The sequence below is a fragment of the Streptomyces sp. NPDC008150 genome, assembly GCF_042956945.1.
Classification (GTDB): domain Bacteria; phylum Actinomycetota; class Actinomycetes; order Streptomycetales; family Streptomycetaceae; genus Streptomyces.
Window position 1 is genome coordinate 50,346 of record NZ_JBIBHJ010000023.1, and the last position, 41,339, is coordinate 91,684.

General features: G+C 69.5%; 54 protein-coding genes (1 of these 54 only partly in view). 40 read left to right on the plus strand and 14 right to left on the minus strand.

Annotation, left to right across the window (positions count from 1 at the left end; translation table 11 throughout):
- The 3 genes in view from ACFZA0_RS35975 to ACFZA0_RS35985 are tightly spaced (at most 4 nt apart) and all read right to left on the minus strand, a layout consistent with a single transcriptional unit that may run on beyond the window.
- Positions 1–291, minus strand: partial view of a PBSX family phage terminase large subunit gene (locus ACFZA0_RS35975; RefSeq protein WP_391024832.1) — the 5' portion only. The gene continues 969 nt to the left of window position 1, outside the view; 291 of the gene's 1,260 nt are visible here — the first part of the coding sequence; it begins with the start codon at positions 289–291; the stop codon falls past the left edge of the window.
- A 4-nt stretch (positions 292–295) separates the two neighbouring features.
- Complete coding sequence (locus ACFZA0_RS35980) at positions 296–838, minus strand: hypothetical protein (protein WP_391024834.1); 543 nt, start codon at positions 836–838, stop codon at positions 296–298.
- Positions 838–1,749 carry a hypothetical protein gene (locus tag ACFZA0_RS35985; RefSeq protein WP_391024836.1) on the minus strand — a complete coding sequence of 304 codons (912 nt, stop codon included), beginning with the start codon at positions 1,747–1,749 and terminating at the stop codon, positions 838–840. Before ACFZA0_RS35985 ends, ACFZA0_RS35980 begins: the two co-directional genes overlap by 1 nt.
- 153 nt (positions 1,750–1,902) lie before the next feature.
- Between ACFZA0_RS35985 and ACFZA0_RS35990 the strand changes: the two genes are divergently transcribed.
- The 18 genes from ACFZA0_RS35990 (at position 1,903) to ACFZA0_RS36075 (ending at position 19,023) form a co-directional block, all read left to right on the plus strand.
- Positions 1,903–2,700 carry a hypothetical protein gene (locus ACFZA0_RS35990; RefSeq protein WP_391024838.1) on the plus strand — a complete coding sequence of 266 codons (798 nt, stop codon included), beginning with the start codon at positions 1,903–1,905 and terminating at the stop codon, positions 2,698–2,700.
- Between the two features lie 16 nt (positions 2,701–2,716).
- Positions 2,717–3,577 (plus strand): P22 coat protein - protein 5 domain protein, encoded by an 861-nt coding sequence (locus ACFZA0_RS35995; RefSeq protein WP_391024840.1) that lies wholly within the window; start codon positions 2,717–2,719, stop codon positions 3,575–3,577.
- Positions 3,578–3,637: 60 nt separating this feature from the next.
- Positions 3,638–4,018 carry a hypothetical protein gene (locus tag ACFZA0_RS36000; protein ID WP_391024842.1) on the plus strand — a complete coding sequence of 127 codons (381 nt, stop codon included), beginning with the start codon at positions 3,638–3,640 and terminating at the stop codon, positions 4,016–4,018.
- A 1-nt stretch (position 4,019) separates the two neighbouring features.
- Positions 4,020–4,583 carry a hypothetical protein gene (locus tag ACFZA0_RS36005; protein WP_391024844.1) on the plus strand — a complete coding sequence of 188 codons (564 nt, stop codon included), beginning with the start codon at positions 4,020–4,022 and terminating at the stop codon, positions 4,581–4,583.
- 2 nt (positions 4,584–4,585) lie between these two features.
- Complete coding sequence (locus ACFZA0_RS36010; protein ID WP_391024846.1) at positions 4,586–4,960, plus strand: hypothetical protein; 375 nt, start codon at positions 4,586–4,588, stop codon at positions 4,958–4,960.
- The gene (locus tag ACFZA0_RS36015; protein WP_391024847.1) at positions 4,960–5,301 is read left to right on the plus strand and encodes a head-tail adaptor protein; all 342 of its coding nucleotides are present in this window, start codon (positions 4,960–4,962) and stop codon (positions 5,299–5,301) included. Before ACFZA0_RS36010 ends, ACFZA0_RS36015 begins: the two co-directional genes overlap by 1 nt.
- Positions 5,298–5,633: an HK97 gp10 family phage protein gene (locus ACFZA0_RS36020; RefSeq protein WP_391024849.1), complete on the plus strand. Its 336-nt coding sequence runs from the start codon at positions 5,298–5,300 to the stop codon at positions 5,631–5,633. The genes ACFZA0_RS36015 and ACFZA0_RS36020 overlap by 4 nt, the downstream gene beginning before the upstream one ends.
- 17 nt (positions 5,634–5,650) lie before the next feature.
- A complete protein-coding gene (locus tag ACFZA0_RS36025; RefSeq protein ID WP_391024851.1) occupies positions 5,651–5,896 on the plus strand; it encodes a hypothetical protein in 246 nt (81 codons plus the stop codon).
- Positions 5,897–5,902: 6 nt separating this feature from the next.
- Complete coding sequence (locus tag ACFZA0_RS36030; protein WP_391024853.1) at positions 5,903–6,358, plus strand: hypothetical protein; 456 nt, start codon at positions 5,903–5,905, stop codon at positions 6,356–6,358.
- A gap of 10 nt (positions 6,359–6,368) precedes the next feature.
- Positions 6,369–6,947, plus strand: a complete 579-nt coding sequence (locus ACFZA0_RS36035; protein WP_391024855.1) for a phage tail protein — start codon at positions 6,369–6,371, stop codon at positions 6,945–6,947.
- A 108-nt stretch (positions 6,948–7,055) separates the two neighbouring features.
- Positions 7,056–7,487, plus strand: a complete 432-nt coding sequence (locus ACFZA0_RS36040) for a hypothetical protein (protein WP_391024857.1) — start codon at positions 7,056–7,058, stop codon at positions 7,485–7,487.
- Between the two features lie 35 nt (positions 7,488–7,522).
- Positions 7,523–7,909, plus strand: coding sequence for a hypothetical protein (locus ACFZA0_RS36045; RefSeq protein WP_391024859.1), 387 nt, complete (start codon positions 7,523–7,525; stop codon positions 7,907–7,909).
- A 15-nt stretch (positions 7,910–7,924) separates the two neighbouring features.
- Positions 7,925–13,912: a peptidoglycan DD-metalloendopeptidase family protein gene (locus tag ACFZA0_RS36050; protein WP_391024860.1), complete on the plus strand. Its 5,988-nt coding sequence runs from the start codon at positions 7,925–7,927 to the stop codon at positions 13,910–13,912.
- Between the two features lie 2 nt (positions 13,913–13,914).
- On the plus strand, positions 13,915–14,862 hold the full coding sequence (locus ACFZA0_RS36055) for a phage distal tail protein (RefSeq protein WP_391024862.1): 948 nt from the start codon (positions 13,915–13,917) through the stop codon (positions 14,860–14,862).
- Positions 14,863–14,879: 17 nt separating this feature from the next.
- The gene (locus tag ACFZA0_RS36060; protein WP_391024863.1) at positions 14,880–16,067 is read left to right on the plus strand and encodes a siphovirus ReqiPepy6 Gp37-like family protein; all 1,188 of its coding nucleotides are present in this window, start codon (positions 14,880–14,882) and stop codon (positions 16,065–16,067) included.
- Complete coding sequence (locus ACFZA0_RS36065) at positions 16,067–17,083, plus strand: hypothetical protein (RefSeq protein WP_391024865.1); 1,017 nt, start codon at positions 16,067–16,069, stop codon at positions 17,081–17,083. Before ACFZA0_RS36060 ends, ACFZA0_RS36065 begins: the two co-directional genes overlap by 1 nt.
- Before the next feature lie 22 nt (positions 17,084–17,105).
- Positions 17,106–18,731 carry a GDSL-type esterase/lipase family protein gene (locus ACFZA0_RS36070; protein ID WP_391024867.1) on the plus strand — a complete coding sequence of 542 codons (1,626 nt, stop codon included), beginning with the start codon at positions 17,106–17,108 and terminating at the stop codon, positions 18,729–18,731.
- A gap of 16 nt (positions 18,732–18,747) precedes the next feature.
- On the plus strand, positions 18,748–19,023 hold the full coding sequence (locus tag ACFZA0_RS36075) for a hypothetical protein (RefSeq protein ID WP_391024868.1): 276 nt from the start codon (positions 18,748–18,750) through the stop codon (positions 19,021–19,023).
- On the opposite strand, the gene ACFZA0_RS36080 is transcribed toward ACFZA0_RS36075, so the two are convergent.
- Entirely contained in the window at positions 19,020–19,277 is a 258-nt protein-coding gene (locus ACFZA0_RS36080) for a hypothetical protein (protein ID WP_391024870.1), read from the minus strand. The genes ACFZA0_RS36075 and ACFZA0_RS36080 overlap by 4 nt on opposite strands.
- Before the next feature lie 160 nt (positions 19,278–19,437).
- Here ACFZA0_RS36080 and ACFZA0_RS36085 point away from each other — a divergent pair, with 160 nt between their 5' ends.
- From ACFZA0_RS36085 to ACFZA0_RS36110, 6 genes are all read left to right on the plus strand, one after another.
- Complete coding sequence (locus ACFZA0_RS36085) at positions 19,438–20,343, plus strand: hypothetical protein (protein ID WP_391024872.1); 906 nt, start codon at positions 19,438–19,440, stop codon at positions 20,341–20,343.
- Between the two features lies 1 nt (position 20,344).
- Positions 20,345–21,211 (plus strand): GH25 family lysozyme, encoded by an 867-nt coding sequence (locus tag ACFZA0_RS36090; protein ID WP_391024873.1) that lies wholly within the window; start codon positions 20,345–20,347, stop codon positions 21,209–21,211.
- Positions 21,208–21,561, plus strand: a complete 354-nt coding sequence (locus tag ACFZA0_RS36095; protein ID WP_391024874.1) for a hypothetical protein — start codon at positions 21,208–21,210, stop codon at positions 21,559–21,561. The genes ACFZA0_RS36090 and ACFZA0_RS36095 overlap by 4 nt, the downstream gene beginning before the upstream one ends.
- 22 nt (positions 21,562–21,583) lie before the next feature.
- On the plus strand, positions 21,584–21,892 hold the full coding sequence (locus ACFZA0_RS36100; RefSeq protein WP_391024875.1) for a hypothetical protein: 309 nt from the start codon (positions 21,584–21,586) through the stop codon (positions 21,890–21,892).
- 92 nt (positions 21,893–21,984) lie between these two features.
- Complete coding sequence (locus ACFZA0_RS36105) at positions 21,985–22,347, plus strand: hypothetical protein (protein ID WP_391024877.1); 363 nt, start codon at positions 21,985–21,987, stop codon at positions 22,345–22,347.
- On the plus strand, positions 22,340–22,723 hold the full coding sequence (locus ACFZA0_RS36110) for a hypothetical protein (protein ID WP_391024879.1): 384 nt from the start codon (positions 22,340–22,342) through the stop codon (positions 22,721–22,723). The genes ACFZA0_RS36105 and ACFZA0_RS36110 overlap by 8 nt, the downstream gene beginning before the upstream one ends.
- A gap of 17 nt (positions 22,724–22,740) precedes the next feature.
- Here ACFZA0_RS36110 and ACFZA0_RS36115 read toward each other — a convergent pair whose 3' ends face one another.
- Positions 22,741–23,421 carry a hypothetical protein gene (locus ACFZA0_RS36115; RefSeq protein ID WP_391024881.1) on the minus strand — a complete coding sequence of 227 codons (681 nt, stop codon included), beginning with the start codon at positions 23,419–23,421 and terminating at the stop codon, positions 22,741–22,743.
- Between the two features lie 1,236 nt (positions 23,422–24,657).
- Here ACFZA0_RS36115 and ACFZA0_RS36120 point away from each other — a divergent pair.
- Positions 24,658–24,939 (plus strand): hypothetical protein, encoded by a 282-nt coding sequence (locus ACFZA0_RS36120; protein ID WP_391024883.1) that lies wholly within the window; start codon positions 24,658–24,660, stop codon positions 24,937–24,939.
- A 20-nt stretch (positions 24,940–24,959) separates the two neighbouring features.
- Here ACFZA0_RS36120 and ACFZA0_RS36125 read toward each other — a convergent pair whose 3' ends face one another.
- The 5 genes from ACFZA0_RS36125 to ACFZA0_RS36145 all read right to left on the minus strand — a co-directional run bounded on the left by ACFZA0_RS36125 (position 24,960) and on the right by ACFZA0_RS36145 (position 26,839).
- The gene (locus tag ACFZA0_RS36125) at positions 24,960–25,214 is read right to left on the minus strand and encodes a hypothetical protein (RefSeq protein ID WP_391024885.1); all 255 of its coding nucleotides are present in this window, start codon (positions 25,212–25,214) and stop codon (positions 24,960–24,962) included.
- Positions 25,215–25,225: 11 nt separating this feature from the next.
- Positions 25,226–25,366 carry a hypothetical protein gene (locus tag ACFZA0_RS36130; protein ID WP_391024887.1) on the minus strand — a complete coding sequence of 47 codons (141 nt, stop codon included), beginning with the start codon at positions 25,364–25,366 and terminating at the stop codon, positions 25,226–25,228.
- Positions 25,367–25,375: 9 nt separating this feature from the next.
- Positions 25,376–25,804, minus strand: a complete 429-nt coding sequence (locus tag ACFZA0_RS36135) for a hypothetical protein (protein WP_391024889.1) — start codon at positions 25,802–25,804, stop codon at positions 25,376–25,378.
- Between the two features lie 10 nt (positions 25,805–25,814).
- Positions 25,815–26,231: a hypothetical protein gene (locus ACFZA0_RS36140; protein ID WP_391024891.1), complete on the minus strand. Its 417-nt coding sequence runs from the start codon at positions 26,229–26,231 to the stop codon at positions 25,815–25,817.
- 383 nt (positions 26,232–26,614) lie between these two features.
- Positions 26,615–26,839, minus strand: a complete 225-nt coding sequence (locus ACFZA0_RS36145; protein WP_391024893.1) for a hypothetical protein — start codon at positions 26,837–26,839, stop codon at positions 26,615–26,617.
- A 105-nt stretch (positions 26,840–26,944) separates the two neighbouring features.
- On the opposite strand from ACFZA0_RS36145, the gene ACFZA0_RS36150 reads away from it, so the two are divergent.
- Together ACFZA0_RS36150 and ACFZA0_RS36155 are read left to right on the plus strand one after the other, a co-directional pair.
- Entirely contained in the window at positions 26,945–27,370 is a 426-nt protein-coding gene (locus ACFZA0_RS36150) for a DUF6221 family protein (protein WP_391024895.1), read from the plus strand.
- Positions 27,367–28,458: a tyrosine-type recombinase/integrase gene (locus ACFZA0_RS36155; RefSeq protein WP_391024897.1), complete on the plus strand. Its 1,092-nt coding sequence runs from the start codon at positions 27,367–27,369 to the stop codon at positions 28,456–28,458. Before ACFZA0_RS36150 ends, ACFZA0_RS36155 begins: the two co-directional genes overlap by 4 nt.
- Here ACFZA0_RS36155 and ACFZA0_RS36160 read toward each other — a convergent pair.
- Positions 28,455–28,829 (minus strand): hypothetical protein, encoded by a 375-nt coding sequence (locus ACFZA0_RS36160; protein WP_391024899.1) that lies wholly within the window; start codon positions 28,827–28,829, stop codon positions 28,455–28,457. The genes ACFZA0_RS36155 and ACFZA0_RS36160 overlap by 4 nt on opposite strands.
- Before the next feature lie 168 nt (positions 28,830–28,997).
- Between ACFZA0_RS36160 and ACFZA0_RS36165 the strand changes: the two genes are divergently transcribed.
- On the plus strand, positions 28,998–30,206 hold the full coding sequence (locus tag ACFZA0_RS36165) for a hypothetical protein (protein WP_391024901.1): 1,209 nt from the start codon (positions 28,998–29,000) through the stop codon (positions 30,204–30,206).
- Positions 30,207–30,325: 119 nt separating this feature from the next.
- On the opposite strand, the gene ACFZA0_RS36170 is transcribed toward ACFZA0_RS36165, so the two are convergent.
- The 3 genes from ACFZA0_RS36170 to ACFZA0_RS36180 form a co-directional block, all read right to left on the minus strand.
- Positions 30,326–30,634, minus strand: a complete 309-nt coding sequence (locus tag ACFZA0_RS36170) for a hypothetical protein (protein ID WP_391024903.1) — start codon at positions 30,632–30,634, stop codon at positions 30,326–30,328.
- Between the two features lie 81 nt (positions 30,635–30,715).
- The gene (locus tag ACFZA0_RS36175; protein ID WP_391024905.1) at positions 30,716–31,057 is read right to left on the minus strand and encodes a hypothetical protein; all 342 of its coding nucleotides are present in this window, start codon (positions 31,055–31,057) and stop codon (positions 30,716–30,718) included.
- A gap of 9 nt (positions 31,058–31,066) precedes the next feature.
- On the minus strand, positions 31,067–31,498 hold the full coding sequence (locus ACFZA0_RS36180; RefSeq protein WP_391024907.1) for a WYL domain-containing protein: 432 nt from the start codon (positions 31,496–31,498) through the stop codon (positions 31,067–31,069).
- Positions 31,499–31,734: 236 nt separating this feature from the next.
- Between ACFZA0_RS36180 and ACFZA0_RS36185 the strand changes: the two genes are divergently transcribed.
- The 12 genes from ACFZA0_RS36185 to ACFZA0_RS36240 all read left to right on the plus strand — a co-directional run.
- Positions 31,735–32,520 (plus strand): hypothetical protein, encoded by a 786-nt coding sequence (locus ACFZA0_RS36185; protein ID WP_391024909.1) that lies wholly within the window; start codon positions 31,735–31,737, stop codon positions 32,518–32,520.
- Between the two features lie 84 nt (positions 32,521–32,604).
- Positions 32,605–33,549: a Rad52/Rad22 family DNA repair protein gene (locus ACFZA0_RS36190; protein WP_391024911.1), complete on the plus strand. Its 945-nt coding sequence runs from the start codon at positions 32,605–32,607 to the stop codon at positions 33,547–33,549.
- On the plus strand, positions 33,549–34,745 hold the full coding sequence (locus ACFZA0_RS36195; protein WP_391024913.1) for a DNA cytosine methyltransferase: 1,197 nt from the start codon (positions 33,549–33,551) through the stop codon (positions 34,743–34,745). Before ACFZA0_RS36190 ends, ACFZA0_RS36195 begins: the two co-directional genes overlap by 1 nt.
- Positions 34,746–34,832: 87 nt before the next feature.
- On the plus strand, positions 34,833–35,210 hold the full coding sequence (locus tag ACFZA0_RS36200) for a hypothetical protein (RefSeq protein WP_391024914.1): 378 nt from the start codon (positions 34,833–34,835) through the stop codon (positions 35,208–35,210).
- 48 nt (positions 35,211–35,258) lie between these two features.
- The gene (locus ACFZA0_RS36205) at positions 35,259–35,549 is read left to right on the plus strand and encodes a hypothetical protein (RefSeq protein ID WP_391024916.1); all 291 of its coding nucleotides are present in this window, start codon (positions 35,259–35,261) and stop codon (positions 35,547–35,549) included.
- A 92-nt stretch (positions 35,550–35,641) separates the two neighbouring features.
- Positions 35,642–36,697: a hypothetical protein gene (locus ACFZA0_RS36210; RefSeq protein WP_391024918.1), complete on the plus strand. Its 1,056-nt coding sequence runs from the start codon at positions 35,642–35,644 to the stop codon at positions 36,695–36,697.
- Complete coding sequence (locus ACFZA0_RS36215) at positions 36,694–37,143, plus strand: hypothetical protein (protein ID WP_391024920.1); 450 nt, start codon at positions 36,694–36,696, stop codon at positions 37,141–37,143. Before ACFZA0_RS36210 ends, ACFZA0_RS36215 begins: the two co-directional genes overlap by 4 nt.
- Entirely contained in the window at positions 37,140–37,616 is a 477-nt protein-coding gene (locus ACFZA0_RS36220; protein ID WP_391024921.1) for a hypothetical protein, read from the plus strand. The genes ACFZA0_RS36215 and ACFZA0_RS36220 overlap by 4 nt, the downstream gene beginning before the upstream one ends.
- Before the next feature lie 449 nt (positions 37,617–38,065).
- Entirely contained in the window at positions 38,066–38,461 is a 396-nt protein-coding gene (locus ACFZA0_RS36225) for a DUF6221 family protein (RefSeq protein ID WP_391024922.1), read from the plus strand.
- Complete coding sequence (locus ACFZA0_RS36230; protein ID WP_391024923.1) at positions 38,458–39,282, plus strand: hypothetical protein; 825 nt, start codon at positions 38,458–38,460, stop codon at positions 39,280–39,282. The genes ACFZA0_RS36225 and ACFZA0_RS36230 overlap by 4 nt, the downstream gene beginning before the upstream one ends.
- Before the next feature lie 383 nt (positions 39,283–39,665).
- The gene (locus ACFZA0_RS36235; protein WP_391024925.1) at positions 39,666–40,862 is read left to right on the plus strand and encodes a hypothetical protein; all 1,197 of its coding nucleotides are present in this window, start codon (positions 39,666–39,668) and stop codon (positions 40,860–40,862) included.
- Positions 40,859–41,339, plus strand: a 481-nt coding sequence (locus ACFZA0_RS36240) for a DciA family protein (RefSeq protein WP_391024927.1), incomplete at its 3' end; no start/stop codon positions are given. The genes ACFZA0_RS36235 and ACFZA0_RS36240, both read left to right, overlap by 4 nt.

The following is a 41,339-nucleotide window of genomic DNA, read 5'->3' on the forward strand; positions in this document are numbered from 1 at the left end:
CGCGGTCGGCGCACCCGGCGTGTAGTGGATGTGCTTCGCGGCCTCCCCGAACAGGGCCGGGTCCTGCAGCGGGAGGAACAGGTTGCGGTGGATCGTCTGGGAGGTCTTCCCGATGATCACCAGCTCGCCGGTGGACGGCGCCTGCGACACAAAGATCAGCCACTTCAACAGTGACGCGATCGTCTTCCCCGACCGGATCGCACCCTCCCAGCAGCAGATCTTCACCGTCGCGTCGGCAACGGACCTGATCTGCTTCCGGGACAGGGGCAACGCCTCCAGCGTGGCGGACACCGGGCTACGCCCCGCCGTCCCCGCCACCGGCGGCATCCGCGGCGACCTCGCGGTCGTCTTCCTCCCGGGAGTACCGGGCCAACGCCTCACCCAGCGACCCCAGCATCGACTTGGCGCCGTCCAGGTCCGAGCCGACCTCCGGCGGCACCAGCTTCAGCACCCGGTCGATCGCCGTCGCGGCCGTCGACATCAACGCCCGCTTCTCCGCCGCCGGCGCCTCGTCGAACTCGTGCTCCTCGTACGTGTTGTCCTTCCCGCCGAACGAGTACACGGTCGTCGGCGCCCACAACTGGGCCCGCAGCCGCTCGGCGTCCCCCATCAAGTCCTCGGCGAGCAACGCCCGCCGTTCGGCAAGGTCTGCCAGCCGGGCCTTCGTTGCCGCCTCGATCCGCGACCGGTCGAAGGTCAGCCCAAGGTGCTCCGCGGTACGGGACACCACGACGGGGGCGATCCCCATCTCCCGGGCGATGGCGTTCCTGCCGAGCCCCTCCGCGTGCAGGGCCCGGAGCTTGTCGAACCGTTCGGGCCCCATGGTTCCTCCGGGCATCAGGCCGTCCTCCCGGCCGACGCCAGCGCACCTGCGGCCGTGCCGGCTCGTGCGCGCTGCTGCAGCAGAACGGGCAGGGAGGTCCCGCCGGTTGTCGCCCATCGGTAGTGCCAGGGGATGAGGACACACCGGCAGTGCGGGTGGCGGGGAGGGCCCGGTATCGACGTCAGGAACACCGCTCTGGTCGAGTCCAGGGACACCCCGCCGGGGAAGTGCCCGCCCACGGGGATGGACCGGCCGGCGTAGGCGGCGCACGCGGGGCAGGCGCCTGGCTCCGCGACCCACAGCATCCGCATCCCCGGCCCCAGATGCCGTGCCAGCGCGAGAGCTGCGTTCGCTGCGGCCGCGGTGACGGCTACGGCGACCCCGGCGGTGATCCGGGACACGGCACGGCGGGCCCGGCTGAACACGGTCCGCAGGCCGGACATGCCGCCCGCTGTCAGCCCCGCGGTCGTGAGGAGGGCCAGGGCCCGCTGGTGTTCCTCCTCTATGGCGGCCGGGATGCCGGTGGCCGCCCGCCCGGCGACGGGACCGGTCTCTACGGGGACGTTCTCGGGCGGTGCGATGCCCCGGAGGTGGGTGGTCAGGAGGGATGCCTGGGCGAGGGCGTAGGAGGCGGCGTTGTACGCGGCGAACTGTGCCTCCCGCGTGGCGTGGGCGCCCTGGCCGTGGAACGCGGCGTCGAGCTGCACGGTGATGTGCCTGATGAGCGCCCGGAGTTCCTGGTCGCCGGGGACGGGCCGGGTGGGCGTGGTGGCGAGGAGCCAGCGGTGTGCGGCGTCGGCCTCGGTGTCGCGGAGGGCCTGAGCGAGGGGCCTGGCTGCGGTGGCGCCGTGGCGGTGCTCGAGGGCCCGCAGATGGGCGGGCTGACGCTGCGCCATGTTGGCGATCGTCGTTGCGGACGCTGCCACCCCAACCACCCCACTTCCTTGTAATCAAAGGCTATCTTGCAATCTGGCCTTTGATTGTGCAGCATAGTGCGTGGGATTGGGTTAGCATCCACGCCAGACGTGGGCGGACAAGGCGCCGCACCACACCACGTCCGGCAGCCCAAGGAGGCTCTGATGACGACCCCCGCCCAGCCCACGAGCACGCCCACGGACCCGAGCACCCAGCCCGCCGTCCTTCAGCAGCCCGCAGGCACCGCACCGACTCCGCCAGAGCCGGCCGCACCCGCACAGCCCGCAACTCCCGCCGTACCGGACCCGGCCACCGAGTCGCCCGCCGAACCCAAGGGGAAGGCCCCGAAGTTCGAGGGTGAGTTCGACCCGGCGAAGTTCGAGCGCCTCGTCGAGAACCTCCGCGGAGACGTCACAGCCGAGAAGGCCAAACGCGAAGCCGCAGAGCAGAAGGCCAAGGATGACCAGGCAGCCTTCATGAAGAAGGTCGCCGCCGCCTTCGGTCTCCAGACCGACGAAGCGAAGCCGCCGACACCCGAAGAGCTCGCCCAGCAACTGGACGAGGCCCGCGGAGAGACCAAGGCGTCCCGCGACCAGGCCCGCCAGACGCAGGTCGAACTCGCCGTCTACAAGACGGCCGGGAAGCACGGCGGCGACCCCGACGCACTCCTCGACTCCCGGGGCTTCGCCCAGGCCATCGCCAAGCTCGACCCGTCCGCTCCGGACTTCGCTGCCAGCGTGGAGCAGGCCGTCAAGCAGGCGGTGGAGGCGAACCCCAAGCTCGGCACGGTCAAGCAGGCCGAGCCCAAGCCCGCAGTCCCCGCGGGCGGGGCGCCGATGGGCGGGGCCCCGGGTTCTAAGCGGCAGTTGGGCGCAGCGGACGTGGCGCGGATGAAACCCGAAGAGATCACCATGGCCGTCAACGAGGGTCGTCTCAACGACTACCTGGGGCGCGGCCGGTAGGCATTAGGAGCCTCCGTTGTCGATCAACAACTTCAAGCCGGAAGTCTGGAGCGCCCAGCTCCTCGTCGCCCTCCGCAACAGCCTGGTCTACGCCCAGCCCGACCTGGTCAACCGGAACTACGAGGGTGAGATCACCTCTCACGGGCAGTCCGTCCACATCACGACCGTCGGCGACCCGACGATCTTCGACTACGACGCGGGCGACACCATCAACTACGAGGACGTCGAGACCGCGGGCACGGACCTGGTCATCGACCAGGGCAAGGCCTTCGCGTTCAAGATCGACGACGTGGACAAGGCGCAGGCCCTCCTCAACCCGATGGCGCAGATGGCGCAGAACGCCGCCTACGGGCTCCGCGACAAGGCCGACGCCTACGTCGCCTCCCTGTACACCGGCGCGGCCTCCGCGAACGTGCTCGGCTCCACCGGCTCCCCGATCGACACGCACACCACCGCAACGGACGCCTACGACAAGGTGCTGGTCCCCCTGCGGACCAAGCTGAACCGGTCGAACGTCCCCAGGGAGGGCCGCTACGTCGTCGTGTCCCCCGAGTTCTCCGGCAGCCTCCTCAAGGACGGCCGCTTCATCAAGGTCAACGAGTCCGGCGACGGCGGGCAGGGACTGCGCAACGGCATGATCGGCCGCGCCGCGGGCTTCGACATCCTCGAGTCGAACAACACCCCGAACCCGTCCGGGGACACCCAGGTCGTGCAGGCCGGCTACCCCGGCGCGATCACCTACGCCGAGCAGATCCTCGAGACCGAGGCCCTGCGCCTGCAGTCCACGATCGCCGACGCCATCCGCGGCCTCCACGTCTACGGCGGCAAGCTCCTGCGCCCCACCGGTATCGCCGTCGCCTTCATCGACCCGGCGTAACCACCTTCCCTGCCCAGCGCAGTGATCCTCGTCGCCACTTCAGACCCCGGGAGCCCCACCATGGCGCGCACCGCCCTCAGCTACACCAGCCTCACCCCGAATGGGCACACCACCAGCCCCGCCGGCACGACCATCGACTCGACCCTCGTCACCAACGGCGTCGTCATCAACGGCGTCGACCCCGAGCACACCATCCTCCGCGTCACGAACACCGCGACCGGCGCGAAGAACGTCACCGTCCGCACCGGATCCGGCACCCAGTCGTGGATGGCCGGGCAGGGCGACCTCGTCGTCGCCGTCGGCGCGAACACCGGCAACGAGTTCGTCGGCCCGTTCACGTCCGCCCGCTTCCAGCAGGACGGCAGCTCGATGTACGTCGACTTCGAGTCCGGGTTCACCGGCACGATCACCGCCATCCGCGTCCCGAAGGCGTGGAACTGACGTGGCGTCCCGCGAGTACGAGGGGACAGGCGGACTCCGGCTCACGCTGGACGACCCCCTGTCCCCGCAGATGGCCCGTCAGGTCGCCAACGGCACCCTGCGCCCCGTCGACGGGAAGCCCGCCGACGTCGACGCCGGGAACAAGTCCCTGGTCGTGCAGCACGGCAGCGAGGCGGACACCGTGAACCGGGTCGGCCGGCACCTGCCCGCCCCCGGCCAGCGTCCGGCCCCGACCGCCCCGGCCCGCGACTGGGCCACCTACGCGGTCGCGCTCGGCCTGAACTCCAACCAGGCGTGCACCCTCACCGCCACCCAGCTCCAGGAATGGGTGACCGCGCACGAGGACGCCCTCGGCCAGGGCGAGCCCGCCCCTGTCCCGGACACCGACCCCGCCAGCCCGGTGGAGCCGCTCCCCGAGCGCCCCGCCAAGAACGCGGCGGTCGCCGAGTGGCGGCAGTACGCCATCGCTCTCGGCATGGACCCCGACCAGGCCAAGGAAGCCACCAAGGCCGACTGCCAGGACTACGCGCAGGTCGTCGAAGACACCCGCCAGGCAGGGGAGTAGCAGTGGCGTACGCGACGGTCGAACAACTCGAGGAGTGGCTCACCCCTGAGCCCGCCCCCGCCAACGCCGCACGCCTCCTGGACGAGGCGTCCGACGCGATCGACGGTGCCCTGACCGGCGCGTACTACGACCCCGCCGACCCCGACGTCGCCGCCGTCCTCACCAAGGCGTGCGTGCGGCAGGTCCACTGGATGATGGACCGCGACGACGAGACCGGCGCCCAGAACGACCTGCAGTCCATGTCCGCCGGCTCCCGGTCCTTCACCCGCCGCACCGTCGGCGACGGGGCGGGCGCAGCACCGAAAGTCGGCCCGCAGGCCGCACTCGTGCTCCGCAACTCCGGGCTGCTCACCATGTGGCCGATGGTGGTGGGCTGATGCCGGGCCCCATCGGACGCCAGTCCGTCACCGTCCTCCAGGCCGCCGAGACCACAGGCGACTACAACACGCGCGTCCGGGACTGGTCGAACCCGACCAGCACCGTCGTGCCGGGCTGCACCATCGACTACACGTCCAACGGGCGCACCCGGCAGGCCGGCGACCAGACCACCACCCGCGCGCAACTCCTCATGCCGCCCCGTGCCATGACGGTCACCACCGGGATGCGCGTCCAGTGGGACGGCCGCACCTGGGACATCGACGGAGTCCCCGCCCACGCCGCGGGCGCAGGCCCCCTGTCCGGGCAGACCGTTGCCCTGCTGGAGGTGCAGGGCGGATGACCACCGAGGTCACCATCACCGTCGACGTCGACGAAGACGCCATCCGCGAACTGGCGTTCTCCCGGCCCGTGCAGGACGACCTGGCCGCACGCATGGACCGCGTCGTGGAAACAGCCCAGTCCATCGCCCCGGTCGACACCGGCCGCTACAAGGCGTCCATCCACCGCGTGCCGGAGCCCGGCCCCAACGGCGAGGTGTCCGTAGAGGCCAACACCCCCTACGCGATCTACGTCGAGCACGGCACCCGGCAGACCGACCGCAACGGCCGCTCCATCCACCCGCCCCACTACACCCTCTCCACCGCTCTCGACGCCGCTGGGGGCGACCACTGATGAAAGAGGAACCCACCATGGCCGCTGAAGACCCGGCAGACCAGGTCACCCTCAAGCTGATCTTCTGGCACAAGGGGAAGAAGCCCGGCGACACCGTCACCGTCCGCCGCGACGAGGTCCGCTCCTGGTACGGGTACGCCGAACTCGTCAACGACGTGCCGCCCGCGAAGGCCGACACCACCGCGGACACCGGCGCCCAGAAGACCCCGGACAAGGCCGACGACACGGCGAAGCCGGCCGCCAAGACGAGCACGGCCAAGTAGCCCCCGATGACAGCCGCGGTGGCGCTCCCGGACGGCAAGCAGGTCGGTATCGACCTCCTGCAGGCCGCCCTCGGCACGTCCGCGCTCATCGTGGGGGAGCTCCCCGAACCGGCCGAGTTCACCGCCCGCCTCGCCCAGTACGGCGGCATCGTCCGCCTGCTCCGCATCGGTGGCACCGCCGCCCTCCGCGGCTGGGCCGACAGCAGCGCCATCGACCGGCCCCGGTTCTCCGTCGACTGCTACGCCCCCACAACACCCGCCCTGGGTGCGGCGATGCGCCTCGCACTGCGGGTGCGCGGCGAGTGGGAGCTCCTGCCCGGCCAGGGCACCGCCGACGGCATCGTCACCGCCACCACCGAGGAGACCGGCCCGCAAGACCGCCCGGAGGAACCCAACACAGGGGTCCGACGGGTCGGCATGACCCTGGGGATGAGCGTGCGCCCACCCCGACCCACCAGCTAGGAGGCCCGTCGTGGGCAACGCAGACAACATCAAGATTGGCGTCAAGGGCCGCGCCTACGTCGCGCCCGTCGGCACCACTTTCCCCACCAGTCCGTTCGCCGTGTGGGCGACCGGATGGGTCGACCTCGGCTACATCCACCCCGACGGCCTCGAAGAGGGCCTCGGGGAGGACCGCACGGAGATCCAGGCGTGGGGTGAAGAGGCCGCGGTGAAGACCCGCGTCAAGTCGAGGGACGGCAGCTTCAAGTTGACGTTCCTGGAGACGTCCGCCGCGCTCCTGCAGCTCTACTACGCGGTCCTCGCCGACGACATGACCTCGGTCCCCTCCAGCGACGACGACCCGCAGTACCTCTCCTTCGGGACCGGGCAGGCGTCGCCCGGCATCGAGCGGGCCCTCGGCATCGACATCATCGAGGACGACGAGATCGAACGCATCATGATCGCCCGCGTCGACGTGTCCGACCGCGGCAACCGCAAGCGGTCCGCAGACGACGCCTCGTCGTTCGAGCTGACGTTCAAGCCGCTCGCCGCCCCGGGAGGCGGCCAGGCCGTTCAGCGGTTCATCACCAACATCACCCTTCCCGCCTGACCCCACCAACTGGTGGCCTGCCGCGCTCACATCCCTGGGCGGGGGCGGCACGGCAGGCCACCTGGATCGACCCCCGCCCGGCCCCTGCCCAAGGAATGAGAACCCGCCGTGTCCAAGCCCAACCGCAAAGTCGTCCGGCTCCAGCAGATGCGTGCCCAGAGGGCGGAGGCCGCTGGCATCAAGTACGTCGACGTCGTCTACGAGATCCCCGACCCCGACGACGAGGCCTGCTACATCGAGAAGACGTGCTCGCTCCTCACCCAGAACTACTGGCCGGTCGAGGTCGTCGAGGCCATCGACGACGCCTCCGGCAACAAGAACATCAGCATCCTGCGCCAGGTCGCCTCGCCCCCGGAAGCGTTCGACGAGTTGGTCAAGGTCGGCCGGCTCACCGTCGGTGAACTCGTCGACCTCGTCGACGAACTGACGAAGGAGGCGGGCGTCGACGAGGGGGAATCCAATGGCTCCTCCACCTCCTCCGGGAGCACGCAGGGAGCCTCCGAGCCGACATCCAGCGCTACTACCCCGGCCGCCGCCTAGCCGAGTTCTGGGCCTTGTCCTGGGGGGAGGGAACGATGACGTGGGCCGAGCTCCGCGACCTCGTCGTCGCCCTCCCCGAGGACTCCGCCACGAAGGCCGCCGCCGCAGGCGACGAAGACGGACGCCGCTGGAGCCAGGACACCTACCTGGACGCGGCCACGGTCAACCTGCTGCAGCTCATCGCCACGACCCTCTGGAAAGCCCACCTCAAGGGCGACCCGCCGGAGATGACCGCGATCGAGCCGCCGAAGCTCGCCGCCGACGAACAGCGGCAAGCCCTCGAAGAGGCGAAGAACGCCCGCAACAGGGCGGTCCTCGACAGCCTCGCCCCCGGCCGCACCCCGGCCAGTGAGGAAACGCAGGGAGACCTCGCCCAGTGGATGGCGAAGATCCGCGATCTCGAAACCGCACGCCAGCAGTAGGAGGGGAGGGCAGTCATGGCGGAAGCCACACTCGTCGGATCGACCAAGGTCAGTCTGATCCCGGACATGAGCCAGTTCGGCGACCGGCTCCGTATCGAACTGCCCTCCGCCATCCGCGAACCCGCCAAGACCGCCGGCGACACCGCGGGCGACCTGATCCGCAACGCGATCACCAAGAAGCTCGCCAAGCCGATCGGGGTGAAGGTCCAGGCAAGCCTCGACGATGCCGCGGCGAAAGCATCCCTGAAGACACTCGCCAAGGACCGCAAGGTCAAAGTGGTCGTCGCCCTGGACGGGAAGACGGCCACCGCTGGCCTCGCGAAGCTCACCAAGGACCGCAAGGTCAAGATTGTTGCCGTCCTGGACGGGAAGACCGCGACAGCCGACCTGGCCAAGCTGACCAAGGACCGCAAGGTCAAGGTCGTCGCCGAGCTTGACGGCAAGGCGGCCACCACCGCCCTGACGAAGCTCACCAAGGACCGCAAGGTCACCATCACCGCAGAAATCGACGACACCGCGGCGAAGACCAAGCTCGGCACCCTGTCGGGGCAGCAGACCGTCGACATCCTCCCGAAGATCCAACAGGCCGCCTACCAGACGGCGATGCGGCAACTGGACCGCCTGACCGCGGACCGCACCGTCAACATCCGCGCCTCCGTGGACACCCGGGTCGGCGCCAACGACATCCAGAACCTCATCCGGCGGCGCACCGTCCGCATCGGGACGGACGTCGACACCCGTGTCGCCGCGGACTCCCTCGCGAACCTCACCAGGCGCCGGCAGATGACGATCCAGGCCCGCGCGGACACCACATCCGCGGACGCCGCGATACGCCTGGCATCCCGAGACCGCACCGCGAACATCCGGGTCCGCGCCACCGGCCTGTCCGCCCTCACCGCAGGCCTGACCGGGCTCGGGAGCAGCGGGAACTCCTCCGCCGGCCTCGGGATCCTGTCCGGTCGCATCGCGAAAATCGCTGCCGCGGCCCTCGCCGCGTTCCCGTCGATCGCGTCACTGTCCTCCGCCCTCGTGCAGATGGGGCCGCTCGCCGCGACCGCCGCCCCGGCAGTAGCGACACTCGTGTCCGCGTTCGCCGCTATCAAGGTCGGTCTGTCCGGTGTCGGCGACGCCATCAAAGCCGCATTCCAGCCCGCGACCGGGGAGGCCACCAAGGCGGCGTCCGCGACGAAGGCCGTGGAAACCGCCCAGAAGTCGCTGGCGACCGCGACCCGGCAGCTCAAGGACGCCCAGGTCCAGGCGGCCGAGCAGGTCAAGCAGGCCAACGCGCAAGTCGCCTCCGCCGAACGGGACCTGACCGAGGCGCAGCGCGATGCCCGGCAGGCGCAGCAGGATCTCACCGAGGCCCGCCGGCAGGCCGTCCGTGACCTCCAGGACATGAACAACAGCCTGGAGGACGCCCAGCTCGACCAGCGTGCGGCAACCCTGGCTGTGCAGCAGGCCGAGGAAGACCTCGCCGCGGTCCGCTCCGACCCCACCGCCACCCAGCTCCAGATCCAGCAGGCCACCCTCGCCCGGGACCAGGCGGTGCAGTCCCTCAGCGAGCAGCAGCTCCAGACGCAGCGCCTGCAGAAGGACACCGCGGCCGCGAACAAGGCCGGCGTCGACGGCTCCAAGACGGTGGTGCAGGCCCGGCAGCAGGTGTCCGATGCCAACCAGAAGGTCATCGACCAGCAGAAGGCCCTCGCCGACGCCCAGGCCGCCGTCGTCAAGGCGCAGGTCGACGGGCAGCGTCAGATAGCCGACGCGCAGGCCAACGTCGCCGACGCCGTCAAGGGTGTTGCCGAAGCCCAGCAGGCTGCGGCCGAACAGACATCCGCCCTGGATACGGCGATGGCGAAGTTGTCGCCGAACGCGAAGGCGTTCGTCACCCAGCTCCAGGCCATGGCGCCCGCCTGGCGCAGCATGAAACTCGACGTCCAGGACGCCCTGTTCGCCGGGATCGGCACCCGCCTGGGACAGGTAGGCGCACAGATCCTGCCCACCGTCCGCAAGGGCCTGGTCGGCGCAGCAACCGAGCTGAACACCATGGGCCGCAACGCGCTCACCGCAGTCTCCAACCTCGACAAGGCCGGCACCCTCAAGGGCGTCTTCGACGGGGTCCGCACCAGCCTGCGGAACCTGTCCCGTATCCCCGGACAACTCGTCACCGCGTTCGCCCAGCTGTCCGTGGCAGCACAGCCCGCGTTCGACCGGATCACCACCGGTTTCGGATCCGTCATGGACAAGGTCATGGTCAAGCTGGCGGCCGGCCTGAAGAGCGGCGGGCTGACAGACGCCATCAACACCGCCCTCGACGTGGCCATCCAGTTCGGGAAAGTCCTCGGCAACCTCGGCGGGATCATCGCCGCCGTGTTCAAGGCGGCCGGTGCCGCCGGGGGCGACTTCTTCGGCGTGATCGGCGCGGCCATCGCGGAGATCCGCAAGGTCGTCGAGATGCCGGAGGTCCAAAAGGCCCTCACCGCGGTGTTCACCGCGATCAACGCCATCGCCCGGCTCATCGCCGGCGCCCTCGGGCAGGCCATCACAGCGGTCCTTCCCGTCCTCGCCGCGCTGGCCCCCGCCGTCACCGAGGTCGCGAAGATCCTAGGCCCGGCCCTCGGCCAGGTCATCGCCGCCCTCGGCGACGCACTCATGCCGATCGCGCAGGCCCTGGGCCCGGTACTGGTCGTCGCAGCCAAGGCGGTGGCAACCCTGGTGGTCGCGCTGATCCCGCTGCTGCAGCCGCTCGGGGAGATCGTCGCCGCGCTCCTCCCGGCGTTCACGCCGCTCCTGCAGACCCTCACCACCGTGTTCACGGCGCTCGCCCCGGTCATCGCGCAGGTCGCCCAGCAGATCGGCCCGATCCTCCTGCCCGTCATCCAGGGCCTGTCGAAGGTCCTCCAGACGATCGTCACCCAGTCCGCGACGCAGTTCCTGAAGATCCTGCAGCTCCTGCTGCCCGTCATTCCGCAACTGGTGCCCGTGGTCCTGCTCCTGGCGACGTCGATCGGGCAGATCCTCACCGCGGTCGCACCGCTGATCCCGCAGATCACGCTGCTGGCATCGCAAATGCTCGTGCAGCTCCTCCCGGCGCTGATACCGCTCATTCCGCCGCTCACCCAACTGATGCTGCTGTGGATCCAGTTCTCCACGATGGTGACCCTGAAGGTCGTCATCCCCGCGCTGAAGCTCCTCGTCTCGTTCCTCGCCGGGTTCCGCAAGGCTTTCCAGCCCGCCCTGGACGCGGTGACGTGGCTGACGAAGAACATCGCGAAATGGTTCGAGTGGCTGTACGACCACCTCCTCGGCCACTCCGTCATCCCCGACATCGTCAACGGCGCCACCCGCTGGTTCACGACCATGTGGAAGAACGTCACCGGGATCTTCAGCAACCTCAAAAAGGACGCCCTCAAAACCTGGGACAGCTTCTGGGACAACGTCCGCTCGGTCGCCTCCACCTCCCAGACCAAGGCCCGAGCCGGGTTCGACAAGTTCGCCGCCGGCCTCAAGTCCGCGTTCAAGGACGCCCGCGACGGCATCGGCGCCGTGTGGAAGGGCCTCCAGCAACTCGTCTCCAACCCCATCAAGTTCTGGATCCAGACGGTCTACAACAACGGCATCGCCAAGGTCTGGAACGCCACCGCCGCGCACATCCCCGGCATCAGCAACATGAAGACGATCGCCGTGCCGAAGGGCATGGCCCGCGGTGGTGTCCTGCCCGGCTGGTCCACCTGGAGGCAGGGCGACGACCAGCTCGTGCCCATGCGCCGCGGCGAGGGCGTCTACGTGTCCGAGGTGATGCGCGACCCTTACGAGCGGGCACGCCTCCACGCCATGAACGCCGCCGCGATCCGCGGTACCAACCCGTCGATGGCGCGCATGCAGTACGGGTTCTCCGAGGGCGGCATCTTCGGCGGCCTGACGAGCATCGGCTCCGGCATCGCGGACACCGTCGGCTCCGTCCTGAAGAAGGGCGCCAACGCCGTCCGCGGTGGCCTCGCCGACGTCGCCGCGACCGCCCTCAAGCCCGTCAAGGCCGGCATCACCAAGGCCCTCGGCGCCAGCAAGAACACGTGGCCCGGCGTCGCCGCCCAGGCGCCGCTGTACCTGATCGACAAGGCCATCGACTACATCCGCAACAAGGACGTCCCCGATGCGTCCGGGCAGTGGATCAAGCCGGTGAACGTGCCGTTCGGCACGAAGTTCGGCGCCAAGGGCTCCATGTGGTCCTCCGGCCGGCACACCGGCCTCGACTTCCCCGCCGCAGTCGGCACGAAGGTCGTCGCCGTCGACAACGGCACCGTCGAGTCCGCGGTGTCCGGCGGCCCGTACGGCAAGCACGTCATGATCTCCCACGGTGGCGGCCTCGAATCCCTGTACGCGCACATGTCGGCCATCGCGGCCCGGGTCGGCACCGGCATCAAGCAGGGCGCCCGGGTCGGGTCCGTCGGCGCGACCGGCAACGTCACCGGCCCCCACCTCCACCTCGAAGCCCGCGTCCACGGCAAGTCCGTCGACCCGATGCCGTACCTGACCGGAGGCGGGGACGGCGGCAGCGGGGTGCAGCGGTGGAAGGGCGTCGTCACCCAGGCCCTCGGCCAGGTCCACCAGTCCCTCAGCCTCGTCAACACCACCCTGCGCCGCATGAACCAGGAGTCCGGCGGCAACCCCACCGCGGTCAACCGCACCGACTCGAACTGGAAGGCGGGGCACCCCTCCGTCGGGCTTATGCAGCTCATCGAGGGCACGTTCCGGGCGTACGCGGGCCCGTACAAGAACACCGGGCCCAAGCTGTACGGCGTCAGCACGGACCCGCTGGCGAACATCTACGCCTCCATGCGGTACGCCCTGTCCCGCTACGGGTCCCTGTCGGCCGCCTACAACCGGCCCGGCGGGTACGCCCGCGGTGGCCTCGTCGGCGGCACCCGCATCCACCGCGGCACGCCCCGCGGGTACGCCGGCGGCGGCATCATCAAGGTCGGCGGGAAGTCCATCGACACCGGGCCGATTGCCTCGGCGGTCGGTGCTTCCTTCCTCAAGCAGCTCGCTGGGACCGCGGCCCAGATCTCCTCCGCGATGACGTCGGTGGCGACCGCGGTGAAGAACGCGTTCAAGGGCGTCAAGACGACCCTGGACAACAAGCTCCTCACCCAGATCAGCACCACGAACAAGCAGTTGCAGGCCCTTGCCACGCAGCGCGACGCCATCGCCTCGAAGATCACCGCGGCGAACCAGCTCGCCGCCGACTCCACCAGCCAGGCAACGTCATTCGCGGCCCTCACCGGACTGCCCAACGCGGGCAACGCGTTCGACGCGGGCGGCGTCCTCTCCGGGCTGCAGACCCGCCTCACCCAGATCAAGGCGTTCACCGCGAACCTGAAGATCCTCGGTGCGCGCGGCCTCGACAAGACGCTCCTCAGTCAGATCGAGGCCGCTGGCATCGACCAGGGTGCCGCGTACGCGCAGGCCCTCGTTGACGCCACTCCCGCCCAACTCAAGTCGATCAACTCGACCGAGTCGCAGATCGCTTCGGCAGCCACCAGCTACGGGAAGACCGCAGCGGACGCCATGTACGACGCGGGCACCCAGTCCGGGCAGGGCTACCTGACCGGACTGAAGGCGCAGGAGGCGTCCATCGACAAGGCGATGAGCACCCTCGCGAAGAAGATCCAAGCGGCGATCAAAAAGGCGTTGAAGATCAAGTCGCCGTCGCGGGTGTTCGCGGAACTCGGTGCGTTCACCGTCGCAGGCTTCGCGCAGGGCGTCACAGAGGCCACCCCCCAGGCCGCAGCCGCGACCGCCGGCATGGCCTCCACCGTCAGATCCTCCGCAGCCGCCGCAACGAGCGTCTCCAGCGCCACCAGCACCACGAACAGCACTGTCGTCGGGGACCGGCACCTGCACTACAACGCCACCGTCCGCGAGCAGGCATCCCGCCAGTCCCTCCTCGCTGCCCTCGCCCTCGAGGACACCCTCCACCGGCCCGTCGTAGTGGGAGGCTGACCGTGCCGATCCTCGTACGCTCCAGCAACACCGACGACGATGAAGTCGTCCACGTCGGAGTCCCCTGGCCAACCCGCGTCAACGAGCTGCCCACCGTGACGTTCACCGACCCGGCCGGTGTCCTCACCAGCTTCTCCGACTGGGAGAATGGGTGGGTTCTCCAGCCCGGCGCCAAGGGCCTCGACATGCCCGTCTGGGCGTTCACCCAGGACGAATCGCCGGGCATCGACGGCTACGCCATCCGCCAGGTCCGCGCCGGCGGCAAGGAGATCGCCTTGCCCATCGCGTTCTGGGCCGACGACTCCCGTGCCGCCTACCTCGCGCGCCGCCGCACCCTGATCCGCTCCCTCAACCCGAAGCGCGGCCTCGGCACGCTGACGGTCACCCAGTCCGACGGCACCTCCCGCACTATCGCAAGTTGCTACAGCGCCGGCCTCGAGGGCGACGAGTCCCTGGACGCGGCGGGCGCCCGCTGGTGCATGACCGCCCTCACGTTCGCCTGCCCGTCCCCGTTCTGGCTCGGCGCCGAGGTCACCACCGAGTGGCGTGCCGCCGTGTCCGGCACGTTCTTCCCCCTGCTGCCGCTCACCGTCGGCAACTCCCAGGTGCTCGGAACGGTGACCGTCGACAACGACGGCGACGACGACGCCTACCCGGTATGGACCGTCACCGGCCCGGCCACCTCGATCAGCCTCACGAACGTCACCACCGGCAACGTCCTCGTCCTCACCCACACCATCACCGTCGGCGACACCGTCGTCATCGACACCCGGGAACGGCAGCAGACCGCCCTCCTGAACGGCACCACGAACCTGTGGGGCGACATCTCCGACGCCTCCACCATGTGGGCGCTGGAGACCGGCATCAACAACCTCACCCTGACCGTCGCCGGCTCCACCTCCAACACCCGCGTCCGGATGACGTACCAGCCCCGCTACCTCGCCGCCTAGGAAGGAGGACCCAGCCCGTGGACGACACCACCCTGCGCGTGTACGTACGCGACGAGACGACCCTCGCCCGCCTCGGCCAGATCGACGACTACACGGCCCTGACCGTGGTGCCCCGCTACAACGCGGTCGGCGCATACACCCTGGAGATCTCCGCGGGCAGCACCCGGACCGACCTCCTCACCGAGGGCAACGGGCTCATCATCCGCACCGCTGGCGGAGACACCGTCATGTCCGGGCCGATCCGCACCGTCGACTGGTCCCGGTCCGCGTCCGACGGCGGGCCGGGCAAGCTCACCGCTGGCGGCGTCGACGACACCGGGCTCCTCGCCCAGTACACGTGCTGGCCCTCCCCGACCGCTGCGATCGGCTCGCAGACCGCATCCGTCTACAAGATCAGTGCCGCCGTCGCGGAGACCGCGATGCGTGCTCTCGTCAACCTCAACGCCGGGCCCGGCGCGCTCACCACCCGTAAGAACCCGCGCCTGACCCTCGCTACGGACGGGGCCCGCGGCGGCACCATCACCCGGCAGGTCAACCAGTTCGACAACCTCCTCACCACCCTCCAGGACATCGCCGGCGCAGCAGGTCTCGGCTTCCGTGTCGTCCAGTCCGGCACCAGCCTGCAGTTCCAGGTGTACGCCCCGATCGACCGGTCCAAGTCCGCCCGGTTCTCGTTCCGCCTGGGCAACCTCACCGACGCCTCCTACTCGACGACACCGCCCACCTGCACCCGTGCTGTCGTCGTCGCCGGGGGAGGCACCAGCCCCCGCGTCTGCAAGACGTACGACCGCACCGACACCTTGTTCCCCGGCCTGGTCATCGAGCAGTTCGTCGACCTCACCTCGGTGGACTCCGCGTCCACCGACCTGACCGCGCAGATGGACCAGGGAGCCGAGGAGGCGCTCACCAACGGGGCAGGGCAGGGCTCCCTCAGCATCTCCCCGATCGACATTCCCCAGTTGCGCTACGGCCGCGACTACGCGGTCGGAGACACCGTCGCCGCCGACGTCCGCGGCGACTGGTACACGGACGTCTGCCGCGAAGTGTCCCTGACGTGCACGGCCTCTGACGGTCCGAAAGTCACCGCGACCGTCGGCGGAGATTCCTCCGGCACGTCGTCCGCCTCCACCATCGCCCGGATCTACGCCTACATCGCCCAGGTCAAAAAGGACGTGGGCCGCCTCAAGACAAGGAAGGCCGCCTGATGGCCGAGTTCAGTGCGCCGTTCGACGGCTCCTCCATCGCCACGGAGCTCCAGTGGTCCCGCATGGCCCGCTGGTGGGGCATCGACGGCGTCCACTCCAGCGACCCCGCCGCCACCGCCCTCAAGGTTTCCGGGAGCGGCACCAGCACTGTGTCCGTCGCTGTCGGCATGGCGTTCGTCAACGGGTTCTTCTACAACCTCGACGCGACGAAGACGCTGTCGGTGCCGTCGAACGCCGGAGGTGGTGCCGCCCGCATCGACCTGGTCGTGCTCCGCGCCGACCAGTCCGCGAACAAGGTCACCGCGGAGTACAAGTCCGGCGGCAGCACCGTGCCCGCCCTCACCCAGGTCGAGGACGGAGTCTGGGAGATCCCCCTCGCCCAGTGCACCGTCGCCGCTGGATCGACCGCCGTCACCGCGGCGAACGTCATCGACCGGCGGTACTTCACCGGCCGGGGTGTCGTCACCGGATCGTCCAGCAGCCGGCGCACCAGCATCAAGAACCAGCTCCTCATCGAGGGCACCGACCTGTACGTCGGGGACGGCGCCAACTGGAACTGGCTCGCCTCCGTCGGCCTGAAGGACTTCACGTACACCCCGACCTGGTACACGGGCTCCACAGTCCTCAACTGGGGCTCCACCAGTTCGAACATCGGCCGGGTCCAGGTCGTCAACAAGCGCGTCGACGTGACGATCCAGCTCTCCCCGTCCGGGAACCCGGCCGCGTCCGACGACCCGATCGGGGTGTCCCTGCCGCCGGGATTGCCCTGCACCGCGGCGATGCGGTCCCTGTTCACCTGGAACTTCTCCTCCTCCAACGACGAGGGGTCCTGCGTCGGTGTCGCGATGACGTTCCCCACCGAGTCCCAGACGAAGATCGCCCGGTTCCGGTACTCGATGACGTCCGGCACCACCGGCGCAGCCGTCCCGAACAGCTTCAGCCTGCTGACGAACCAGCCGTTCAACATCCGCACCGGCGACTACCTCTCCGTCGACGGCTCCTACTGGATCGACTGACCCGAGAAAGCGAGAAAGCCCTGTGAGCAGGCATCTCTTTGGTGGGAGCCCCGCCGACTACGCCATGGAAAAGGCCGGCACCCAACTCGTGCTGCGGCCCGGCGCCGTCGGCACGGTCTGGGACGCCGCCGTCGAAGGCAATCAGTACACCGACCTCACCGACACCACCCTCAGCCCGATCACCCAGGTCACCGCGGACAGCGTCGGAGGCGTCACCTTCTACGGCCCGGACGGCATCACCCACCTGTACGTCGACTTCGGGTTCGGCCGGCGTCTCATCCTCGTCGCCACCGATATAGGCGACGTGCTCTCCGACCTCCAGGAAGCCGTGGACGCCCTGTCCGGGCCCGCCAGCGGCAGCATCCCCAAGTCCCTCGTCACGACGAAGGGCGACATCGTCGCCGCCACCGGCTCGGGCGCGGTGGACCGGGTGCCGGCCGGCACCGTCGGACAGACGCTGGTGTCGTCTGCCACCGCGACGACCGGGGTGCGCTGGTCCAACGCGTGGCGCCGCCGCACCCTGCCGCACCTGTCCACTGCCGACGCCGTCTCCACGATCACAGCACCGACGATCACCGTGACGCAGCAGGCGACGTCCACGATCACGTCCGCGCAGGCCCTGCTCGCCCCGGACACCGGCCCGTTCCTGTACTGCGGCGCCGGCAGCTTCTCCTACGGCACCGGCACCCCGGACAGCTCGTACTACCTGCCGCTGTCGCGGTACCCGAACACGTACGCGTCCGGGCAGGGCAACTACGCGGTGGAGTTCTGGACGGACGCCGCCCAGTTCGAGATCAAGTTCAAGATGATCTCAACGACGGCCACGAAGTACCGGCTCAGCGTCGACGACCGGAAGATGACTGACCTGGCCGTCGCCACGGGTGCGACCGCCGCAGGCTCCTCCCACGTCCTGAAGTTCGTGTTCTCCACCGCCACCCCCCGCAAGATCCGCTTCGACTTCACGACGATGCCGTTCGGCGGGCTGTTCCTGCCGCCCGGCGCCACCGCATGGAAGCCTGCCACCGAGGGCGGGCGCCTCGGCGTGTTCGGCGACTCCATCTGCGACGGTTCGGCAGAGAACACCGGCGCGGGCATCGGCACCTGGTTCTACCGGCTGGCCCGCCTCCTGGGCTGCACCGACGCCTGGGACCAGGCCCGCGGCGGAACCGGCTACATCACCCCCGGAACGTTCGCGACCCTCGCCAACAGGGTCGCCACCGACATCACCCCCTACGCGTTCGACCGGCTGATCGTCTGGGCTGGCTACAACGACAACGGCGGCTCCCAGTCCGACATCGCGACGGCCGCGGCCTCCCTCTACACCACCCTGAAGTCCGTCATCGCCCCCGGCGGAGACATCTTCGTCATCGGCTGCTACGCCCCGACCGGCTCCCCGGCTGGGTCCATCACCAACACGGACACGACCCTGCGGACCGCGGCCGCGGCGGCCGGCCTGCCCTTCGTGTCGCCTCTCACCGGCACCGTGTACGACTCCGCAGGCAACGCCATCGTCACCCAGGGCGCCTGGATCACCGCAGCGAACGCGTCCGGCTACATCGGCACGGACGCCATCCACCCCAACGACAACTGTCACGTCTACCTGTCGCGTCGCGTCTACCAGGCCTGGTGCGCGGCCATCCCCGCCTGACAGAAGGAGCCTCAGCATGCCCGTCCTGGCGAAAGCGGAAGAAGGAGCCATCGAAGGTCTCATCCCGGCAGGCCCTGGGCTGCGGGTGACGGCGTCCGTCGCCCAGGGCGCGGACACGTCGCAAATCCCGGTGCCGGGGCGGGTGGTGGCGTGGGCTCAGGTCATCGCCGCAGCAGTGCCGGGCGGAGCGCGTATCGAGCCGGTGTTCCTCGCGGACGGGCGGACGTGGACACCGGATCAGTTCCTGGCCGCCTACGGCGCCGGCATCCGGCTGTCCGTGGCCCAGGGCTAACCAGCCGTGAGCACGGGCGCGTTGGTGTCGGCCTCGAACTCGGCGACGGCCCTCTCGAGGGCGCGGCCGTCCAGCCGGTCGGTCCATGCGCCGTAGCGGACCAGGGTGACGCCGGACAGGGCTCGCAGGGCGAGGGGTCCTGCGACGTAGGTGAGGCGGCGGTCGCGGGGGCGGTGGCCGGTCTCCCGGCACCAGGCGTGGAAGTGCTGCAGGTCCTGTGCCAGGACGGCGATGCGGGCGGTCGGGCTCGGCATATCGCGAGGGTAGGCGCGCCGCCCCGCCTGCGTTGCCCTGCAACGGGCGGCCTGTGAGGCGGCAGGGATGCGAGAGGGAACAGGCACCACAAAAACCGATAACCTTTGAAACGAAGGCAAATGCGGTGACCAAAAGGCTATTCGAAGGCTAGGAGTGCAGGTGGCTTCCTCGTCCGCCCCCATCCGGTTCCGGCTCGGCAAGCTCCCCGCCCAGCCCGCCCGCCCCCAACTGCGGCTCTCCGCCGTCCTGCGTGAACGATTCGCCGCACCGCCCGCCTCGTGCGACTGGCAGTCCGACACCATCACCTGGCCCATGTACGGCAACGACCAGGTCGGCGACTGCACCTGCGCCGGCGTCGGCCACATGGTCAACCAGCTCACGTTCTACGGCACCGGCACCGAGATCCAGCCCACCGACGACAGCGTCCTCGGCATGTACTCGGCGATCACCGGCTACACCCCCAGCGACCCGAGCACGGACACCGGCGCCTACTGCCAGGACGTCCTCGCCTACTGGCGGAAGACCGGCATCGAAGGCCACAAGATCGCCGCGTACGCGAGCCTCGACGTCTCCAACCTCACGGAGATCAAGCAGGCCATCGCCGCGTTCGGCACCGTGTACGTCGGGCTGACCTTCCCCGACTCGGCCATGGACCAGTTCAACGCCGGCGAGACCTGGGACGTCGTCCACGGCGCCCGCAACGAGGGCGGCCACTGCGTCATCGTCGGCGCCTACGGCAACCGCAAGTTCGGTCTCGTCACCTGGGGTGCCGAGACGGAGATGACCGAGGCGTTCTGGAAGAAGTACGTCGACGAGGCGTGGGTCGTCCTCGACGCCGACGGCCTGAACCGGGCGGGCGCGTACTTCAGCGGCTCGGCGTCCTTCTACGCGCTGGGGGAACTGTTCGCCCTGCTGACGGGGGAGACGAACCCGGTCCCGCAGCCGGAGCCCACCCCGGAACCGGCGCCGACGCCGGACCCCACGCCTGTACCGGCGCCAGCCGGGGACGCCGACACCGTTCTCGCCGCGGCCGTCCGTACCTGGCTGACGGAGAAGGAGCTGTGACGTGACCATCACCGGCATCGACGTCTCCGGCTACCAGTCGGAGACCTACGACCTGACCGGCGCCGACTTCGTGTTCGTCAAGGCGACCGAGGGGACCTCGTACACGAACCCGCGGCACGCGGCGCAGGTGACCCGAGCACGGAACAACGACCGGGTGGTGGGGCACTACCACTACCTCAACGGCACCTCGGTGACCGCGCAGATCGACTACTTCCTGAAGCAGGCCGGCGCGAAGGCGGGCGACGTGTTCGCCGTGGACTGGGAGGAGACCGCGGTCACCGGCGCGGCGAAGGACCAGGCGCTCAAGTACCTCCAGCAGAAGGCCCCGGGCCACCGGGTGCTCCTGTACTGCAACCGGGACTTCTGGCTGAACCGGGACACCTCCTCGTACCGGGCGGACGGCCTGTGGATCGCCCAGTACAACGGCAAGCCCGGCGCCCCCGACATCGAGGCCCCGTGGGTCGTCCACCAGTACACCAGCGACCCGATCGACACCAACGTGGCCGCGTTCAGCAGCCGTTCAGCGATGGCCGCGTGGGCGGCCGGAACCGAGGAGGACGACGTGGCAGGACTGACCGCCGACGACGTGAAGAAGGTCTGGACGACCGACGGGATCATCAAGAACCCGAACACCGCCACCGCTCCGACGAACCCCTACATCGCCCCGATGACCTCGCTGTACAACATCGAGACGATCGTGCGGCGCATGGAAACCGCGGAGGCCGCACAGACCGCAGCGATCACCGCCCTGGCCAAGCTCGTCGGCTCCGGCGCGAACACGGCCACCATCGTCGCCGCAGTCCAGGACGCCATCGCGAAGGCAGTCGTGCACGTGGACGTCGACGTCACCGGCCCCGCCTCGTCGTGATCGTCAACCTCACCGGGCGGGTGGTCCGCATCTACAGCCCGGACCGCCCGGACGGCGTCGACGAACTGGACCAGGGTCTGCTGCAGACCCTGAACGCGTCCTCGCCGCCCGCGAAGTTGTCGCCGCTGCTGCTCGTCACCGCAGTTCAGGACGACATCCCGGTCGAGCAGACCGAGTACGGGCACGTCGACAACCTGCCCGCCGCCCAGGACAACGTCTGGTACGTCGTCCCCCTGGAGATCGCCCTCGCCGTGACCCCGCGTCGCGCGGACGTCATCGTCACCACCGATCCCGTGGCCACAGCCGACGGCACCGTCGTCGGCTACCGCTCCCTGGCACAGCCCGTCTGACCCTCCCGAAAGGAACCCTCCCGTGACCGCCACTCTCGATCAGGCGTACTGGCTCGGCCTGCTCATCTCCTTCGTCCTGCCGCTCCTCGTCGGACTCGTCACCACCCGCGTCACCAACTCCGGCGTCAAGGCCGTCCTCCTCCTGGCCCTGTCCACCCTCAACGGGTTCATCGCCGAGGCCGCCGACCACCCCTCGGGCTGGTCCTGGGGAACCGCGGTGATCCTGTCCCTGGTGTCGTTCGGGACCGGCGTCGCCGCGCACTTCGGCCTGTGGAAGCCCACCGGGGCCTCCGCGAAGGCGCAAGCCCTCGGCTCCAAGCAGACCGCCTGATGAGGGCCGCGGCAGCCCTGTCGCCTTGCCGGATCCTGCGGCGAATCGACCACCGGCTCGGCCGCCGCGGCTCCTATCTCGCCTGCGCCGGCATGGCATGGACCATGTACGGCATCGGCATCATCATCACCCCACGTCCCGGAACGGTGCGCGGCATGCTGCTGCTGCGCAACGCCGCCCCCCTCGAACTCTGGGGGGTCATCTGGGTGGTGTGCGGCCTGACCGCGATCGTCTTCGCGTTCACTCGCACAGGCCGCGACATGGTCGGGTTCATGGCCGCCGTCCTCCCCACCCTCATGTGGGCGGGCGCCTACGTCGCCGCAATGATCAGCGGCGATTTCCCCTCCGCCTGGGTCTCCGCGGCGACCTGGCTGTTCGCTGCACTGCGGCTGATCGTCGTCTCTCGCTGGCCAGAGTCCACAGGCGTGCAGCAGAAGGACTCGGTGAATGGATAGCGCGTGGACGGTCGTCGGTACGGCCATCGTCTCTCTTGGCAGCCTCATTGGCGTTGTCTTCACCGCGAGGAACTCCCGTGCCGCCGCGGAGGAGCAGGCTGCCCCGCAAGTGCACGCCAGCGAGCGGCAGCAGGACCGGGAGGCCTTTCAGGCAATACAGCAGGGTCTCCAGTCCCAGATCAACGACCTCCGCGAGGAGATGGGACGCCTCAAGCGGGACATGGACAAGCTCCGCGACGAGCGGGACGACCGTGAGCAGAAGCTCCGGATGGCGCTCGACATCGTCCGCACCGCGAACCGCCGGCTCACGGCGTGCACGTGCGGGCAGGAGCCCGTCAGCATCCCGGCCGAACTCATCGGCTGGAGCATCATCTAGGGCCCCTGCCCGGTGGGTCAGCCGGTGATCGCCCCGTTGAACTCGGGGAAGTCCAGGGTCAGATCGTCACTGACGCGCTGCACCGTGATGACGACCTTCTTCCCGTACTTGCTCTCCAGCTCGTTGTCGTCGGTCTTCACCGTGGACACTCCGGGAGCGAGCCGGCCCTCGAGCGGGGCGGACCCCTTCATGAAGCTGGTGCTCGAGGCCTCGCCGCCGTTGGTGGCGCCGTCAACGAGGGTCGACAGGTCAGACAGGTTGACCGCCGTCCTGCCGGTGTTGGTGAGCTTGATCTTCACGCGGAAGTCCGTGGCCCCCGGGGTGGCCTCTTCGCCGTACTCGCTGTCGTAGTCGGTGAACTTCCGGGCCTCGACGACGGTGACCTTGAGTCCGTCGTCCCAGGTGTACGTCTGCCCGAAGGTGAGGCCGGCGGACTTCCCGTCGGCCTTGTCGGAGCAGTGGTCGATCCAGTCGGCCTGGCTCAGGTTGTCGTCCGAGCAGTCCACGCTCGGGCTGGCCTTCGGAGAGGCCGCCTTGTGGGCTGGTGCAGTCGTGGCTTCAGGGCTGCTCGCTGTGGTGTCTGCGGAGTCGGAGCAGGCGGCGAGAGCTGCCGTGAGCAGGAGGACTGCCACGGCGGGTCTGGTGGTGCGGCTGTGCATGATCTGGTTCCCCCCAGGATCGGTGCGCTGTGAATCCATCACCGTAGATCCTTGTGAAGGCGCCGTGAAGGACGATGACCATGTTGTGACGGCGCTGGAGCGGGAGTTGGCCGGCCGTGGAGCACGGCCTGTTGTCCTACATTTTTGGGACGCCAATAACCTGATCATGCTCGGACCAGCCTTGTCGCCGCCTGGGGGCTGTGGTCCGGGGCCTGGGCTGACGCAGCCTTGTCCCTTCCCGGTCGGCTCGTGGTGCTGTCTTCCTCACCTGGAAAAGATCTAGGGGATTACGCGGTCTCGGGTTCTCTCGCCGGCGCACGGGGCTAGGGTGGATCTCGTGGGGCCGCCAGCAGGCGTTGTGCCTGCCTCCTCCCGGGCGGTCCCCGTGGACATGCCAGTGGCCCTCACCGGAGTGAGGGCCACCTGTTGCTTACGGGCTGGTCAGTGGTGGGTCTGGAGCCACAGGACCAGGAGGCTCACCGCGCCACTTCCCATCCCGTATGAGGCGCCACGGATCATCTGATCGTGGACGGATCGTCCGTGACGGTGGGGCCATTCCCGCAGGTAGCGAATTGCCCGCGCGATCCGGGTGTCACCCGGCCCCTCTTCTTTGTTAGCCTGCATTAGTCGTTTCCCTGTCTTTCTCTGGATGGTGGGACGTCGCGTTAGGGGCCCTCCCGACACTGGGCGTAGGAACTCGCGTCGGGGATGGGCTCCTTCGCATTTCACAGTCTACGGACGGGAGTTGAGTCCCTGGACCCCCCGCCACAAATCTCGCCGAGGGTAATCATGATGTAGCTCAGGGTGTCGCGCATTGGGGAACTCAAGGGAGTTCAGGGGCACTTAGGAGTGCGTAGCCGCGCTGAAATGGGATGCGGATGTGACTGTGGCCACTCTTTTGAGCGGTCGCCGAAGGGCTGCTGTACCCCTAATTCGTGTGACGGCAGCGCCACGATGTTCATGGAGTTTCGCTTAGCTTCGGTTGTGTCGCACGGACGTACGATGGCGGTATGAGTAGCCCGTCCCCGTCGACTCCGAGGTTGCAGCGATCTGCACCGCCAGCGCCTGTGTGCGCGCCTGCTCAGATCGGCCCGTGTGCTGGTTGCGGGTATCCCACGCACCGGTACGGGCTCGGTGGCTGCCCGTTGTGCGTGCTGTGCATGGCCGCCCTCGAAGCCTCCCGCGGCAAGTAGCGGCGTCAGCCACCGGCCCCGTAAGAGCGGCCATCCCGTTACCGGGCCGCCGGCGGCCACGGCTGCTGCTACGTTCAGGGCGATGAGCACCGTCACCGCCGTACGCGAACGCCTCCAGGCCCGTCAGCAGGAACTCTCGGCCGAACTGGACCGCGTGCGACAGCAGTTGGCCCAGCTCGATACGCGGGTGATCGTGTCGCAGTGGTGGCAGGCACCGAGCGGCCCGATGGGGCGCGGCAGCGTGTACCACACCGGCCTCGACGGGCGATGCCTCCCAACGCATGAGCCGGAGGAGATCACCCTGTACGAGGCGTTGGATGCGGGGCTCGTCCCGTGCGGGAGATGCCGGCCCGTAAGGTCGTAGGGCGTTTTGGCAGAGCGTCCTCACTCCTCGTCGTCGCGGTCGGCGGACTGCTGCTTCCGCCACTCGATCCGCAGCTCGCGCATCTCCTCGCAGACACCGTCGTAGCGGGCCTTCGCCTTGTTGTACGCCTTGCGAGCGTCTTCGGCGTCGGCCTCCAGGCGGCGCCGCTGCTCCTCGTACCTCTCCTGAGTGAGAGCCCGCGGTGTCGACAGGTTTGCCAACTCGGCACGGACGGTGCCCAGTTGTTCGGCTGCCGTGGAACGCTCCTCGGACATGGTCGGTGTCCTCACTTCTCGGTGGTCGGCGGGACGGCCGCGCCGTTGTTGTCGTAGTAGGGCCACTCGCTGGGCGCCGTACCGCTCACCCAGTCCTGCGAGACGCCTACCTGCCGCAGCTCCTCGTCGGTCATCGCGCTGACCATCTTCATGGCCGATCCTCACTTCTCGGTGGTGCGGCCAGTGCCCGGCGCTTGGACGAGGTGGGCGAACCGCTCGTCAGGGCCAGGTCCCACCTGCGCACCTTCGGGGTATTCCATTGCTGCCGTGGCGTGACAGACGCTGTACGTGTCGTCGCCGTCCAGGTGGACCGCCACGTACTGGCCGGCGAACCCGACGATCCGTCCCGGCCTGCCTTCGTGCTTCACCTCCAGGCCGACGCGGAGGCTCAGGCCGTAGTAGTTCCGGATGTGCTCGATGCTGCTGTCGACGCGGGTCCGGATGTTCCGGGCGTTCTCGCGGAGTTCCTCGGCCTGCTCTTCGATCTGGTAGCGGCGCTCCCAAGAGGTGTTGTGCTCCAGGGTGTTGAGGAGTTCGCGGGCATGGTGCTCGTGGGTGTCGGCGTCGGCGTAGATGGCGGCTGCGCTCATGCTGTCCTCGCTACTTCTCGGTGTTCTGAATGGCGGTAAAGAAGATGTCCACCAGGGCGTCCGGCATTCGGTAACCAACGACCTTCCCGAATCCGGGGCCCTGCGCTTCGATCGGCGGCTGCATTCCCTCGGGCCACTTCCCGGTCATCACGCCTCGCTGGAGAGCTCGCTTGAGGGCGCCGCTGTGGCCCTTGAGGCTGGCGTCCTCGGTGTCGCGGAGGTCGTCGGCGGATACGTAGCCGGTGCGGATGGCGGCTTCCTTGACGATGCGGGCGGCGCGCGGGGGGAGGGAGCGGTAGTAGTCCTCGGCGCGGGCGACGGTCCAGGTGGTGTCGAGTTCGACGGTGGCGGCGTGTTCGGCGAGGAGGTCGAGGAGACGCTGCTGGAAGACGCTGGTGGGTTCGTCGACTGTGACGGTGATCCGCAAGATCACTCCCTTTGTAACTGACGTGGATGGAAGCTCGCTTAAGGTGCGATGACCGTAGCGGGGTGTCGTCATGTCAGTCAAGGCTCTATTCACGTTAGACGCAACGAGGTTGACGAGTCGTCCGCTGGAGGCTGCGGCGCGGCGTCTGATGCGCGATAAGCTCCTTGGTCGCTCCACACAGCCCCAGGGAGCGAACTAAGCTGGTGGCAGTCGCCAGCCTGATAAGCGGTGCGCCGGGCGCATCCACCGTCCGCTGCGTCAGGGCGGCTAGTGGACAGGAGGGCCGGAGCCGACGGGCGACGGCCCTTCGCCATGCCCCTGCTGGGGCAGCAATCCCGCCTTGCTCTAGATAATGTTCCTACTCCGGGCCCATCGGCCGGCGTTCAGTCGTCGCTGAGCAGTTCCTGGAACAGTTCGCAGTCGAAGGCGTGCCACTCGCGGACGATGATCTCCCCTTCGTCGACCACGACTTCGGCGTGCCAGGGCAGGCAGTGGTGGCACGGCCAGATCTCGTACGGGGTGCCGTCGTCCTGGAGGGCGCGCATGTCGATGGAGCCGACGGGGGCGTCGCGGTTGGTGTTGGGTCTGGGTGCGGAGGCTTCGGTCACGGGATCAGTATCGCGTTGGGCAGCATCCGTCCTCCGCCTACTACATAATTACTGTTATGTGGATCTCCCATCCGAGTGGAGCTCCGAATGCCCGTGGAGGAGCCGATGGACGACCCGCTGCACTTCCTGCGAGACAGACTCAACGACGACGAAGCGTTCATGAAGGCCGCCATCCGTCTTCGCGAGAGCGGCGCCTTCGTCACCTCCACCGAAGCAACGGAGGGCGTCTTCGCTCTCACAGAAGTCGTCCGGAACGACCCAGACACGGCTGCCGCCCTCGTCCTCTTCACCGGAACAGGCACCCGCGCCCCGGGAGAGGCTGAACGCGTCCTCGTAGAAGTGGCAGCCAAGCGCCGAGTCCTGCGTCGGCACATGCCGCATTCCATGGGCCAGTGCACCAAATGCGAAGCACCTCACTGGGGCGTACTGATCTGCAACCACTGCCAACGAGCGTGGCCTTGCCCCGACGTTGTCGACGTGGCCGCCTCGTATGTGGGGCACCATGCCTTTCCGGCGGAGTTGCGACCGTGACCGACCTCGTACCCGCCGCGCGTCCGGGCCAGCTCGCCGCGCGCACCCGCAGCGCCGCCGACGACTGGCCCCCCGAAGCCCTCGACTTCGCAACCGAGTTGGCCGCCCACTACCCGGCAGGCGACCCCTACCCGGGCATTGTCGGGGCGTGGATCGCACGGCAGAAGACCCGCAACACCCGCACCACGTACGTCCGTCAGTACCGAGTCTGGGACAACTACGCCCGCGAGAACGGCACTCACCCGCTCAAGGCCCGCTTCCCGCTCGCCGAGGCGTTCTCCCGCTACCTGGAGACCGCGCCCACCCTGGTCCCCGTCAAGGGAGGGCACCGCGGGCAGAAACAGCCCGCCGGGCCGCCGCGCTCCGACGCCGCCCGCGCCAACCTCCTCTCCGCCTGCTCCAGCTTCCACAAGTACGCGGTCCGCGCCCTCGGCGACGGCATCGACCCCTTCGACCTCGTTGCCCGCCCTGAACTCGACCAGGACGGCTCCGACACCCAGGGCAGCACTGAGGAAGAGTCCGCGCTCCTCCTCGGTGCGGCGTACGAGGACGGTCCCCGCTCCTACGCCCTGCTCCTCGCCATCTACTCCATCGCCCTGCGTCTCGACTCCGCGCTCGGCGCCCAGGTCGAAGACCTCGGCTACGACAAGGGGCACCGCATCCTCAACGTCCGCCTCAAGGGCGGGCGGAGGAAGCCGAAGGTCGTGCCGCCGGCGGCCGGGCACGCCATCGACGTGTACCTGGACGGCAGGACCACGGGGCCCCTGTTCCAGACCAGGACCGGGAAGCCGTTGGACCCGACGTACGTGTGGAGGCTGGTGCGGCGGCTGGCCGCGAAGGCGGGGATCTCCAACGCGGCCACGTTCCACCCGCACGTCCTCAAGCACGACGCGGTCACCCACGCCCTGGACGCCCCCGACGCGAAGCTGCACCACGTCCAGGACTTCGCCGACCACAAGGACCCGCGCACCACCCGGCGTTACGACCGGCGGCGTGGGCGGCTCGACAACAGCCCCGGCTACCGCATCGCCGCGCGCATCGCTGAACGGCTCCCCGTACACGGCGACGAAGACACGGACAACGGCTAGGCGCCGGGCACCGCGGCGGGTTCCGGGCAGCCGAGAGCCCTGTGGAGGTAGACGGGCAGGACCAGGCAGGCTTCGCCGTCCAGGGCGTCGGGCAGGCCCTGGTCCTGCTCTGCCAGCCAGGCGGTGAGGCCCTGCCCGCCGAGGGTGGTCTTGTGGCCGGCGTCGTCGTGGACGGTGATGCGGGTGCGGTTCGTGGCTGCGGGGTCGGGGTGGGCGTAGGCGAGCCAGGCGGCGAGGGCTGCCCGTGCGATGTCGTCGAGGGCGGCGGGGGTGGTGGCGCGGCCGTAGGCGGCCTGCATCATCACCCCTGAGTACGGTTCTAGTTGCTCGACCGCCCAGGTGATGCGGGTCGGTTCGGGTTCGCAGGTCATGCCGCATTCTCCTGCCGGTGGTGGGCGGTCCGCGGGGTTACTGGCCGGTCACCTCACCGCGGGGCGGTGGCCTGGCCTTGTAGTGGCATTCGTTGGCGTGAGCCTGCTTGGAGGCGGACAATCCATGGCGGTGGGCGTGTCCGGGACTGGTGTGGTGGGAGTGGGCTGGTGGGCGGTTTCGGTGCGCTGTCGGTGCGGCAACTGGGTGCGGTGGTGGAGCGGGTGGCACCGCATGATCCGGAGGCGTGGGAGGGCCGGGACCGGGTGCGGGGTGCCGGTGGGGTGATGGTGCAGGTGTCGCAGGAGCAGGCCCGGCAGTTGTGGATGGTGCTGGGGATGCTGGACCGGGCGGTGGGCCGGGAGGAGATGCCAGCTCAGGCGGATGGGGAGAAGGTTGGTGGCCCACTAGCCGAGGGAGACGATGCCGACGAGGAGGTTCGCGAGCCAGCGGCGCAGTTGTTCACCCCGCCCGCCCTTCGGGCGTTCTGGTCGCTGACGGTGGCGGGTGAACTACGGCGGTGGGAGAAGGACCTGGGGAAGCCGTTGCCGGTGGCGACGCAGCGCACCATCCGGACCTGCCTGAAGATGCTGGCCGGGCTGGTGCTGCCGGCGGGCAAGCAGGCGCTGCTGCCCGAGCTGGACGTCGTCGAGCTGAAGCCGCCGGTGCCGCGGTCTCAGCTCCCTCCCTTGTACCGGGAGTTGGTGGCCCTTGCGGGGGACGCCCCGCTGGACGGTGACGGGCTGGGGATCGGGGTGCAGGAGCGGGCCCGGCTCCTGGCGCTGGTGTCCGTGGTCCTGGACACGGGGGCACGGGTCGGGGAGCTCGCCGCGATGAACGTGGCCGACCTGGGGCCCGAGTTGGAGTGGGTGCGGGTGGTACGCCGGCCACAGCATGCCAGTACCCGGTACGCGGAGGTGGCATCCCGGCTGGAGGTGTCGGTGGCGACGGTGCGACGTGCCGTGTCCGGGGGCCGGAGGATGTCGGAGCAGTTGCGGACCGAGGTGCTCCGGGAGATCGAGGACGTGGCCGGGCCGCGGGTGGAGCGGTACGCGCTGCGGGAGGGGACCCGGGTGGCGGTGACGCGGTGGCTCGATGTCCGGGAGGGCCTGGTGTCGGGTGCGGACCCGGTCGGGTTGGACGGGGGCCTGGAGGGCGGGCGGTCCGGGCTGTGGGTGACCGTCGCCCCGAGCAAGGCGGGGCCGGCGGGGATCCGGATTCAGGCGGACGGGCTGGGCCAGTCGTACGCGCGCGGGGTGACCGCGTTGAATGGGGTGATGGCCGGTCAGTACGGGTGGGAGCCGCTGCCGGTGCGGATGGAGCAGCTCCGGCGGGCGGTCGATGTGCTGCCGCTGGAGGAGGAAGAGCAGCCGGTTTGATCGAACTCTGGCGGTGTGGTGAGCAGTTGGGCTACGCTGCGCGTGCGCGATCAGTATGAACTTGAGGCCACCACCCACGACAGGGCGGTGGCCATCTGCTGTAGCAGGCCTGATCAGGGCTACAGGCCGAGCGCGTCGAGCAGCAGATCCGTATCGATGCTCGTGTTGCACTTGTCGCGGGCGTGCTCTACCAGCAGTTCTACGCGGGCGAGACGGGAGGCGTCAGCCGCAGCGTCGTCCCAGGAAATGTCGACGTTCGCCGTTCGGACAGCTTCCTCGGAACCGAATGCGAGCGCGTCGACATCGACCTCCTCACCTCGCGTGGCGATGACGTGGTTGCAGGCGACTTCGGAATCGATCTGCTTGATGGCATTACGGATCAGTTCGGTGGCGATGGTACGAAGGTCGGTTGGGTTGGCGGTAGCCATAGTTCGCTCCTACGCGGCGAGATCAGTGCGCGAGAGGCCACCTACCCCAGTTCGGGGCGGTGGCCTTCGTCGTGTCCGGGGTCAGTAGAAGTCGCGGAGGTAGAAGGCGTGGCCACCCGCGGTGATGTACCGGTCCTTGTTCTCGAACCGGAAGCGTTGCCGGAGGGGCAGGCCTCGTCCGTCGGTGGTCTCGGTCATGGTGTCCTGCATCTCTTCGGCTGTGACGTCTCGGGCTGCTTCGGTGCGGATCTCGACGTCGGGCCGGGTGATGAAGGCGAGCCATTCGGCGTGGGTGGTCAGGCCCAGGTCGGGGTGGGCGCGGAACAGGAAGCGGAGTCCTGCGGCGGACTGGCCGACGTGGAGCCCCTCTCCGTTGGGGCTGCCGCCGGGGAACGGGCCGAAGGCGTAGTAGTTGACGGTCATGGTTGTCTCCTAAGCGGCGAGGGCGAGGCGCTTGCGGGGGCGGTAGTCGGCGTCGTCCTTGTCGCGGGACAGCTCGTAGAGGAACAGGGCCTGGGCGTCGTCGGTGGGGGCGGGTGCGGTGGGCTGGTAGGTGGTGTTCTCCGGCATCGTGAGGACGTAGCCCGTGCGGTGGACGGTGTAGGACAGGATGCCGGAGAGGCGGAACTCTCGTGCCTCGCCGCGGAGTCGGCACATGGCGATGACGATGATGCCGCCGCCGGTGATGCGCTTGTTGGCGACCTTGAGGCTGGCGGTGCGGAGTTCGTGGATCTCAACCGTGCGGACGGTGGGTTCGGTCTCGCCGGGCTTGAGGTAGGTGATGGTGACGGCGTGCTGGTGGTCGATGGCGCGGTAGAGGTCGGCGAGGGTTTGGGTGGTGGTCTGGTTCCGGGTGTGGCGCATGGTGTGGGTTCCCCTCGCTGTGCGGTGATGAGGAAACTCTAACCAGTCTCCATTGCGTACGCAATACGAATGCCGTATCTTCCTGTGTGGAGGGAGCACCCGGCCCTCCCCGGAAGACGCCGTGACCCTCATGGCGTACGCACTACCTAATGGAGGACACTGGCGTGGACAACGCCCCCACGCGCCCGCCCGGCCGGCCCCGGTCCGAACGGCGCAAGCCGAGAGGACCCCACACCGTGGCCAAGGACGCCGAGCTGCGCACCCACCTCGCAGGAGCCGCACGCCGCCTGCGCAAGCTCGACCCCACCAGCAGCGACGCCGACATCCAGGCCGAGGCCAGCGCCATCGACCTCGTCTTGGCCCCCAACGGATGGAGCCGGCTGCGCCGCGAGGACCCCAACCTCGGCACGAACGTGCCCATCGGCATGGACCGTGCCCTGCGTGCCGCGATCGAGACCGCTGTGGCGGCGGACCCGGCCGTCCGCTCCATCACCGCCGCCGTCAACGACGGCTTCGCCGCAGTCTTGGCGGGGCATTTCACCCCGCCGGAGGGCGCCGGCCTCGGGATCACCATCACGGACCGGGTGAACCTGAACGTGCGCCCCGACCCGGAGCTCACCGCGCAGGTGAAGGCGCGCGGGCTGGTCGTGTCGAAGACCGCGGCGCACTACCTGATGCACCGGTACGGGCTGGGCCCGTACGCGGCGGACGCCCGGCCGAAGGCGCCGCGGGGCAAGCAGCGGAACCTGGAGATCCCGTCCGCGTGGCGGGACGTGATCCGCAGCGGCGACTCCGCGGACGACGTCATCAACCACGGCTTCGAGGAGTTCCTCGCGGGCTCGTTCGACCCGGTGGTGACGCCGTGGACGTCGGAGCAGCAAGACGACCTGGTGATTCTCAAGGTCCGCCCGCGTGACGACCTGTTCGACGCCGTTCAGGAAGCCGGCCGTGAGCGGAAGGGCGGGACGCTGCGGCCTTCGCAGGTCGCCATCGCCTACCTGGCAGACGAGTACGGGCTGTAGCCCGCCGGGCGGAGGCCGGCCTGGACGCCGACAACCGGGCCGGGCCCACCGCCTGTAGCGCATAACCCCATATAGGAGACCTCTGTGGCTGACGCCCAGCAGGCCCCCGCCAGCATCACGGCGGAGGGCCCCACCTCGCACACCCAAAACCAGTCTGGTCCCCGCCGTGCAGGCGCCCTGTCCGACCTTCAGATCGCCCAGCTCCTGCGGCCCGTTGACCCGGACCGGGTGGGTTCGGACGGCAAGGGCTTCGCGCACATGGAGGCCTGGGACATCCGGCGCTACCTGATCCGCATCTTCGGGTTCGGCGGGCACGACACGGACCTGCTGGAGACGACGCTCATCGCCGAGACCTGCCTGCCCAACCACCAGAAGAAGGACCGGAACGGGAAGCCCTACGGGGCGCCGTTCGACGCGTGGACGGTCATCTACCGTGTCGCGGTGCGTCTGGCGGTGAAGACGGCTGGCGGGGTGGAGTTGGGGCACTGGCACGGCATCGCGACAGGGGATGCCACGAACCAGCCGTCCCGGGCGGACGCTCACGATCTGGCGCTGAAGACCGCCGACTCGCAGGCGTTGAAGCGGGCAGCCACGAACCTGGGCGACCAGTTCGGTCTGTCCCTCTACAACAAGGGCAGCCTGAAGCCGGTGGTGCAGGCGGCGTTGCCGTACTGGAAGACGCAGGAGCCGGAGAAGTTCCAGGACGACAAGGTGGGACCGGAGCCGGAAGTCGCCGCGGCCCGCGCTGAGGCCGCCGATGCCGGGCCGGGCCGCGTTCCGGCCGCTGCCACCACCACAGCGTCCGAGGTTGCAGAACCGAGTGCCCACCTGACGAAGCTGATGCGCCAGGCCACGGACTGCTGGAAGAACCCGCTGACCCTCGTGCAGATCAAGGCAGACGGCGACACCCACCAGGTACTGGACGAGGAGTTCACCGCGAAGGACGGAACCCGAACAACGTTGCGTCTGGTGCTGGACGACCGCATCGAGGAGCTGCGCAAGAACAGTCAGGAGAGGGAGGCGGCCTGATGGCGTTCGCCACGGCGTGGGCGCCGCATCAGAAGGGCATCGTCCTGGACGGGTTCGCCGGCCCTGGTGGCTGGTCGGAGGGCATTCGCCGCTGGCTCGGCCTGCACGACGTCGGCCTGGAGTGGGACGAGTCCGCATGCCGGACCCGTCAGACGGCCGGGCACACCACGATCCGTGTCGACGTGTCCGCGTTCGTCCTCACCCCGCTGATCGGCAGGGTCTGGGGGCTGCTGATGTCGCCGCCCTGCACGAAGCTGTCCGCTGCCGGAAGCGGCATCGGGCGCAAGTACATCAGCCTCCTGGCGGACGGCATACGGCGGATGTTCCGTGGCGAGGACTGCCGGCAGGACGTCAGGGACGCGGTGTTCCCTGGCGCCTTGGCGGAGCAGCGCAAGAGGAACAGCCGCCGTGCGGAGGCGAAGCGTTGGTCTGAGGAGCAGCTTGTCCGGGCGGCGCGTGATGACGCGTTCGTGACGTCGCTGATGCTCGAGCCGGCCCGGTTCCTGTACGCGCTGGTCTGCCAGCGTGAAGGGCGGGGCCAGCCGCTGGAGTTCTGCGCGTTCGAGCAGGTTCCGGCGGCTGAACCGCTGTGGCAGGTGTACGCGTACGAGCTGCGCCGGCTGGGCTGGTCGGCGGTAGTCGGGGTTTTGGACCTGGCGGACTACGGCGGCGGGCAGGAACGCCCGCGGGCGGTTCTGGTGGCATCGTCTGTGCGCGAGGTGCGGCTGCCCGAGAAGACCCACGGCAAGGTGTGGGGCGATGACTTGTTCGGCGGCAGCCGCCTGCCCCAGGTCACGATGGCTCAGGCGCTGGGGTGGGGATACACGCAGCGGCCCGCCCCGACTGTAACTGGCGGGGGTACAGCGACCGGTGGTGCGGAACCGTTCGGGAACGGCTCCCGCAAGGCGATGAGGGCGGCGATGGCTGACCCGCGGCACTGGGCGCATCACCGGCCTGCGCACACGGTCTCCGGGACAGTCGGCCATGTCGGCGGTAAGCAGTCTGGCGGGCACCTGAACCTGGAGCCGGAAGAGGGTGCTGTCCTTCAGACGTTCGAGGCGGACTATCCCTTCCAGGGCACCAAGAGCCAGCGGGCCCGGCAGATCGGTGATGCTGTTCCGCCGCTGCTGGCTGCGCACGTTGTCTCTGCCGCGAGCGGTATCCCGATCCGTCAGGAACTGGCCGTCGCTGCCTGACCATTCCCCTTGTTCGTGTGCGGCCCGCCCTGGTGGCGGGCCGCGGTCGTTCCCTGCCCTACCCCTGTCCCTGTCTGGAGGTTCGTGATGGCTGTCGCAAGTGACTGGCCCGGCTTGGTCTTCTCGGTGCTGATGGCGGTGTCGGGGTTCGCATCGGTGCGTCTGTGGTGGCGTGGCCGCCGCCGTCCGGCCGATGCCTGGCGGTTGAGGCCGCTGCCTCTGCCGGAGGCGGCTCCGCGGGCGGTGTCGCCGGAGTACCTGATGGGGTGCGGTGCGCACCCGGTGCGCCCGCGGACCCGGTCGGAGGAGGAGGTCGTGGCCCGGTTCATGGCGATCCGGGCGGCGAACGATGCTGCCTGCGGTGATGCGGTGGAGGCGGCGATGCGGGTGGTCGCCGCGGAGCGGGCCCGCCTGGGCGGCCTGTACGAGGAGCCGGCGCACACCCCGCCGCCCGCCAGCTCCTGACCCTGATCCGTTTCTGTCTGGCACGTCCCCTGGTTGGAGGTGAGCACTGTGCCAGCACGTCCCGTCATCGTCCTCGCCGTGCTCGCCACGGCCGTTACCGCCGCGGTGTGCTTGTGCCGCCGCCATCGGCGTCTTGCCGCCGCGCTCTGTGCGGAGCAGGCGGCCCGCCGCCTCACCGATGCCGCCCATCACCGCGATGTGACCGCCCTGGAAGCCGAGTTCGCTCTCCGCCTGGGCCGGGTCGTCGCCGGCACCCACGTTCTTGCCGCTGCCGACCAGGTCGTGGACGACGCCTACCGCTCCTATCGCCCGTACCCGGAAGGGGGACACCCGCAATGACCCGCAACAGCTCCCGTACCGCCCCGTCCTCTACCACCCCCACCCCCGACCCGGGCCCCGGCTCAGACCCGGCCTCGGGAGCTGGAGGCCGGTTGGACTCCGGGGTCGCCTACCAGCGGCTGACCGGGCACCGGCACTTCGCCTACCGCGGGTGCGCCCCCGACACCGACCAGCCGACCCGAGCGGCCGGGAACTTGGACGTGCCCGTCGACGCGTGGCTGGTCCCGGACGTCGACGGCGGGGAGACCCGCGCCGACCGCATCGCCCGCCAGGCCGCCGCGAAAGCGGTCTGCCGTGCGTGCCCGGTGCTGGAGGTGTGCCGTACGTACGGGGCGTCCCTGGACGAGGAGGGGAGTCTCGCGGAGCCGTACGCGATCCTCGGCGCCCAGACCGCCCTGGAGCGCACCCGGGCCCTGGTGGCGGAGCGTCAGGCAGCCCCCGTATCCGCCCCGGCACGGTCGGGCAAGTCAGCGCCGGTGCCGCTCACCTCGCAGAAGGTCGCGGTCCTGCACGCCCTGGCCGGGCACTGCGGCATGGAGGAGGTCGCGGACGCGGCCGGTGTCGACGTCCGCACCGCGAACTGGCAACGGTCGATCCTGCGGGGCCAGTTGGGGTTGCCGCGGGGTGCGTCCCGCATGGAGCTCCTGGCTGCCGCCCGCCGCCGCGGGCTCCTCGATGAGGGGGTGCTGGTGGTGGGGGATGACGGGTCGGTGCCTGCGGCGCCGCGGACTCCCCGCCCCAAGCCAGCCACGGCCGGGGACGGGGGTGTCGGGCAGGAGGCCCTGCCGCTCGACCCCACCACAACCGCCGTTGCCCCCGCCGACGCCGGCGTCTGCGCCGACGCCGCCACCGGCATCGAGGCGAACGCCGGGCCGGGCAACCTGAACGCCGCGGCAACGGATCTGCCGGACAACACCGGCACCACGACCCCGCCGGCCGCCACCGGTAGTACGGACTCCGTCGCGGAGGGGGCGATGCTGCTGCGGCCGGTACGGGTTCGGGCACCGCGGCGGGGCGACTACACCCACATCAGCGGGCAGCTCCCCCTCCCCGGCATCAGCCCACCCCCGGACCTCCCAGACGCTCAGGCCGCGGGCCGGGTACGGCGGCTGCCGCACCGTGCGGACGTCCTGGAGGCTGCCGCATGACGACTCCCAGCAACCCCGCCGACACCGGCCACGACGTCCGGGACGCCCAGGACGTCCAGGAGGTTGAGCACGGTGCCGATGAGGCCCTCGCCCGGATCGCCAGCCGGGCCGGCGACCACATCGCCGGACTCATCGCCGACGGCATGCTCGCCACCACCGCCCGCCCCGACCGCCTGCCCCGACTCCTCTTCCCCCACCTCGGCCTGACCCCAGATCAGGTACAGGAGATCTGGGACACGGCCCTCACGGTCGGCCTGTGGGCAGGGGCCCGCTCCCGCAACCTGAGATTCCACCGCGACGCCCTCACCCGCCTCCAAGGAGAACTCGCAGACGCCGGGTACCGGGCCATGGCCGGGCTCGCGGCGATACCCGCCGCCCACGCCCACACCGAGCACCCCGCCGACCACGACACCGACCCCGTCCCGGCCCGCGGAGAGCACTGGTGACCCGGCACGGAGGCCGCGGACACACGGTCATCGGCCCGGAGGAGAAGGCCCAGTACCTGGCGCACGTCACCGCCGGCGTCCCCCTGGACGAGGCCGCGGCGAAGATCGGGGTCGACCGCCGGTCCATCAACCGGGCCGCAGCCGCAGACCCCGAGTTCGCCACCGCCCGCGCTGCGGCGAAGGCGGCCGGCCGCAAGGTGCGGGCGAACCTGCTACCGCACGGCGAGTACCGGTACATCCACGGCGGATGCCGCTGCACCACCTGCCGCACCGCCGCCAGCGCCGCCCGCCAAAACCGGCGCACCACACCACCCGATCCCACCCGGAAGAAGACGAAGACCCCGGCCGACACCGGTCCGCCACCCTCACGATCCGGCACCCGAACCCGTACCAAGGAGACCACCATCATCCCGCTGAACAGGAGCAACACCCGCCCCGGAGAGGGCATCCCGCCCCTTGCTGCGGTGTCGTGATCGGGTACCGGCCGACCCGAGCATGATCAGGTTATTGGCGTCCCAAAAATGTAGGACACGGTGGGGTGCGGGGGCGGGTCGTACCCCTGTGCGATGAGCTGCATATCTGACGACAAGTCCGATCAACAACACGGGCGAGGAGAGTGGGGACAGATGGTGGGGTCAACGGGTAGGCTGAGCCTGGCGCCAGACGACCAGTCATTTGCGAGGCCGGTCGGAAAGTGCCCCGAAACGTTGGAAGCCCCCGCTGCCACTGTCGTGGCGGTCCCGGTTTGCGAAGCCAGGACGCGAGGGCTGCCGACACCCAACCGCCGCGAAGCGAATGAAGGTGCCGACATGGCAGAGAGTACCCGTCCTCCGGGACTATCAGACAGTGGAACCCCAGCCACCGCCGTGAAGATCACACCGGCGAGCCAGCGGGGTCCTGTCACCACTACCCACCGCGTCGCGTGAGCGCCCAGGGCGAGGACGTCCTCGCCTGGCTGGAGAGCGCCATCGCAGCACGCGAACAGGCGGCCCGCGACGCGGCTCGCTCCTACGGTCCACGATGGGTTCGCCCGGTCGATACCGACGTGGTGCGTGTCTCAGAGGACGGTGTCGTCTGGTTCCAGGCTCTGAGCGACGAGATCGCTGAGCACGTCGTGTACAACAGCCCCGAGTCGGCTCTACGGCGCTGCGCTGCCGACCGGGTGCTGCTGGAGCTTCACGGTGGCCGTGCGCACGGCTGCCCTGCCCGTGACTACGACGGTGACCTGGACGACTTCGCGCGGTTCTACAACCACGAGGTCTGCCTAGTCGTGCAGAGCATCGCGGAGAGCTACGGCTGGACGGGAGGCGACCGATGAAGCCGAACAGCCTCAGCGACCACCAGGCGCTCCTGCGCTACGACCAGCTCGCCGCCCGGGTCTACTCCGAGCCCCGCATGCCGTCCGGTACCCGGGATCTCCTGCTCGCTCTCGGCTGGGTCACCTTGCGGGACCCGCGCCGCAACCAGCAAGACCGCCAGCCGATTTGGGTGCGTGCGCGGGAAGCTATGAACGTCGACAACAAGCGGATGTGGCGTCTCGTCGTGGACGACGTTCCCCGCTACGAGTTCCCGCGCGAGCCGGTACGGGGCTGTGACGCTCCGATGGTTCGAGTTGATCGCACCTGCGGTCGCACGACGATGCACGGCTTCTCCGAGTTCGACCCGGCGACGGGGTGGGCGCGGTCCTGGGGCTTCTGTAACCGGCCGCGGTGCCGTGAGTACATGCGGACCGTTGAAGCTCGCGCCAATGACAGCCACGAGCGAGCACCGGAGCCGATTCCGAACGCGGGTGGCCTGCTGCCCTTGTTCTTCTCCTGGGAGTGGGAGGAGAAGTACCGCAAGGCGATGGAGCTGGTCAGGTACACCCCGTCGTGGGAGCCGCCGTCGTACGGGTTGTCGGCTGACGAGTGGCCCGAGGTGCCCGGCCAGGAGAAGCCGAAGGCGTTCCCGAAGCTGCGCCTGGTCGCGGCCGGCGGGGACATCGTGACGGAGCGGGCCCCCGAGGTGTTGACCTCACCGGAGACGGGCCGAGCTTCTGTGGCCCGTTCCAACCTTCGCGCTGCTACCCGGCGCGCTCAGATTTCCGTGGTGACCCTGCCACGGCAGACCTCACCCAGTAAGGGAGATCAGGTGACGTAGTGACGTTCTGAGCGGGAGGTCTTGAGCCCCTTGGCGGGGGCGCTTCCTCTACCGCTGGCCGCTGGTGTTGGCGCACCGTGCGCGGCCGACTTTCACGGCTCGGTTTGGCGACCGAGCTAAGGCCCGAATCTCGATCCGGTTTGGCGACCGGCCCGAGGGTTCGAGCGACTAACAGGTTCTTCCCGGAACCCCACGAAGTCCCAGCCGGGGCTTTCGTCGTCCTCTTTTACGAGAACGGATCCATAGTGCCTGAGCGCACCCCTACTTGTCAGCCTCACGCCCTTCTGGTGGGCGATTCGCGGCTTATCTCCCCCCGCACGGGCGACACCACCCCCACCCCGACCACACCCGACACGCACACCCCCACCATCGAATCCGAACACGTGATCGAATACAGTGGGAGCCGGGCCACCCTCGTACGCGGCGACTGCCAGGAGGTGCACCGCACCAAGTCGCGTGCGAGCGGCCCGCGCCGGTGGCGTCGCGCGGTGGAATGGCTGATCGCAGCCGGCCTTCACCCCCGCGCGAACGCCACCACCCTCCGCGTCGCCGAAGACCTCGCAGTGCGCATGGACTACAGCACCGGGCACGTCCTCTACCGGCTCGACGAGATGGTCGCCCGCCTCGGGATCTCCCGCGCCAGCATCTGCCGCCACATCGGCTACCTCCGCGAACTCGGCGCGCTCGCCTGGGTCCAGCACGGCACCCGCACCAACCTCCGCCGCACCCTCGGCCTCGGCGGGTACGCAGGCACCGCCACCGTGTACGCCGCGACCATCCCGGCCGCCTACGACCACGCGATGGGCCACACGGTCATCGGGTCCGGATACACGGCGCGCATCGTCATCGACCAGCGCGGCCAGACCCCCACCACCACCGGCCAGCCTGTGGATAACTCCCCTGTGGACAACCCGACTTCAGACGGGCTTGAGACCCCTTCCCTCACTGTGAGTAGAGAAGAGGGAAAGCAAAAGGTAGACGGGGGGGAAGAGAACTACACCTCGCGCGAGCGCGCGAGCCGGGACCACGCCGATTCCCCCCTCCCCACCACCAGCAACAGCGCACGGCCGACCAGCCTCAAGGGCAGCACCAACAGGGACGCCACCCAGGCTGCCGAGGACATCCGCATCACCCGTCTCGTCCGGGCCCTCGTCAACTGGACCCAGCGCGAAGGGCTCCGCCGGCTCGCGTACTCGCTGCGCCCGCTGATCGACCAGGGCCTCGACTCGTACGCCATCGCCGAGTACCTCCACGGCCTGTGCTCCGGAGTCCGCTGGTCGCCGCGGTCCCCGGCCTCGTACATCCGGACCACCCTCGCAACCCGCGACCAGGCCGCCAAGTCCCTTGCCGAAGCCACGGCCCGGTTCGAGCGGGAGCACTGCCCGGAAGGCGCCTTCACCGCCCCCGTCAGCGTCCGGATGAGCGTGATGGCCGCCCTGGACCAGGGCCGTGCCGCCTTCCGCGACGACTGCAAGGCCCGCGGCCTGGACTACCTGTCCACCGACGGCGACAACACCCACGCCGACACCTGGGACGCCGAAGCCGACGTCCTCGCCCTCCTCAACGGGAGCCCCGCATGAGCCAAGAACCCACAGGGGTCGACCTGGCCCGAGTTGCCCTCGCCGCCGCCCGAGCCAAAGCGAAGACCCATCCCGAACCGGCACCCCGCAAACGGCGCCCCCGCAGCACCGACCGGCAGCCCGGCGACCCCATGGGCCTCGGACTCGCCATCACCCGCATGATGAGCGAACGCGGCTGGGAACCCCCAGAACCTGGCGGGAGCATCCTCGACACCTGGCCGCAGATAGCCCCCCAGCTCGCCGACAAGGTCGCGGCCGTGCGCTTCGAGCACGACACCGGAACCCTGCACCTGCTGCCCGTGTCACCCGCGTACGCCGCCCAGTTACGCCTGCACCAGGCGGGCATCCTCACCAGGGTCCAGGCGTCGCCCGCCGGCCGCCCTGTCCGGGCCCTGAAAATCCTGCCGCCCGGCGTGCCGCCCAAACCAGCCCACCACGAGGACCGCCCCGAGCCGGCACCCGCGGCGCCAGCAGCAC

Bases quoted from the DNA above. Each gene is read 5' to 3' on its own strand.
- ACFZA0_RS36045 (WP_391024859.1), top strand. From the start codon at position 7,523: ATGACGTGGGCCGAGCTCCGCGACCTCGTCGTCGCCCTCCCCGAGGAC.
- ACFZA0_RS36075 (WP_391024868.1), top strand. From the start codon at position 18,748: ATGCCCGTCCTGGCGAAAGCGGAAGAAGGAGCCATCGAAGGTCTCATC.
- ACFZA0_RS36015 (WP_391024847.1), top strand. From the start codon at position 4,960: ATGCCGGGCCCCATCGGACGCCAGTCCGTCACCGTCCTCCAGGCCGCC.
- ACFZA0_RS35990 (WP_391024838.1), top strand. From the start codon at position 1,903: ATGACGACCCCCGCCCAGCCCACGAGCACGCCCACGGACCCGAGCACC.
- ACFZA0_RS36180 (WP_391024907.1), bottom strand. From the start codon at position 31,498: ATGCGCCACACCCGGAACCAGACCACCACCCAAACCCTCGCCGACCTC.
- ACFZA0_RS36175 (WP_391024905.1), bottom strand. From the start codon at position 31,057: ATGACCGTCAACTACTACGCCTTCGGCCCGTTCCCCGGCGGCAGCCCC.
- ACFZA0_RS36125 (WP_391024885.1), bottom strand. From the start codon at position 25,214: ATGTCCGAGGAGCGTTCCACGGCAGCCGAACAACTGGGCACCGTCCGT.
- ACFZA0_RS36170 (WP_391024903.1), bottom strand. From the start codon at position 30,634: ATGGCTACCGCCAACCCAACCGACCTTCGTACCATCGCCACCGAACTG.
- ACFZA0_RS36020 (WP_391024849.1), top strand. From the start codon at position 5,298: ATGACCACCGAGGTCACCATCACCGTCGACGTCGACGAAGACGCCATC.
- ACFZA0_RS36150 (WP_391024895.1), top strand. From the start codon at position 26,945: ATGGACGACCCGCTGCACTTCCTGCGAGACAGACTCAACGACGACGAA.
- ACFZA0_RS36160 (WP_391024899.1), bottom strand. From the start codon at position 28,829: ATGACCTGCGAACCCGAACCGACCCGCATCACCTGGGCGGTCGAGCAA.
- ACFZA0_RS36115 (WP_391024881.1), bottom strand. From the start codon at position 23,421: ATGGATTCACAGCGCACCGATCCTGGGGGGAACCAGATCATGCACAGC.
- ACFZA0_RS36050 (WP_391024860.1), top strand. From the start codon at position 7,925: ATGGCGGAAGCCACACTCGTCGGATCGACCAAGGTCAGTCTGATCCCG.
- ACFZA0_RS36230 (WP_391024923.1), top strand. From the start codon at position 38,458: ATGAAGCCGAACAGCCTCAGCGACCACCAGGCGCTCCTGCGCTACGAC.
- ACFZA0_RS36195 (WP_391024913.1), top strand. From the start codon at position 33,549: ATGGCGTTCGCCACGGCGTGGGCGCCGCATCAGAAGGGCATCGTCCTG.
- ACFZA0_RS36200 (WP_391024914.1), top strand. From the start codon at position 34,833: ATGGCTGTCGCAAGTGACTGGCCCGGCTTGGTCTTCTCGGTGCTGATG.
- ACFZA0_RS36215 (WP_391024920.1), top strand. From the start codon at position 36,694: ATGACGACTCCCAGCAACCCCGCCGACACCGGCCACGACGTCCGGGAC.
- ACFZA0_RS36030 (WP_391024853.1), top strand. From the start codon at position 5,903: ATGACAGCCGCGGTGGCGCTCCCGGACGGCAAGCAGGTCGGTATCGAC.
- ACFZA0_RS36025 (WP_391024851.1), top strand. From the start codon at position 5,651: ATGGCCGCTGAAGACCCGGCAGACCAGGTCACCCTCAAGCTGATCTTC.
- ACFZA0_RS36135 (WP_391024889.1), bottom strand. From the start codon at position 25,804: ATGAGCGCAGCCGCCATCTACGCCGACGCCGACACCCACGAGCACCAT.
- ACFZA0_RS36120 (WP_391024883.1), top strand. From the start codon at position 24,658: ATGAGCACCGTCACCGCCGTACGCGAACGCCTCCAGGCCCGTCAGCAG.
- ACFZA0_RS36065 (WP_391024865.1), top strand. From the start codon at position 16,067: ATGGCCGAGTTCAGTGCGCCGTTCGACGGCTCCTCCATCGCCACGGAG.
- ACFZA0_RS35980 (WP_391024834.1), bottom strand. From the start codon at position 838: ATGCCCGGAGGAACCATGGGGCCCGAACGGTTCGACAAGCTCCGGGCC.
- ACFZA0_RS36110 (WP_391024879.1), top strand. From the start codon at position 22,340: ATGGATAGCGCGTGGACGGTCGTCGGTACGGCCATCGTCTCTCTTGGC.
- ACFZA0_RS36105 (WP_391024877.1), top strand. From the start codon at position 21,985: ATGGCATGGACCATGTACGGCATCGGCATCATCATCACCCCACGTCCC.
- ACFZA0_RS36080 (WP_391024870.1), bottom strand. From the start codon at position 19,277: ATGCCGAGCCCGACCGCCCGCATCGCCGTCCTGGCACAGGACCTGCAG.
- ACFZA0_RS36000 (WP_391024842.1), top strand. From the start codon at position 3,638: ATGGCGCGCACCGCCCTCAGCTACACCAGCCTCACCCCGAATGGGCAC.
- ACFZA0_RS36130 (WP_391024887.1), bottom strand. From the start codon at position 25,366: ATGAAGATGGTCAGCGCGATGACCGACGAGGAGCTGCGGCAGGTAGGC.